Origin of the sequence: Rathayibacter sp. PhB152, assembly GCF_003751395.1 — a bacterium.
GTDB classification, from domain to species: Bacteria; Actinomycetota; Actinomycetes; order Actinomycetales; family Microbacteriaceae; genus Rathayibacter; species Rathayibacter festucae.
Map to the genome: position 1 here is coordinate 1 of NZ_RJUT01000007.1, position 56283 is coordinate 56283.

A 56283-nucleotide genomic window follows, 5' to 3' on the forward strand; every position below is an offset into this window, starting at 1 on the left:
AAGGCCCTCAACCAGCTGAAATCCCTCGGCTACGACGTCCAACTCACACCACGAGCCGCGGCCTGAGGTCACCATGTTTTCCTAGGAGACCCACCTGAATCAGAAGGACGGGTCTGCAGCCCCGCCGTGCTGATGGCGTCGGGTCTCGATACGCCCCTGCGGGGCTGCTCGACCAGCATGGAGAGGGGAGCCGCCGCTTCGGCGGTGCTCGACCCGCACGACGTCGGCCAGGGAATGATCCGAGGGTCCTCCCACCCTCGTTGGCTAGGCTTCACCGGTCCGCCGCCGCCGAGCGGATCCGCCCCGAACGAGGAACGCATGACGCAGAGCGCCCCGCCGCAGAGCACGGTCTGGCAGGTCGCCCGGCGACCGCGCTGGCTCGCGGCCCTGGCCCTGGCCCTCGTCATCGCGGGGCTCTTCGCGGCCCTCGGCCAGTGGCAGGTGGGACGCGCGGTCGAGGCCGCCGCGCCCGACTCCGGCGTCTCCGAGACGGTGCTGCCGCTCGACGAGGTGGCCGCCCCGTCGCGCCCGATCACCGCGACCGCCGACGGCCAGCGCGTGGAGGGCAGCTCCGAGTTCGTCCCGGGTGGCGCCGAGATCCTCGGCGGGCGTCTGAACGGCGAGCAGCCGGGCTGGTGGGTCATCGCGCGCACCCGCACCGCTGACGCCGACCTCGTCGTCGCCTACGGCTGGACCGCGGACGAGGGGCAGGCGCTGAGCGTCGCCGAGCAACTGAACGACGGCGCGGAGGCCGCTCCGACCGGCTTCACCGGCCGCCTGGTCGCGAACGAGGCCGCCGAGGTGCCCGCCGAGGGCACCGATCCGATGACCCTCACCGCGCTGTCGATCCCCGCGCTGATCAACCGCTGGCCGGACCCGCCGCTGGACGTCTACCAGGGCTACGTCGTCGTCGACCAGCCGGTGGCCGGCCTCGAGGCGATCGACTCGCCCGCCCGGGTCACCGACGTCTCGCTGAACTGGCTCAACGTCTTCTACGCGATCGAGTGGGTCGTCTTCGCCGGCTTCGCGCTCTACCTGTGGTTCCGCCTGGTCCGCGACGCGTGGGAGCGCGAGACCGAGGAGGCCCTCGAGGCCGCAGAGCTCGCGCAGAGCCCGGTCACCGCCTCCGCCCCGTAAACTGGACCCCATGCCCCTCGAGCCCAAGCCCGCGCAGTTCCCTGCGATCCGGAGCGCGCTGCGCTTCTACCGGGTGACCTCGATCATCACCGGCGTGATGCTCCTGCTGCTCTGCGCGGAGATGCTGCTGAAGTACGTGTTCCACCTCGAGCTGTTCGTCTTCGGGCAGCAGGGGATCGCGCACTTCGCCCCGATGTACGAGGTGCCGGGCGGCGAGTGGAAGTCGAGCGGGACGGGCGCGAACCTGTCCACCGGCATCCTGATCGCGCACGGCTGGTTCTACGTCGTCTACCTCTTCGCCGACTTCCGCCTCTGGAGCCTGATGCGCTGGCCGTTCTCGCGGTTCGTCCTCATCGCGCTCGGCGGCGTCGTGCCGACCCTGTCCTTCTTCGTCGAGACCCGCATCGCCCGCGAGGTGGAGCAGTACCTCGAGCGGCGCACCGCCGCCCTCGAGCCGACGACCCCGACCGACTCCGTGGAGGCCCCCCATCAGTGAGCAGTCCGGCGCCAGCGCGCCGCAGTCCGCCCCGCAGCCGCACCTCGCCGCCCAGCCCGTGCTCGTCGTCGACTTCGGCGCCCAGTACGCGCAGCTGATCGCGCGGCGCGTCCGCGAGGCGAACGTGTACTCCGAGATCGTCCCGTCCGGCACGACGGCCGCGGAGATCGCCGCCAAGTCGCCGGTCGGGATCATCCTGTCCGGCGGTCCCTCGAGCGTGTACGAGGAGGGGGCGCCGCAGCTGGACCCCGCGATCTTCGACCTCGGCATCCCCGTGCTGGGCATCTGCTACGGCTTCCAGGTGATGGCCAAGACGCTCGGCGGCGAGGTCGCGAACACCGGGCTCCGTGAGTACGGCGCGACCGACGCGTCCGTCACGGCCGACGGCGGTGTGCTCCTCGGCGACCAGCCCGTCGACCAGACGGTCTGGATGAGCCACGGCGACCAGGTCTCGAAGGCGCCCGCCGGCTTCGACGTGCTCGCCTCGACCGGCTCGACCGCCGTCGCCGCGTTCGGCAGCGACGCGCGCCGCCTCTACGGCGTGCAGTGGCACCCCGAGGTCAAGCACTCGGCGCACGGCCAGGCCGTCATCGAGAACTTCCTGTACCGCGCGGCCGGCATCCCCGCCGACTGGAACTCCTCCAACGTCATCGACGATCAGGTCGCGCTGATCCGCGAGCAGGTCGGCACCGGCCGCGTCATCTGCGGTCTGTCCGGTGGCGTCGACTCCGCCGTCGCCGCGGCGATCGTGCACCGCGCGGTCGGCGACCAGCTGGTCTGCGTCTTCGTCGATCACGGCCTGCTGCGCAAGGACGAGCGCCGCCAGGTCGAGGAGGACTACGTCGCCGCCACGGGCGTGCGACTGGTGACCGTCGACGCGCGCGAGCAGTTCCTCGACGCGCTGGCCGGCGTCAGCGACCCCGAGCAGAAGCGCAAGATCATCGGCCGCGAGTTCATCCGCACCTTCGAGGGGGCCGCCGAGGCGCTCGTGCTCGAGGCGCAGGGCGAGGGCACGTCGATCGACTTCCTCGTGCAGGGCACGCTCTACCCGGACGTCGTCGAGTCGGGCGGCGGCACCGGCACCGCGAACATCAAGTCGCACCACAACGTCGGCGGCCTCCCCGAGGACCTCCAGTTCGCGCTCGTCGAGCCGCTGCGCACCCTCTTCAAGGACGAGGTCCGCGCGATCGGCCGCGAGCTCGGGCTGCCCGAGGCGATCGTCGGCCGCCAGCCGTTCCCCGGCCCCGGCCTCGGCATCCGCATCGTCGGCGAGGTCACCCAGGAGCGGCTCGACCTGCTGCAGGAGGCCGACGCGATCGTCCGCGCCGAGCTCACCGCCGCCGGGCTCGACGGCGAGATCTGGCAGTGCCCGGTCGTGCTGCTCGCCGACGTCCGGTCCGTCGGCGTCCAGGGCGACGGCCGCACCTACGGCCACCCGATCGTGCTGCGCCCCGTCTCCTCCGAGGACGCGATGACGGCCGACTGGACGCGACTGCCCTACGACCTGCTCGCCCGCATCTCCAACCGCATCACCAACGAGGTGAGCGGCGTGAACCGCGTCGTCCTCGACGTGACCTCCAAGCCCCCGGGCACCATCGAATGGGAGTAGCCGCGACCGCGGTACGTGAACGGGCCTCCTGCGGGGGCCCGTTCGTCGTCGTGGGCGGGTGGTCCGATGAGCAGGTGATCCCGGCGCGAGAGCGCGCTCGCCCGCGTCGGACGTCGACGGGCGGCCGGATCGCCTGCGAATCGGACGGGGGCAGGAGGGACGAGCGGGTCAGACGGGGGTGTCGAGGACGCCGACGAAGCGGGTGCCGATGCCGTCGTACTCGTCGCGGCGGTGGCCCTCGGGGTGGTGCGGCCACGCGTCGGGGGAGTGGTCCTCGCAGACGAGGAAGCTGAAGTCGGGCCACCACTTCTTCGGGCGGGCGGACTCGGAGCGGCCGCAGATCGCGCAGTCCAGGGTCACCCAGACCGGGCGCTTCCCGGTGCGGTTCTCGCGGGACTGGGCGAGCCAGGCCGGCGGGTCCTGCTCCAGGGCGACGAGCTCCTCCTCGGAGAGGCGGGTGGGCAGCCCGTGCCGCGTCGCCATCTCGACCGGGATGTCGAGGCGCTGAGCGGCTTCGCGTCGCGTGATCATCGGATCACCCTAGCCGAGCGCCGGCCGGGGAGCCCGGGTGCGCGGCCGGAGCGAGGCCCGCGCGACCAGCCACTCCAGCGGCCCCTGGCCGACGAAGCGACGCCAGAGCAGGGCGCCGAACACCGCGACGACGGTGAAGGACGCGAGCAGCGTCCAGCTCTGCCAGGCGGCGAAGTCGAACGGCTCGAACGGGATCAGGTACACCGCCAGCGCGACGAGCTGCACGGAGTAGACCGTGAGCGGCATGGCCCCCACCGCGGCGAGCGGCGCGGTGACCGCACGGACGACGGCGAGGCGCGCGGCGAGCGCGGTGAGCGCTCCGATCGCGACGGCCGCGAGGCCGCCGGCGCCGACGATCTCGGCGGTGGTGCTCGAGTGCGCCTCGACGCTCTCCGGCCCGCCGAGGGCGAGGCCGACGCCGTAGCCGAGGACCGCGGCGATCGCGCCGCCGATCACGAGCCAGCACTGCGTCGTGGCCGAGCGGATGTCGCAGCGCGCGATCAGCAGCCCGAGCATCACGTAGGCGAGCCAGGAGGGCACGGGGTAGTACTGCGTCAGCCAGGTGAGCGGCATCCGCGCGAGCAGGGCGTCCTCGGGGGAGAGCGTCGCGATCCAGTCGTTCCCGGTGGTGACGATCCGGTCGACGAGCAGGGGGCCGCCGGTCGCGAAGACGGCGGCGAGGACGGCGAGCACCGCTCGCGGCAGGAACATCAGCAGCGCCGCGACGACGAACATCAGGCCGTAGTGCGGCAGGATCACCGCGATCGGCGTGCCGAGCAGGTTCAGCCCCACGCCGATCACGAGCAGGTAGAGGCCGCGCAGGAGGATCGACGCGGTGTCCAGGAGCGGACGGGTCGAGCGCGTCGCTCCGCCGGACATCAGGCCGATCGAGACGCCCGCGAGGACGGCGAAGAGGACGGCGCTGCGGCCGTCCCAGATCATCTCGCGCTCGGCGGGTGCGAGGTGCGCCGCGAGCATCCCGAGCACGGCGAGACCGCGGGCCACATCGAGGCCGACGATGCGGGTCGGAGCGGCGGCCATCATTCCTCCATCGTCTCAAAAGCGGCGGGCGGGGCTGCGCGGCCCGGCCGCAGAACGACGGACGGGCGCCCGACCGGTGAGGTCGAGCGCCCGTCGGGCCGGTCCGGATCGCTCCGGAGCGGACGTGACTACTGGCGGAAGATCGAGATCAGTCGCAGCAGCTCGAGGTACATCCAGACGACGGTGACGAGGATGCCGTAGGCGCCCGTCCAGCCGTAGATGCGCGGGGCGCCGTTGCGGACGCCCTGCTGGATGAACTCGAAGTCCATCACGAGGGAGTAGGTGGCGAGCGCGATGGCGATGAGGCCGATCACGATGCCGATGAAGCCGGTGCGGAGACCGAAGCCGCCGCCGACGCCGAACAGGCCGAGGCCGAGGTTGACCAGCGAGAAGACCGCGTAGCTGATCATGCCGATGAAGAAGATCTTGTTCAGCTTCGGCGAGGTGCGGATCTTGCCGTTCATGAACAGCGCCAGGGTGACGCCGATCACGACGACGGTCGCGAGCAGGGCCTGGACGACTGCACCCTCGTAGGCGCTCTCGAAGAAGCGCGAGATCGCGCCGACTCCGATGCCCTGGGTCGCGGCATAGCCGAGGATCAGAGCCGGCGACGGCACCTTCTTGAAGGCGTTGACGATGCCGAGGACCAGCGCGACCAGCACGGCGGGGAGCATCAGCCCGGGAACGAACCAGCCCACCGCGGCACCCGCGAGGAGCACGACGAAGGCGAGTGCCGTCTTCGCGAGGGTGTCCTCGACGGTCATCCGGTTGGTGTCGGCCGAGCCCGCGGCCGGACGGTTGTACATCTGGTCGAGCGTGCCGGGCGACACGTCCGGGACGTCCTGCACGCGGCCGGCGTAGCCCCGGTTGCTGAACTCCGGACGACCGAACGCCGGGTTGTTGCTTGCCATGGTTCCTCTTCTCTCAGGTGCGCTCGACGGTGACGGACGGATCCGTCGGGACTCGCGGAGCTGAGTCGCTGTGACTGCGGGATCCACCGGCCGCCCTCTCGGGCCGCAGGCGGTAGGTCCACAGTATCTGAGAACATCTCTCAGAGTCTGGCTATTCCCTTCGCGGGAGCCCCGGTTCCGCCCGGAGTCGCCTGCCGCCGCCCGTAGGATCGCCGCATGCCGACCCGTCCCGTCCCGCTCGTCATCGGTCACCGCGGGGCCAGCGGCTACCGCCCGGAGCACACCAGATCGGCCTACGAGCTCGCGATCGCGCTCGGTGCCGACGCTGTCGAGCCGGATCTCGTCGCCTCGCGCGACGGGGTGCTGGTGCTCCGGCACGAGAACGAGATCTCCGGCACGACTGACGTGGAACGTCGCCCCGAGTTCGCGCAGCGTCGCACGACGAAGCGCGTCGACGGCAAGGAGATCTCGGGCTGGTTCACCGAGGACTTCACCTGGGCCGAGCTGTCGACGCTCCGCGCGCGGGAGCGGCTGCCGGCCGTCCGCGCCTCGAGCGCCACCTTCGACGGGCAGTTCCCGATCCTGCGCTTCAGCGATCTCCTCGCCCTGCTCGACCGGGCGGGGGAGGAGTCGCCCCCGTCGCCTCCGGGGCTCGTCGCCGAGATCAAGCACGCCACGTACTTCGATGCGCTGGGTCTGCCGCTGGACGTGCTCCTCGAGCAGGAGCTGGCCGCGGCGGGCTGGGCGCGGACCGATCCGCGCCTCACGATTGAGAGCTTCGAGAAGACCGTCCTCGAGCGCCTCGCGGTCCGCGGAGTGGGCACCCGGCGCGTCTACCTGATCGAGTCGCGCGGCACCCCGCCCGATCTCGTCGCCGCCCACGGCTCCCGGGCGACACCCTACGCCGACTTCGTCACTCCCGCGGGCCTGCGCGGTCTCGCCGGGACGGTCGACGGCGTCAGCGTCGACAAGAGCATGCTCTTCGGGCGGGACGGCGCCGGGCGGGCCGTGGGGACGAACTCGCTGGTCGCCGACGCGCACGCGGTCGGGCTGCAGGTGTACACCTGGACGCTGCGCGCCGAGAACCGCTTCCTCGAGAAGGTGCACCGGATCGGCCGCGAGCCGGAGGCGTACGGCGCCTGGCAGGACGAGTTCCGCGCGATCCTGCGCACCGGGATCGACGGGGTGTTCGCGGACCAGCCGGACCTGGCGATCGAGGCGCGCGCTGCCGAGGACGACGCCTGGGCGGGGTCCGCCGGCTGATCCCGATCGCGCGGCCCGGCGAGTGCGCAGGCGACCGGGAGCCTCCGCTGGCATCATCGGGCCGACGACCCCGCCGCCCGGCGTCTCCCGCCGGTGCCGACCGATCCCGCCCCGCACATCCCGAGAGGAGCCCGACCGTGAAGACCCGCGCCCGCATCACCCGCCGCTGGATCGTGTTCGCCGTGCTCGCCGCACTCGGGGTCGCGGTGGTCTACGGACTCGCCGTGCTCACCCCGCAGGGGCAGGCGGCCGAGAACTCCGGGCTGCGCGGCGCCGATCTGGTCTTCGGCCGGGCCACCGGCACCGCCGCGGGCGCGCTCGCCGACGTCACCCCGGTGTCGATGATCGGCGGTGCGCTGCTGGTCGCGGCGATCGCGCTGATCCGCCGGCGTCCGGCGCTGGCGCTCGCCTCCGTCGGCTCGATCGTGGTCACGGCCGGGCTGACGCAGCTGCTGAAGAACGTGGTGCTCGAGCGGCCGCTGCTCGTCGAGACCGACTCCTGGTACACCGGCGGCAGCTTCCCGAGCGGTCACACCGCGGCGGCGGTGTCGGTGGTCTTCGCGCTGGCGATGGTCGTTCCGGGACGCGGGCGCACGGTCGTGCTGGCGATCGGAGGCGCCGTGGTGGTGCTGGTCGGGAATCTGACGATGGCCGCCTCCTGGCACCGCGCGAGCGATGTGCTGGGCGCCGATCTGGTCGGCCTCGCCTCCGCCTCCCTCGCCTGCGCCTGGCTGTCGACGCGGGCGCAGGTGGGGCGGGCGCCGCGGAAGCCGCCGCGCCGGACGGTGCTGCGCGTGCTGCTGATCTGCTCGGTCGTGCTCGTGCTGACGCTCGGGGCGCTCGCCGTGCAGGGCATCCAGTACTACCCGGACGACACCAAGGACCTCACAGCGTTCGTGCTGCTGCAGGTGCTCGCGGTGGCGACCTCCACGGTCGCGGTGGTCGGCTTCGCGCTGGCCTGGCGCGGGCTCGACATCGGCGGGCCGCTCTCCGCGCCCGTGCGGCGGCCGCGCGCCGCCTGAGCCCGGCGGGGCCCGACCGGGTGGCGTCCCGCGGCGGGGTGTCGGAGGCGCGATCTACACTCGGAGGGACATGAGCCTCCTCTTCGATCCGAGCGATTCCCGCGCCACCCCGGTCATCGTCGGCGCGCCCGGCGGGCCCTCCGGCGACTCCGCGCGCACCGACCCCGAGCACGAGCGCCTCGTGGCGGGTCTCAACCCGCAGCAGCGCGAGGCGGTCGAGTACCGCGGCGACGCGCTGCTCATCGTCGCGGGCGCCGGCTCGGGCAAGACCAGCGTGCTGACGCGGCGCATCGCGAGCCTGCTCGGCAGCGGCGAGGCCTGGCCCAGCCAGATCCTCGCGATCACCTTCACCAACAAGGCGGCCGCCGAGATGCGCGAGCGCGTCGAGAAGATCGTCGGCCAGGCCGCCGAGGGCATGTGGATCTCGACGTTCCACTCCGCCTGCGTGCGGATCCTGCGGCGCGAGGCCGAGAACTTCGGGATGACCTCGTCGTTCACGATCTACGACTCGGGCGACCAGCGGGCGCTGCTGAAGCGGATCGTGAAGGACCTCGAGGCGGACTCGCTCGGCATCACGGTCGCGAGCGCCTCGTCGAAGATCTCGAAGCTCAAGAACGAGCTCGCCGACGTCGACTCCTACGCGCGGACCGCGAACATGAGCGACCCGAACGAGGAGATGTTCCTCCAGGTCTTCCGCGCCTACTCGCGCGCGCTCGAGAACGCGAACGCCTTCGACTTCGACGACCTGATCGCGCAGACGGTCTACCTCTTCCGCGCCTTCCCGCACGTCGCGGCGAAGTACCAGCGCCGCTTCCGGCACGTGATGGTCGACGAGTACCAGGACACGAACCATGCGCAGTACTCGCTCATCCACGAGCTGACCCGGGCCGTCCCGCCGGCGACGATCGCGGCGGCCGCCTTCGACCGGCCGTACCGCGGCCCGGTGACGGCCGACGGCTCGATCCCCGGCGCCTCGCTCACGGTCGTGGGCGACTCGGACCAGTCGATCTACGCGTTCCGCGGGGCGGACATCCGCAACATCGTCGAGTTCGAGCGCGACTTCCCCGGCTGCCGGGTGATCCTGCTCGAGCAGAACTACCGCTCCACCCAGAACATCCTCTCGGCCGCGAACGCCGTCATCTCGAACAACTTCGACCGCCGCGCGAAGAACCTCTGGTCGGCCAGCGGCGAGGGCGAGAAGATCATCGGCTACACCGGGTACTCCGGCCACGACGAGGCGCAGTTCGTCGTCGACGAGATCGCCCGGATCCACGCGGCCGGCACCGGCTACGACGAGATCGCGGTGTTCTACCGCACCAACGCGCAGACCCGCGCGCTGGAGGAGATCTTCATCCGCTCGGCGCTGCCCTACCGGATCCTCGGCGGCACCAAGTTCTACGAGCGCGCCGAGATCAAGGACGCGCTCGCCTACCTGATCACCGTCGCGAACCCGGCCGACGTGCTGGCACTGCGACGGATCATGAACACGCCCAAGCGCGGCATCGGCCCGGCGACCGAGGCGCAGCTGCAGTCCTTCGCGGACACCAACGCGGTGACGCTGCGCGAGGCGATGCGGAACGCCGGGTCGCTCGGCATGGGCCCGAAGGTGACGAAGGCGATCGTCGACCTCGCGACGCTCCTCGACGAGTGCGCCCTGATGCTCGACCCGGGGCGGCCCGAGGGCGAGGCGAAGGTGCACGAGGTGCTGTCGGCGCTGCTCTCCCGCAGCGGGTACATCGACATGCTCCGCGCCAGCCGCGACCCGCAGGACGAGGCGCGCGCCGAGAACGTCGACGAGCTGATCGCCGTGACGAAGGAGTTCGCGCGCAACAACCCCGACGGCGGTCTGGTCGACTTCCTCACCGAGGTGTCGCTCGTCGCCGCGGCGGACGACCTCGACGACGACTCCGGGACCGTGTCGCTGATGACCCTGCACACCGCGAAGGGGCTCGAGTACGACGCGGTGTTCCTCACCGGCATCGAGGAGGACCTGCTCCCGCACCGCATCTCGGCGAACGAGCCGGGCGGCCCGGCGGAGGAGCGGCGGCTGTTCTACGTGGGCATCACCCGCGCGCGCAAGCGGCTCTACCTCTCGCTCGCGATGACCCGGGCGCAGTACGGCGAGACGTCGGTCGCGATGCCGAGCCGGTTCCTCCAGGAGATCCCAGCCGAGCTGATCGAGTGGCGCCAGTCGCCGGGGGCGGCGACCTCGCGCGGCGGCACGCAGCCGCGGGCGCTCAACGCGCAGCGGCCCGGCTTCGGCCGCTCGAAGTCGAACACCGAGTTCCGCCAGGCGCTCGCCGCGGCGCCGAAGGCGAAGGGCGAGTTCCCCAATCGGATCACCGGGATGGTGCGCGACAACGGCGACCTCGAGCTGATCGCGGGCGACCGCATCCGGCACACCGACTTCGGTGAGGGCCGCGTGAACGCGGTCACCGGCGAGGGCAGCAAGCGGGTCGCGCACGTGCTCTTCGACCAGGTCGGCGCCAAGAAGCTGCTGATCAAGGTCGCGCCCATCGAGAAGATCTGAGCCGGTCGGAATGCCCCGTGCCGGTCGACGAGTCGTGAGCCGCTTCGGGGGCCCTGCGGCCGACACCGCGACGAGCGGAGGCGGGCCGCTCGCGGCGCGGGTGGCGACGGAGGCGTTCGCGCCGCCGGTGCTGGCGATGGTCGTCCCGCTGATCGTGGGTGCGCGGGTCGCGGACCCGCCGCTGCTCGGGGTGGCCTGGGGAGCGCTCGCCGCGCTCTTCGTCGGCGTGCTGCCGTACCTCGTCGTGCGGCTGCTGATGCACGCGGGGCGGATCCGCGGCGATCACCACGTGCCGGACCGCCGTGAGCGGGCCCTGCCGATCGGGCTCGCGCTGGTCTCGATCGTGGTCGGGCTCGTGCTGCTCGCCGTGCTCGGCGCGCCGGCCGCGGTGACGACGTTCGGCGTGGTGACGGTGGCGGTGCTCACGGTGATCGGGATCGTCAACCTCGGCTGGAAGCTGTCGGGGCACGCCGCGGTCGTCGCGACCTGCGCGGTGGTGGTGCTGATCGCCTACGGCCCGTGGTCGCTGCTGATCACCGTGCCGATCGCGCTCTGGACCGGCTGGTCGCGCGTGCGCCTCGGCGCCCACACGCCGGCGCAGGTGATCGCGGGCGCCGTGGTCGGCGCCGCGCTCGCCTCACTCGTCTGGGCCTTCCTGAGCTGACCCCCTCCGCGAGATGCCACTTGTGCACGCTCGACACGGCGTGTCGCGTGCACAAGTGGCATCTCGCGGAGGGGGAGGGGGCTACTTGTCGCAGGCGATGCCGTCGCCGTCGTTGTCGAGGCGGTAGCTGTCGGGGCCGACGACCGTGACCGGGCCCTGGATGTAGACGGGGCCGTCGCCCGTTCCGGAGGCGCAGTCGCCGTCGGAGGCGATCGGGACGCACTCGCCGGCGTAGCTGGAGTGGCAGCCGGCGTCGGCTGCCGCGGCGACCGGGGCTGGGGCGGGGGCCGGGACCAGCGTGCCGACGCGGGTGACGTCGTCGACCGCGGGTGTGGTGACCGCCTCCGACAGCTGCGCGCGGGAGACCTCGACGCCGTCGTGCTTGACGACCTCGAAGGTGCGGGTGAGCACGCCGTCGACGCCCGCGACGACGGTGCTCGTGCCCTGCGCGGCGCTCGGGTCGTCCTCGGTGCGCGAGGACCGGGCGATCGGGGCGGTCTCGGTGACCTGCTCGGTCGTGATCACGACGGTCGGGGTCGGGGTCGGGGTCGGCGTCGGCGTGCGGGTGGGCGCCGGCGTGGTCGTGCGGGTCGGAGCGGCGGCGAACGACGCCGGGCTCTCGGTCCCGGACGCCACGGCCTGCTCGTCGGCCGGTGCCGGCGCGGACGTGGCTCCGAACGCCGACGTGCTCAGCACCAGCACGAGCATCGCGGCGGCCCCCGTCATCGCCGACGCCCGGCGGCGGCGCGGCAGTCCGAGCCAGGTCGGCCGGCGCAGGAGCACGCCGTAGGCGGCCGTGATCAGCACGACGAGAGCGACCATGATCAGCGCCGACCAGGGCCCGCCTGTCAGCCAGGCGACGAGGGCGAGGAAGGCGGTGACGCCGCCGACGACCCACTGCAGCGGCGTGAGGCGGAGGCGGGTGAGCCGCAGTGATCCCGCCCGGAGCGGCCGGCGTCCGGACGGGCTGCGGTCCGTGGAGGCAAGGCCGGCGGGAACGCTGTCCTGCGGTCGGCCCCCGGACCGGAGGAGGGCGGGCAGGGCGGCCGCCCGCCGGCGGACGGCGGAACGCGGATCGGCGGAGCGGGCGTTCCGGCGGGCGCGACCCGGCAGATCGGGCGGGAGGTGCGGGTGGCGGGGGCTCATGGCGGTTCTTCCTGATGGCGCGGCGGGACGCCTCAGCATGCCCCACGCGCGCCCCTCCCCGTGTCCCCCTTACAGGGCAGACTCTGCACAGCGCTTCCGAGCCCTCCTCTTCGCGAGATGCCACTTATGAGCGCGACACGCCGGGAAAGGCGTGCACAAGTGGCATCTCGCGGGGAGGGGCGGACCCGGGCCGGGGTCAGGAGTACTGGGCGACGAGCTCGCGCTTGAGGATCTTGCCGCTGGGGCCCAGGGGGAGAGCGTCGACGAGCTCGATGCGGCGGGGGAACTTGAAGGCGGCGAGGTGCTCGTTGGCGTAGGCGATCAGCTCCTCCGCGGTCGCCGTCGCCGAGGGCAGCAGCACGACGGCGGCCATGATCTCCTGGCCGTGCTTCTCGTCGGGGACGCCGAAGACGGCGGCATTGGCCACGGCGGAGTGCCCGATCAGGACCTCCTCGACCTCGCGCGGGTACACGTTGTAGCCGTTGCGGATGATCATGTCCTTGGTCCGGTCGAGGATGCGGATGTAGTCCTCGTCGTCCTTGGTGCCGAGGTCGCCGGTGCGGAACCAGCCGTCGACGACCGCGGCGGCCGACGCCTCCGGGTTGCCGAGATAGCCCTTCATCAGGTTGTGGCCGCGGACCACGATCTCGCCCAGCTCGCCGCGGGGGAGCAGCTCGATCCGGTCGACGACCTCGGCGCGGGCGACCTCGACGTCCACGCCCCAGATCGGCGTGCCGACGGTGCCGGCCCGCGGCGGGACGCCGACGTGGTTGAAGGTGGCGACAGGGGAGGTCTCGGTCAGGCCGTAGCCCTCGTAGATCTCGACGCCGAACACCTCGCGGAAGCGCTCGATCACGGCGACGGGCAGGGCCGCGCCGCCGGAGACCGCGTAGCGCAGCGGCGGACGGTCCTCGCGCCGGCTCGCGGCGTCGAGCAGTGCGACGTACATCGTCGGCACGCCCTCGAACACGGTGCAGCCGTGCGCGATCATCGCCTCGAGCGCGGCGTCGCCGTCGAACTTGGGCACGAGCACCACGGTCGCGGCTGTGCGGAACGCGGTGTTCATCGCGCAGACCTGGCCGAAGGTGTGGAAGAGCGGCAGCGCGCCGAGCACCACGTCGCCCTGGTGCAGATCGAAGGTGTTCATCAGCAGCACGTCGGACTGCGAGACGATCGCGAAGTGCGTGCCCTCGGCGCCCTTGGGCCGGCCGGTGGTGCCGCTGGTGTAGAGGATCGTCGCGGTGTCGAACGGCGAGCGCGGCACGTAGGTGTCGATCGGCGTCGCGTCGGCGGCGAGGTCCTCGAGGCGGGGGAAGGGGCTCTCGGTGCCGTCGGGCACCAGCACGCTCAGCACGGGGACGTCGGCCAGGGCCGCTCCGGCGGCGCCCTCGGCCAGCAGCGGCGCGGCGCAGATCAGCGCGGTCGCTCCGGAGTCGCGCAGCACGTAGGCGATCTCGTCGTGCTTGAGCAGCGCGTGCACCGGCACCACGACGGCGCCCAGGGCGAGGACGGCGAAGTAGCCGCGCGGGAAGTCGGGGACGTTGGGGATCAGCAGGGCGACCCGGTCGCCGGGGCCGATGCCCTGAGCGCGGAGAGCTCCGGCGTAGGCGCGGGTCTGCTCCCAGAGGGTGCCGTAGTCGATCGCCTGCGGGCCGACCCGGACCGCGATCGTTGTCGGCGTGCGGCGGGCCGCCTCCGCCAGGATCGCCGCGACCGAGACGCTGCCGAAGCCGGCCGTCGGCGGGGGTGCGGCGGGTGCCTCGGTGGTGCGCGGTTCGGTGATGCTCATCGGGGCTCCAGTCGTCGTTGACCGCCACGGCGCGTTCGCCGGGTGCTTCACGGTAGATCCGCCGGGGGCGCCGTTCAAGCGCTGCGCATCGGATGCTCAGCGTGCCCTCCCTCTGCGGCAGCGCGGCGGCAGGCGGATGGTGGTCGTCGGCGAGGGAGCGGATCCCGCCGGAGACAAGGGCCTGCACCCGAGCACGGCCGCCCGTACAGTCGAGGCGACGACGGAGGAGGCGCTCATGCGCGGCGAGGCGACGCTCTACACCGAGACGATCGCGACGGCGCCGTTCGCGCTGGCCGTCATCGCGGAGGCGACCGGCTCGCGGGTGGTCGGCGCGCGCACCGCGGATGCGCACGTCCCGCTCTACAGCGGACCGACCAGCGCGCGGGTGTCGGTCGCGGGCTTCGGCGACAGCGTGCCGATCAGCGTCGACGTCCGGGACGAGCGCGGGCAGGACGAGGCGCGCGCCGCCGCGCAGGCGCTCGGGCTGGAGCTCGCCGCCTACGCGGGCTGGACGATCACGCCCGGCTTCTGACGCGAGCGGCATCGCGGCCGGCCTCGGCGCGCACCCGGGCCAGGAAGAACCGGCTCGGTGCCGTGCGGACCACCGAGGGCAGAGCGCGATAGACGGCGAAGGTGCGGGCGAGCGCCCGGTCGAACCGCCTCTGCTGCCGTGCGCTCCAGCGGAAGCCGAACGGCGCGCGGAGCTCCGGTGGCAGGAGGCCCGCCGTCATCAGCCGCAGGTAGGGGCCGACCGGGCGCAGCCACCAGGCGGCGATCCCGCCGTCGAGCAGGTCGTGGGCGACCCGTCGCGCGGCGGGCGTGACCTCGAGCCGGGCGAGCTCCCGCTCCCAGTAGGCGTCGAACGACGCGCGGGAGTCGGGCCACAGCTCCTCGGGCATCTGCAGCGCGGTGCCGACGACGCGGGAGCGGTGCACGATCTCGTCCGCCTCCTCGCGGCGGAGCGGGCCGAAGGCGCCCTCGTGGAGCTGGAGCATCGACTGCGTGATGGTGGCGGCGACCCAGCGCTGCAGCTCCGGATCGAACGCGGTGTAGCCCGGGCCGCGGACCGGTGCGTGCGCGCGGTTCACCCGGCGCTGGACCGAGCGGACGTCCTCCTCGCTGCCGAACTGGAGCGCGTAGAGGTACGAGAGGGTGCCGAACAGCCGGCCGAGCGCGCGGTGGACGAAGTCGGAGTGCTCGGCGACGCCGGCGCCGACCGCGGGGTGCGCGATCTGCAGGAGGATGGCGCGCGCGCCCGCGACGAGGAAGACGCCCTCGCGGAAGACGTCGCGGTGGACGGGTGCGCGCAGGGGCATTCCTCCACGGTACGCGGGGCAGGTCCCTCCACACGCGGAACTCCGCTGGTCTCTCCACAGTCCGCGGCTGCGCGCCCCTCGGCGCAGGAAGCGCCCGCGGGGTCCGGAGTAGAGTTGGCGCGGCCCAGGAAGAGTGCCGACACAGAACCGTGCCGAGACTCCGGACAGCGCAGCGGACCACCAGCGCGGATCCGGACAGCACGGACCGCCGGCGCCGTGGGCCGACCTCGGACTCGGAACGCAAGCGCGCTCGGCGCGGAATGGGAATGCAGCGTGGATCTCTTCGAATACCAGGCCCGTGATCTGTTCGAGAAGTACGGCGTGCCCGTGCTCCCCGGCATCATCGCCGACACGCCGGAGGAGGTGCGCGCCGCAGCGGAGAAGCTGGGCGGCGTCACCGTCGTCAAGGCGCAGGTGAAGATCGGCGGCCGCGGCAAGGCGGGCGGCGTGAAGGTCGCGAAGACCGCGGACGACGCGTTCGAGGCGGCGAAGTCGATCCTCGGCCTGGACATCAAGGGCCACGTCGTCAAGCGCGTCATGGTCGCCGGTGGCGCCCGCATCGACCGCGAGTTCTACTTCTCGGTCCTGCTCGACCGGGCGAACCGCTCCTACCTCTCGCTCACCTCCTACGAGGGCGGCATGGAGATCGAGCAGCTCGCCGTCGAGCGCCCCGAGGCGCTCGCGCGCGTCGAGGTCGTCCCCGGCCAGGGCATCGACCAGGCCAAGGCCGAGGAGATCGCCCGCGCGGCGAAGTTCCCGGAGGAGCTGATCGCCAAGGTCGCCCCCGTGCTCGTCAAGCTCTACGACGTCTACACCGGCGAGGACGCGACGCTCGTCGAGGTCAACCCGCTCGTGCTCACCGAGGAGGGCGACATCGTCGCGCTCGACGGCAAGGTCTCGATCGACGAGAACGCCGGCTTCCGCCACCCCGAGCACGCCGCGCTCGAGGACAAGGACGCGGCCGACCCGCTCGAGGCCAAGGCGAAGGAGAACGACCTCAACTACGTGAAGCTCGACGGCGAGGTCGGCATCATCGGCAACGGCGCGGGCCTGGTCATGTCCACGCTCGACGTCGTCGCGTACGCCGGCGAGAAGCACAAGGGCGTGAAGCCCGCCAACTTCCTCGACATCGGCGGCGGAGCCTCCGCCCAGGTGATGGCGAACGGCCTCGACGTGATCCTCGGCGACGAGCAGGTCAAGAGCGTCTTCGTCAACGTCTTCGGCGGCATCACCGCCTGCGACGCGGTCGCCAACGGCATCCTGCAGGCCCTCGAGATCCTCGGCGACTCGGCGACCAAGCCGCTCGTCGTGCGCCTCGACGGCAACAAGGTGGAGGAGGGCCGCGCGATCCTCGAGGCCGCCGCCAACCCGCTCATCACCCTGGCCGCGACGATGGACGAGGGCGCCGACAAGGCCGCCGCACTCGCCGCCGCGTAACGACCCCCTCGACTCAAGGAATCAGAGAACAAGCATGTCGATCTTCCTCAACAAGGACTCCAAGGTCATCGTCCAGGGCATCACCGGCGGCGAGGGCACCAAGCACACCGCGCTGATGCTCAAGGCCGGCACGAACGTCGTCGGCGGCGTCAACGCCCGCAAGGCCGGCACGACCGTCACCCACGGCGACGTCGAGCTGCCCGTCTTCGGCACCGTCAAGGAGGCCATCGAGGCCACCGGCGCCGACGTGTCGATCGCGTTCGTCCCGCCCGCCTTCTCGAAGGACGCCGTCATCGAGGCGATCGACGCCGAGATCGGCCTCCTCGTCGTCATCACCGAGGGCATCCCGGTGCAGGACTCGGCCGAGTTCTGGGCCTACGCGCAGGAGAAGGGCAACAAGACCCGGATCATCGGCCCGAACTGCCCCGGCATCATCACGCCGGGCGAGTCGCTCGTGGGCATCACCCCCGCGACGATCACCGGCAAGGGCCCGATCGGCCTCGTCTCGAAGTCGGGCACGCTGACCTACCAGATGATGTACGAGCTGCGCGATCTGGGCTTCTCGACCGCCATCGGCATCGGCGGCGACCCGATCATCGGCACCACGCACATCGACGCCCTCGCGGCGTTCGAGGCGGACCCCGAGACCAAGGCGATCGTCATGATCGGCGAGATCGGCGGCGACGCCGAGGAGCGTGCGGCCGACTTCATCAAGGCGAACGTCACCAAGCCGGTCGTCGGCTACGTCGCGGGCTTCACCGCTCCCGAGGGCAAGACCATGGGCCACGCCGGCGCCATCGTCTCCGGCTCCGCGGGCACCGCGCAGGCGAAGAAGGAGGCCCTCGAGGCCGCCGGCGTCCGCGTGGGCAAGACGCCCTCCGAGACGGCCGACCTGCTCCGCGAGGTGTACGCGGCGCTGTAGCGCCCCCACGTCCCGCGCGCGCCGCGGGACACGATCGGACGGGATCCTCTGCCTCGGCAGGGGGTCCCGTCGGTCGTCGCGGGCCCCGGCGGCGGTAGCGTGCAGGGGTGACCCGCCGCCTCGGACTCGACTTCCTGACCTTCGTGCCCTACCCGGAGGGCCCCGAGCAGCCGGGTGACGCGGCGCGCAGCCTCGAGGACGGCCTCGCGCTCTTCGAGCTCGCGGAGGAGCTCGGCTACGACACCGGCTGGGTGCGGGTGCGGCACTTCGAGCGCTTCCTCGCCTCGCCGATGACCTTCTTCGCCGCCGCCTCGCAGCGGACCCGACAGCTGCGCCTGGGCACCGCGGTGATCGGCGCGCGCTACGAGTCGCCCGTCCGCCTCGCCGAGGACGCGGCCACTGTGGACCTGCTCTCCGGTGGCCGGCTCGACCTCGGCGTGAGCAGCGGCTTCGCGCACCTCGCCTCGGTCTTCGACGGCGTCTTCGGGCAGGCCGAGCGGGAGTTCCGCGCCGAGGCGCAGGAGCGGATCGAGCGCCTGCGCGACGCGCTCTCGGGCTCGGTGCTCGGCATCGCGGAGTCCGCGCTGATGTCGGTGCCGGTCGGCGATCCGCTCGTGCAGCAGCCGCACGCGCCCGGTCTGGCCGACCGGCTCTGGTACGGCGCCGGCACCACCGCCTCCGCGGTCCGCGCCGGCGAGCAGGGCATGCACCTCCAGGTCTCCACGCTGAACACGGAGGAGACCGGGCTGTCGTTCGCGGAGCAGCAGGCCGCGCAGATCCGCGCCTACCGCGAGGCCTTCGCCGCCGCGCACCCCGGGCGCACCTCGCGGGTCACGGCGGGGCGCATCGTGCTGCCGCTGACCGGCCCCGCCGACGAGGAGGCGCACCGCCCCTTCATCGAGGGCTACCTCGCGCGGATGGACGACGACGGCCGGCCGCGCACCGCCGACCGCTCGATCATCGCGGCGCCGATGCGCTTCAGCCCGCTGCACCTCGGCACGGCCGACGAGATCGTCGCCTCGCTCGCGGCCGACCCCGCGCTGGCGGAGGCGGACTCGCTCACGATCACGCTGCCCGCGGTCGGCGGGGTCGAGTCGCACCGGCGGATCCTGCGGACGATCGCCGCGGAGATCGCGCCGCGGCTGGGCTGGACGCCGGCCGCCTAGACGCGGCGCAGCAGGAGCAGCGAGAGCGGGCGCTGGGCGATCAGCAGCAGCAGCCACCAGAGCCCGACGGAGGGCACGAGCATCGCGAGCGCGAGGGCGAGCACGAGGAGCGCGAACGGGACGACGGCGGGAGCGAGCCGGACCGGCCCGGCGCCCTCCCGCAGCAGGTGCGGCCGGCGCCGCAGCCGCAGCTCGATCAGCAGCAGTGCGCCGCTCACCACGACCATCGTGCCGATGTAGAGGCCGATCGTCGCGCGCGAGTCGGGCAGCAGGGCGATGGCGCTGGTCGAGAACGGGAAGAACGCGATCGCGACCAGCCAGAGCAGATCGAGCCAGACCAGCCCCGCGTCGTAGTCGCCGGCCAGCTCGAAGACCCGGTGGTGCGGCATCCAGAACACCGCGATCAGCGTGAAGGAGAGCGCGAAGGCGAGCACCGAGTCGAGGTGCTGGCCGAGGACCTCGCCCACGCCGCCGCCGTCGCTGCCGATCTCGGGGGCGAGCTCGACCAGCGGGAGCACCAGGATCGTGATCGCGATGGCCACGGTCGCGTCGGAGAAGTTGACCAGGCGATCCAGGCCCCGCTCGGTGCGTGCCGGGCGGTGCCGCTCGGGCGCGTGCCCGCGGTGCACCAGGCGCTCGATCGGGCCGGAGAGCAGCAGGAGCAGGAGCGCGAACATGTTGACGCTCGGGAGGGTGACGGCGAGCACGAGTGCGACGGCCAGCAGCGCGATCACGATCAGCGAGCGCGAGAGCGAGCGGAGCGGGTCCGTGCCGGGCACGAGGAGGGCGGGGTCCCGGCGCAGGATCAGCTGCATCGCCAGGGTCGCGGTGCTCGCGACGATCATGGTGCCGATGTAGAGCGCGAACACGCTCGGGTCGGTGGCGAAGACGTTCGACAGCAGATTCGCCGCGAAGGGCAGCAGCACGATCGCCGCGAGCCAGACGAAGTTCACCGCGACCAGAGCGGGGGAGTAGCGGGCCACGCCCTCGAAGACCGCGTGGTGCACCAGCCACAGCCGCCCGATCACGGCGAAGGTGATGAAGAACGCCGAGAGGGTGCCGTAGTGGCCGGCCAGCAGCGCGCCGAGGTCGGTCGCACTGCCCTCCTCGACGACGTCGACGAGGGGGAGCACGAGGAACGTGATCGCGATGGCGACCGTCGCGTCGGTGAAGTTCACCAGGCGGTCGAGTCCGCGCTCGCTGCGGGAGGCGCTGGTCGTCACGGCTCGACCCTAGGGGACGGCTGCTCTGGTGACGCAGGTGGATCTCGATGCACCCGCTCCGCGGGCTACTCGATCAGCATGGCGCGGCGGTGCATGCTGGTCGAGGTGCCTCCGACGCTGGTCGGTCGCCGCTCGTCCGGGGCGTCGCTGAGCGGTAGCGGGCGGGGCCGCCGATAGGCTCGACAGGCTCATGAACCGGATCACCGTCGCACTCCTCGCCGCCTTCGACGCCGCGCTCTCGGCGCTGATCGGGCTCGCGATCCCGCTCGTGCCGCTGACGATCCTCTGGGCCGTCCAGTACGACACGGCGGTCGACTGGAGCGTCTTCTGGCGCGTCGCCGCGGACGCCTGGCTGCTCGGCCACGGCGCGGATCTGCAGGCCGCCTTCGCCCCCGACTCCCCGCTGGCGCTCGGACTCCCGGACGGCGGGCAGCCCTTCGCGATCACGATCGCGCCGCTCGCCTTCGCGCTCCTCGCGATCCTGCTCGGCGCCCGCACGGGCCGTCGCGCGCAGGAGTCGCCCTACCGCCTGCTCGGCATCGGCTCCGCGATCGCCACCTACCTCCTCGTCGCGCTGCTGGTGACCCTCGGCGCGACCACCGACGTCGCCCGGGTCGACGTCCTGCAGGGCACGCTGCTCCCGCCGCTCGTCTTCGGCCTCGGCGTGGTGATCGGAGCCGCGACCCACTCGGCCAGGAGCGGCGAGCGCGACCCGATCGGCGACTTCGCCGACCGGACGCTGCACCGCCTCCCCGAGCCGGCCGCGCCGCTCGTCCTCGCCTCACTGCGGGGCGGGACGCTCGCGGCGGCCGGCGTGATCGGGGTCGCCGGCGTGCTCGTCGCGGTGCTGCTGGTCGCCGACTACGCCGCCGTCGTCGCGCTCTACGAGGGTCTCGGCGGTGAGGCCCTCGGCGGCCTGGCGCTGACGCTCGGGCAGCTGGCGATCCTCCCGAACCTGGTGATCTGGGCGGCGAGCTGGCTGATCGGACCGGGCTTCGCCCTCGGCGCCGGCTCGTCGGTCGCTCCGGCCGGGACGCTGCTCGGCCCGATCCCCTCGATCCCCGTGCTCGCGGCGCTGCCGCAGGGCGAGCTCGCCTTCGCCTTCCTCGGTCTGCTGGTGCCGCTCCTGGCGGGCTTCCTCGCCGGCTGGCGGATGCGCGCGGAGGTCGTCGAGGGGCTCGACGGCCGGTCGCTGCTGCGCTGGGGTGCGGCCGCGGCGGGCGGCATCGGCGTGATCGGCGGGGTGCTGCTCGGCCTGCTCGCCTGGTTCTCGGCCGGAGCCGCCGGGCCGGGACGCCTCGTGCAGGTCGGTCCGGACCCGCTGCTCGTCGGCGCGTTCGCGGCGCTCGAGCTGGCGCTCGCCGCGGGTCTCGGACTGGCCGCCGGCCGCATCCGCCGCGGCTGAGCGCCGGGCCTGACCGCCGGGCCCGACCGCCGGTGGTCGCCGCGGAGGCGTCCCCCCTAGACTTGCGCAGTGCTGAAGTTGGTCGTCCTCATCTCCGGCGGTGGCTCCAATCTCCGCGCGCTGCTCGAGGCGACGCGCGACGACCGCTTCCCCGCCCGCGTCGTGGCGGTCGGCAGCGACACCGACGCCGACGGCCTGCGCCACGCCGAGGCGCACGACGTCCCCTCCTTCACCGTGACGCCCGGCGCCTTCGCCTCCCGCAACGCCTGGGGCGCGGAGCTGCTCGAGCAGATCCAGGGCTGGCAGCCCGACCTCGTCGTCTGCGCCGGCTTCATGCGGATCCTCCCGCCCGTCGTCGTCGACGCCCTCAGCCCGCGGATGATCAACACGCACCCCGCCCTGCTGCCGCTCTTCCCCGGTGCGCACGCCGTGCGCGACGCCCTGGCCGCCGGCGCCACCGAGACCGGAGTGACGGTGCACGTCATCGACACCGGCGTCGACACCGGCCCGGTCATCGCCCAGGAGAGCCTCGCCGTGCTCCCCGGCGAGAGCGAGCACGCGCTGCACGAGCGCATCAAGACCATCGAGCGTCGCCTGCTGGTGCAGACGGTGCTCGACATCGCCCACGGAACCGTCGACCTCGAGGAGCTCGCCCGCGCATGAGCATCACCGCACACGACCCCAGCAGCTACGACGACCGCGACGTCGTCCCCGTCCGCCGGGCGCTGATCTCGGTCAGCGACAAGACCGGACTGCTCGAGCTCGCCTCGGCTCTGGCCGGCGCCGGTGTCGAGCTGGTCTCCACCGGCTCGACCGCCGCGACCATCCGCGACGCGGGCCACTCGGTCACCGACGTCTCCGCCGTGACCGGCTTCCCGGAGTCGCTCGACGGCCGGGTGAAGACCCTGCACCCCGGCGTGCACGCGGGCATCCTCGCCGACGTCCGCCTCGCCTCGCACCGGGAGCAGCTCGAGCAGCTCGAGATCGCGCCGTTCGAGCTCGTCGTGGTGAACCTGTACCCGTTCCGCGAGACCGTCGCCGGCGGCGCCGACGCGCCGACCGTGGTCGAGAACATCGACATCGGCGGCCCTGCGCTCGTCCGCGCCTCGGCGAAGAACCACGCGAACGTGGCGATCGTCGTCGATCCGGCCGACTACGCCGGCGTCGTCGCCGCGCTCGGCAGCGGCGGCACGACCCTCGCCGCCCGGCGCACGCTCGCCGCGCGCGCCTTCGCACACACCGCCTCCTACGACTCCGCCGTCGCCGCCTGGTTCGCCGGGCAGGAGGCGGGCGGCGAGTCGGAGTTCCCCGGCTCGGTCGAGATCCGCGGCACTCGGCAGCAGGTGCTCCGCTACGGCGAGAACTCCCACCAGAAGGCGGCGCTCTACGTCTCGCCCGACGGCACCGGCATCGCCCAGGCGCGCCAGCTGCACGGCAAGGAGATGTCGTACAACAACTTCGTCGACGCCGACGCGGCCGTCCGCGCGGCCTACGACTTCGTCCTCCCCGCCGTCGCGATCATCAAGCACGCCAACCCGTGCGGCATCGCGATCGCCGGCGCGAAGGCCATCGACCCCATCGCGTCCGCGCACCGCCGCGCCCACGAGTGCGACCCCGTGTCGGCCTTCGGCGGCGTCATCGCGGCGAACCGGACCGTCACCCTCGCCATGGCCGAGACGGTGAAGGAGATCTTCACCGAGGTCCTCGTCGCCCCCGGCTTCGAGCCCGAGGCCCTCGAGGTGCTGAAGACCAAGAAGAACCTGCGCCTGCTGCAGCTCCCCGACTTCTACGCCCCCGTCGAGACCGAGTTCAAGCAGATCTCCGGCGGCATCCTGCTGCAGGAGCCCGACCGCTTCGTCGGCGGCCCCGGCGAGGTCAGCTCCGGCTGGGAGCTCGTCGCCGGCGAGCCCGCCGACGCGGACACGATGCTCGACCTCGAGTTCGCCTGGAAGGCTTGCCGCGCCGTCAAGTCCAACGCGATCCTGCTCGCCAAGGGCGGCGCCTCCGTCGGCGTCGGCATGGGCCAGGTCAACCGCGTCGACTCCTGCCACCTCGCCGTCTCCCGCGCCGGCGACCGCGCCCCCGGCTCCGTCGCCGCCTCCGACGCGTTCTTCCCCTTCGCCGACGGCCTCGAGGTCCTCCTCGCCGCCGGCGTGAAGGCCGTCGTCCAGCCCGGCGGCTCCGTCCGCGACCCCGAGGTCATCGAGGCCGCGAAGCGCGCCGGCGTCACCATGTACACGACGGGGGAGCGGCACTTCTTCCACTGAGCGCCGCAGGCGCTCAGTGGGCGCTGTCTTCCACGCCGCTCCTCGCGCGGCGTGGCGCGGTCGGCCTCCTGGGGTGGTGCGTTCCGCAGAGCGGGTCGCGTCGGCCGCCGCGGGAATCGCTTGGCACGCGATCCCCGCACGCGGCCTCTCCCTTCGGGACTCGGGGTCTGCCCGCTCCACTCTTCAGCAGTTGCGGTAGCGGGGCGCGACTACCGCGACTTCTGCGGAGTCGGCGGCTTCCGAGCGTGGAGCAGCCGCTCCGCTCTCCAGGAGTTGTCGTAGTCGGGCGTCGAGTGCGACAACTTCTGCGTCTTCGGGGGAGCGGACCCGGTGCGTGCCGCCACTCTCCGAAAGTTGCGGTAGCGGCGCCCGACTACCGCAACTTCTGCGGAGTCGGCGGCTCCTGGGTGCGGAGTCGGCCGCTCCGGTCTTCAGGAGTTGTCGTAGTGGGGCGTCGGGTACGACGACTTCTGCGTACTGGCGGCGCGAGGCGGGCGGGCGGCTTCACTCCGCGGACGTTGCGGTAGTGGGGCGCGAGTACCGCACCTTTCGCGGAGTCGGTGTCCGGCGAGTGCGGGCCGGGTGCTCCACTCGCGAGAAGTTGCGGTAGCGGGATGCGACTACCGCAACTTGTGCTGAGTGGGTGGGCTCCGGGCGCGGGCCGGCGTCTCCGCTCGCCAGGAGTTGTCGTAGTGGGCGGGCGAGTACGACAACTTCTGCGCATTCGGGGGAGGGGGCGCGGCGCGGCGCGGCGCCCGGCTCTCAGACGGCTGAGAGGGTCCGGCCAGGAGCGGCAGGGGTGCGGGCGCGTAGGGTCTCCGGGTGCCCTCCGACTCGACGCTGAACGCGCCCACCGCCCCGACCGCCACCACCGCCCCGACCGTGGGGCGGCGCCTGCTGACGGCGCTCGCCGCCGCGGCGGCCACGGCGGTCGCGGCCCACCTCGCCAACCTGCTCGCCTTCTTCATCGGCAACCAGCTGGCGCCGACCTCGATCCCGCAGGTCAACGCCTACTTCCTGCTCTCGAGCGTGCTCGCCTTCGTGGTGGTGCTCGTGCTCGCGGCGGCCGGGCTGCTCGCCCGCGCCTGGACGGCGGCGATCGCCGGACTCGTCGCGGGGCTCGTCGGCGCCGTCTTCGGCACGCTCGTGCAGGCGAGCGCGAGCGGTACCCCGATCACCGGGGAGGTCTGGGGATCGATCGTCGCGACCTTCGGCGGGCTCAACCTCGTCTTCCTGCTCGCCTTCGTGATCGCCGCCGCGACCCTCGGCCACCGCATCGCCGTCGCATCGACACCTGCCCGCGCCGGGAAGTCCTCGGCCGCCACCGCTCGTCCGGAGCGCCGCATCGCCCTCATCCGCCAGCCCGCGGACGACCTCGACGCCGGTGAGCTCACCCACCTCGAGCGCGTCCCCGTCGACCGGGTGAAGGCCCTGCAGCAGTGGGAGGAGTACGTCGACGCGCTCGAGGAGGCCGGCTGGGAGACCGTCCAGGTCGCCACGGCGCCCGAGCTGCCCGACTCCGTCTTCGTCGAGGACGCGCTGCTCGTCGTCGACGGGCATGCGGTCCTCACCCGCCCGGGCGCCGAGTCGCGCCGCGGCGAGGTCGACGGTGCGGAGGAGGCGGCCCGCGCCCTCGACCTGATCGTGCACCGGATCGAGGCGCCCGGCACCCTGGAGGGCGGCGACGTCCTCCGCGTCGGCTCGACCGTCTACGTCGGCCGCGGCGGCCGCACCAACGCCGAGGGCGTCGCGCAGCTGCGCGCGCTGCTCCGTCCGCTCGGCCTGAGCGTCGTCGCGGTCCCGCTCACCCGCGCCCTGCACCTCAAGAGCGCCGTCACCGCGCTGCCGGACGGCACGGTGATCGGCTGGGAGTCCGTCGTCGACGAGCCGCGGCTCTTCCCCTCCTTCCTGCCGATGCCGGAGGAGGGCGGCGCGCACGTGGTCGTGCTCGGCCCGGACACGCTGCTGATGGCGGCGTCCGCGCCGCGGAGCGCGGAGCTGCTCCGCGAGCTCGGCTACCGCGTCGTGACGGTCGACATCTCGGAGTTCGAGAAGCTCGAGGGCTGCGTCACCTGCCTGTCGGTGCGGGTGCGCTGAGCCGCGCCGGGGCCGCTCGCCCGCGGTCCTGCACACAGGTCCCCGCGGAGAACGGGCCGATCCCGACGATCCGCGACCGCGGGCTCCGAGCGGTGGACGGCGTCGCCTGACCGGGTATAGCCTTCAAGGCTGCCCAGAAGCCCGCAACGGGCCGGCGGCATCCCCGCCCTCGCGACGCCACGGTGCCGCAGGGCTCCGTCCTCCGTCGCGAAAGCCCAGCACCGTGCTCGCACAGTCCTCACCGCCCGCCGCTCCGAAGCGCCCGAACACCCTCCGCACTCTGCTGCGCCTGGTCCCGTTCGTCGGCGACGCGCTGCCCCGCCTGGTCGGCGGCATCGCGATCGCCCTCGTGGCCAGCCTCGTCTCGCTCGCGATCCCGATCGTCCTCCAGCAGCTGGTCGACGGACCGCTCGGCGACGGCGCGACCGCCGCCGGCTCCGGCGACCTCGGCCCGCTGATCGGCCCGGTCGTCGTCGTGCTCCTGCTCGGCGTGCTCGAGGCCGCCGCCATCGCGCTGCGCCGCCGGATGGTGCTCACCCCGAGCACGCGGGTCGAGGCGCGGATGCGCATCGCGCTCTACCGCCAGCTCCAGGACCTGCCCGTCTCGTTCCACGACCGCTGGCAGAGCGGGCAGCTGCTCTCTCGCGCGATGAGCGACCTCAGCCTCATCCGGCGCTGGATCGCCTTCGGCTTCGTGCTGCTGGTGGTCAACGCGCTGACGATCGTCGTCGGCTTCGGCGTGCTCGTCTACTGGAACCCGATCCTCGGCGCGCTGTTCGTGGCCTGCTCGATCCCGGTCTGGATCTACGGCTTCGCCTTCGAGAAGCGCTACTCGAGCATCGCGCGCCGCAGCCAGGACCAGGCGGGCGACCTCGCCACGACGGTCGAGCAGTCGGTGCACGGCATCCGCGTGATCAAGGCGTTCGGCCGCCACCAGCACGCGCTCGCCGGCTTCGCCGACCAGGCGGAGAAGCTGCGCGGCACCGAGGTGGAGAAGGCGAAGGCCATCGCGGGCATCTGGGTGGTCCTGCTGCTCATCCCCGACATCGCCTTCGCGCTCTGCCTCCTCGCCGGAGTCTGGCTGGCCGCCGACGGACAGCTCAGCGTCGGCGAGCTCTTCGCCTTCTTCGCCACCGCGACCGTGCTGCGCTGGCCGGTGGAGTCGATCGGCTTCCTGCTCTCGATGACGTTCGACGCGCGCACCGCCGTCGACCGCTACTTCGAGGTGATGGACAGCCGGAACACGATCACCGATCCGGAGGCGCCCGCCACGATCGCCCGGCCGCTCGGCCGGGTGCGCTTCCGCGACGTGCACTTCCGCTACCAGGACGCGCCGGAGCGCTTCGCCGACCTGCTGGACGGCGTCGACCTCGAGGTCGAGCCCGGCGAGACGATGGCGCTCGTCGGCCTCACCGGCTCGGGCAAGACGACGCTCACCGCGCTGCTGCCGCGCCTCTACGACGTGACCGGCGGAGCGATCGAGATCGACGGCGTCGACGTGCGGCACCTCCGGCGCGACGAGCTGCGCTCCCACGTCGGCATGGCCTTCGAGGACGCGACACTCTTCTCCACCTCGGTGCGCGAGAACGTGCTTCTCGGCCGCCCGGACGCCTCGGAGGCGGAGCTGCTCGAGGCGCTCGAGATCGCCCAGGCGGACTTCGTGCACTCCCTGCCGAACGGGCTGGACACCACCGTGGGCGAGGAGGGGATGAGCCTCTCCGGCGGCCAGCGCCAGCGGCTCGCCCTCGCGCGCGCCATCGCCGCGCGGCCGGCCGTCCTCGTCCTGGACGATCCGCTGTCGGCCCTCGACGTCGACACCGAGGCGCGGGTGGAGAAGGGCCTGCGCCGCGTGCTCGGCGACACCACCGCGCTGATCGTCGCGCACCGCCCGTCGACGGTCGCCCTCGCCGACCGCGTCGCCCTCCTCGAGGAGGGCCGCGTCACGGCGGTCGGCACCCACACCGAGCTGCTCGCGAGCAGCCCGCACTACCGCTTCGTCATCTCGAGCCTCGAGGAGGACGAGCTCGCCCGTCCCCGAGGCACCGAGCGCGTCGGCTCGCGCCCGCGCGCCGAGGCCGAGCTGACGGACCTGACCGACCTCACGGAGCTGGAGACCCGATCATGAGCACTCTCGGATCCACCGAGGAGCGCGACGACCTCACCCGCGCGGAGTCCGCGGCCCTGCGCCGGCGCTCGCTCGCGCTGCTCGGATCGCTGCTCCGCCCGCTGCGGATGCGGCTGGTGCTGACGGCCGTCGTCGTGGTGATCTCGACCGCCGCGCAGGTCGCCGGACCGGCGCTGATCGCACTGGGCATCGACAACGGGCTGCCGGCGATCCTCGACGGTGACGCGACCCCGCTGGTCCTCACCGTGATCGCCTACGTCCTGACCGGCGTCATCGGCGCCGTCCTCGTCGCCTGGTACACCGTGCTGTCGGCCCGGGTGAGCCAGGCGATCCTGATCGACCTGCGCAAGCGCGTCTTCCTGCACACCCAGAAGCTGAGCCTGGAGTTCCACGAGAACTACACCTCCGGCCGGATCATCTCCCGGCAGACCAGCGACCTGGACTCCATCCGCGAGCTGCTCGACTCCGGCATCAACCAGCTGGTGCAGGGCGCCCTCTACATGGGCTTCGTCGCGATCGCACTCGTCTCGCTCGACGGCGTGAGCGGTCTCGTGCTCGCCTGCGCGCTGGTGCCGCTCGCGATCCTGACCCGCTGGTTCCAGAAGCGCTCGCAGTCGCTCTTCCGCGGCACCCGCGTCGCGTCGTCCCGCCTGATCGTGCAGTTCGTCGAGACGATGACGGGCATCCGCGCCGTGCAGACCTTCCGCACCCAGGAGCGCAACGAGTCGGCCTTCGGCGTCGTCGTCGAGCGCTACCGGGTCGCCTACAAGAAGGTCTTCGGCGTCTTCGGCACCTTCGACCCCGGTCTCGTGCTGATCGGCAACGTCACCATGGCGGCCGTGCTGTTCTTCGGCGGGATGCGCGTGCTCGACGGCGGTCTCGAGATCGGCGCCCTGCTCGGCGTCCTGCTCTACACGCGGCGGTTCTTCGCGCCGGTGCAGGAGATGGCGATGTTCTACAACTCCTACCAGTCCGCGGCGGCCGCGCTCGAGAAGATCTCGGGCGTCCTCGCGGAGGAGCAGAGCGTGCCCGACCCGGCGCACCCCGTCGACCTGCGCGAGGCGCGCGGCGCCCTCGGCTTCGAGGGCGTCCGATTCGCCTACACGACCGACCGCGAGGTCCTGCCACGCTTCGATCTGCGGATCCCCGCGGGTCAGACGATCGCGCTGGTCGGCTCGACCGGTGCCGGCAAGTCGACCCTCGCGAAGCTCGTTTCGCGCTTCTACGACCCGACCGACGGAGTGGTGACCCTCGACGGCGTCGACCTCCGGCAGCTGCATCCGAAGGACCTGCGCCGCGCGATCGTGATGGTGACCCAGGAGGCCTACCTCTTCTCCGGCTCCGTCGCGGACAACATCGCGATCGGCCGGCCCTCGGCCTCCTACGACGAGATCGTCGACGCGGCGAAGGCGGTCGGCGCGCACGCGTTCATCCAGGCGCTGCCGGACGGCTACGACACCGACGTGAACAAGCGCGGCGGGCGGGTCTCGGCCGGTCAGCGCCAGCTGATCTCGTTCGCGCGGGCGTTCCTGGCGGACCCGGCGGTGCTGATCCTGGACGAGGCGACCTCCTCGCTCGACATCCCGAGCGAGCGGCTGGTGCAGCTCGGCCTGCAGACGCTGCTCGCGGACCGGACCGCGGTGATCATCGCGCACCGGCTGTCGACGGTCGCGATCGCCGACCGGGTGCTGGTGATGGAGCACGGCCGCATCGTCGAGGACGGGACGCCGGAGGCGCTGATCGCGGGCGACGGCCGCTTCGCCACCCTGCACGCGGCCTGGCGGGACTCCCTGGTCTGACCCGGAGGGCCCGCCGCCGCGTCAGGGCGTCCAGCGCGCGGCGCGGACGTCCACCCGGTAGCCGCTCGGGGTCGTGACGAGCGGCGTGCCCTCGCGCTCGTAGTGCTCGCGGGCTCGCTCCTCGTGCCCGATCGCGGGGGCGCCGCCGGAGCGGACCACCCGCCACCAGGCGACGTCGGAGCCGTAGCGGGCGAGCACCGTGCCGACGGCGCGGGCGGCGCGGGTGCCGAGCACCGCGGCGATCTCTCCGTAGGCCATCACACGGCCGGGCGGGATCGCGTCGACGACGGCGAGGACCGCCGAGACGAAGTCGGCGGGTTCCGGGTCGGCGGGGGTGGACGCCGGAGTGCCGGTCAGAGCTTCAGCGCTCCGATGTTCTCGCCGTACGGGGTCTCGCCGATGACCTCGAAGCCGATCCAGCGGAAGAACTGCTCGGGGCCGTCCGCGCCGGACTCCCAGATCACGGTGAGGGTGTCGAAGCCGCGGGCGCGCGCCTCGTCGGCGGCGGCGCGGACGGCGAAGGTCCCGACACCGCGGCCCTGCTTGGCCGCGTCGATGTTGATCCGCCAGATGCAGCTGCGGAACTCCTCCGGCGCCTGCGGGTCGAAGTGCGCGTGGATGAAGCCGACGAGCTCGTCGCCGTCGAGGATCGCCCGCTGCCAGGCGGCGCCCGGGTCGATCACGGCGGCGGCCGCGGAGTACGACTCCGGTGCGACGAACTGCTCCTGACCCGGTTTGAGGCTCAGTCCGTTCACGGCGGAGATGTTCGCGGCCGACAGCTCTTCCAGGCGGAGGTCACTCATGCCGCCCAATCTAGCGGCCCGGCTCGGCGGCGGTCATCCTCCTCGCGGACGAGCGTCGCGGCGCGCACGGTCCGGGACCGGGCCACCTTCAGAACTGTCTCGACGTCGAGACAGTTCCGGCCTCGGGTAGGCTGGTCGAGGCCGTCTGGAGCGGCCGCGGAGCCACCCGTCCCTCGCAGCAGCGGGGCGGTGCAACGAGACCCTGGGAGTGCAATGTCGAAGATCAAGGTTGAAGGAACCGTCGTCGAGCTCGACGGCGACGAGATGACGCGGATCATCTGGCAGAAGATCAAGGACACCCTGATCCACCCGTACCTCGACGTGAACCTCGAGTACTACGACCTCGGCATGGAGTACCGCGACCAGACCGACGACCAGGTCACGATCGACGCCGCCCACGCCATCCAGAAGCACGGTGTCGGCGTCAAGTGCGCGACCATCACGCCCGACGAGGCGCGCGTCGAGGAGTTCGGCCTGAAGAAGATGTGGAAGTCGCCCAACGGCACGATCCGCAACATCCTCGGCGGCGTCATCTTCCGCGAGCCGATCATCATCTCGAACATCCCGCGCCTGGTGCCCGGCTGGAACAAGCCGATCATCATCGGCCGCCACGCCTTCGGCGACCAGTACCGCGCCACCGACTTCGTCTTCAAGGGCAAGGGCACGCTCACCGTCGAGTTCACCCCCGAGGACGGCTCCGAGCCGATGAAGTTCGAGGTCTACAAGGCCCCCGACGACGGCATCGCGCAGGTCCAGTACAACCAGGACTCGTCGATCCGCGACTTCGCCCGCTCCTCGCTCAACTACGGCCTGACCCGCAACTACCCGGTCTACCTCTCCACGAAGAACACGATCCTCAAGGCCTACGACGGCCGGTTCAAGGACATCTTCGAGGAGATCTTCGAGACCGAGTTCAAGGAGCGCTTCGAGGCCGCCGGTCTCACCTACGAGCACCGCCTCATCGACGACATGGTCGCCTCGGCCATGAAGTGGGAGGGCGGCTACGTCTGGGCCTGCAAGAACTACGACGGCGACGTCCAGTCCGACACCGTCGCGCAGGGCTTCGGCTCGCTCGGCCTGATGACCTCGGTCCTCTCCACCCCCGACGGCAGCGTCGTCGAGGCGGAGGCGGCGCACGGCACCGTCACGCGCCACTACCGCCAGCACCAGGCCGGCAAGCCCACCTCGACGAACCCGATCGCCTCGATCTACGCCTGGACGCGCGGCCTCGCGCACCGCGGCAAGCTCGACGGCAACCAGGAGCTCATCGACTTCTCGCTGACCCTCGAGGACGTCGTCATCAAGACGGTCGAGTCCGGCAGCATGACGAAGGACCTCGCGCTCCTCGTCGGCCCGGACCAGGCCTGGCAGACGACCGAGGAGTTCCTCGCCACGCTCGACGAGAACCTCAAGGCGCGCATGGCGAGCTGATCTCCGGCTCGCACGAACGGCTCCGGCCCGCGGGAATCCTCGGATTCCCCGGGCCGGAGCCGTTTCCGCGTGCCGGGCGCTGGAGGGGAGGTGGCCGCCGTCAGAGCACGCGCGCCAGCTGCTCCATCGCCGCGCGCGGGTCGTCGCCGACCGGCATGAGCACCGTGCTGGCCGCTCCGGCCGCGTGCAGCTCGTCGATCCGCGCGCGGGCCGTCTCCGGAGTCCCGACGACGGCGAGCCGGTCGACCCACTCGTCCGGCAGATCGCGGACGAAGGCGGCGCGGTCGGCGCTCCGGGCGCGCAGCTGCGCGAACTCCTCGGCGAAGGGCAGCGGCTCGATGTGCGGTGCCCAGTCCGGCTCGCCGACCCACTCCAGTCCCGGGCGCACGGCGGCGCGGGCCTCTCCGGCGTCGTCCGAGACGGCGGCCACGTTGTAGGCGACGACGCGGCCCGGCGTGCCCATCTGCTCCCGGGCCCGGGCGAGGTACTCCGGAGCGACCGGCTCGGCGAGGATCGCCCCGTCGGCGATGCGCCCGGCCAGCTCGAGCGAGCGCGGACCGCGGACCCCGGCCAGCAGCGGTGGCACGACCTGCGGCGGCGACTCGAGCCGCAGCCCGTCGACGTGGACGTAGCGACCGTCGCGGGTCACCTCCTCGCCGGCGAGCAGCGCGCGGATCGCGTCGAACTGCTCCGCGAGCAGGGTCAGCGGGCTCTTCGGCCAGACGCCGAGTCCGCGCATCCAGCCCGGCATGCCGTGGCCGATGCCCGCGTGGACGCGGCCGGGGAAGAGCTCGGCGAGGGTGCCGAGCTCCATCGCGGTGAAGGCGGCGGTGCGCACCGCGGCGGGCAGGATGCCGATGCCGACGACGATCCGCTCGGTCACGGCGAGGACGGCCGCGGCCTGGGCGATGCCGCCGCGGAAGGCGAGGTCCTCGACGACCCAGAGCTCGTCGAAGCCGAGCTCCTCGGCCCGGCGGGCGTAGGGCAGGACCTCGGCGGCGGGGAGATCGCGGGGGAGCAGGACGCCGACGGCGGCGTCGGGATTCGGGGTGCGCATCCCGCCAGCGTAGGACCGGCGGGGTGGAGTCCCCGAAATGGGGGCACCGGGATCCCCGGAGATCGGACGCCGTTGTCCCCCGAACAAGGACTTCGTTACCTGTTCGTAACAGAGCCGGGCGATCCAGTTCGTAGGGTCGACTCTGTGCGAGAACCGATCCGGTTCTCAGCAACTGTGAGTAAAGGACATCGATTGCCGCTTCACTTGTCCCACCGTCCACCCGTTCGCCGCGCTGAGAAGCGCATCCTCGCCGGCCTCGCCGCCCTCGGCATCGCCGCCTCCGGCGCCTTCGCCGTCTCGGCCGCCTCGGCCGCCCCGCTCGTCGGCGGGGCCGCTCTCGTCGGCGGACTCTCCACCCTCCAGACCTTCGACGACGGCGACTACGTCGTCACGCTCGTCGAGCCGTCCGCGGCGACCTACGAGGGCACCGACGCCCGCTTCGCCCGCACTGCTCCGGATGCCGGCGCGCAGCTGCAGGCCCGCTCGGCTCCGGTCGAGGACTACTCCGCTCACCTCGAGCAGCGGCAGGACGACGTCGCCGCCGCCGTCGACGCCGCGATCGGCTACCACTACACGGTCGCCCTCAACGGCTTCTCCGCCTCGCTCACCGCCGAGCAGGCGAGCGAGCTCGCCGGCCGCAAGGACGTCGCGCAGGTGCGGGAGCTCGAGGACCTGAAGCTCGACCGTGCCGCGGCCTCGACCGCGTCGGCTCCGACCGCCGCCGCCGACGCAGGCATCCCCGTCCCCGACACCGGTCAGGAGTCCTCCACGAGCTTCCTCGGCCTCGAGGGCGACGGCGGAGTCTGGGACACCGTCGGCGGTGTCGAGAAGGCCGGCGAGGGCATCGTCGTCGGTGTCATCGACTCCGGCATCGCACCCGAGAACCCGTCCTTCGCGGGCGCTCCGCTCGCGACGTCGCCGGGCGCCGCTCCGTACACGGACGGCACGACCGTCCGCTACGCCAAGTCGGACGGCACCACCTTCGCCGGCTCCTGCTCGCCCGGCCTCGCCGGATCCGAGCAGTGGGACGGCGGCGAGTGCAACCAGAAGCTGATCGGCGCCCGCTGGTTCCTCGGCCAGAACGAGAAGGCCGGCTCGACCGACAACCCGGAGTACCGCTCGCCGCGCGACGCGGACGGCCACGGCTCGCACACCGCGAGCACGGCGGCCGGCAACGCCGACGTCGAGGCCTCGGTCGACGGCTACGACTACGGCACCATCTCCGGTGTCGCACCCGCCGCGAAGGTCGCCGCCTACAAGGTCTGCTGGAACGGCGCCGTGAACGGCACCGACGACGACGACTACTGCTCCGGCGAGGGCATCCTGGCCGCGATCAACGCGGCCGTCGCGGACGGCGTCGACGTCATCAACTTCTCGATCGGCGGCGGTTCCGCCGTCTCGACGCTGACCCCCTACGACGAGGCGTTCCTGAACGCCGCGGCCGCGGGTGTCTTCGTGGCCGCCTCGGCCGGCAACTCCGGCCCGGGCGTCTCGACCCTCGACCACGCCTCGCCCTGGTACACCACGGTCGCCGCGTCCTCGATCCCGACCTACACGGCCACCGCCACCCTCGGTGACGGCCAGGCCTTCGTCGGCGGATCGATCAGCGTGCACGACGACGTCACCGGCCCCCTCGTGAACAGCGCCGACGTCGTCGTCGCCGGGACCGAGAACGCCGACATCTGCGCGCCGGGCTCGCTCGACGCCGCGAAGGTCGCCGGGAAGATCGTCGCCTGCACCGCCGGCGTCACCGCGCGCGTCTCCAAGTCGGCCGAGGTCGACCGGGCCGGGGGCATCGGCATGCTGCTGCTGAACCCGTTCCCGAACGCCCTGCACGTCGACGACCACTCGGTCCCGAGCATCCAGATCGACTCGCAGGCCTACGACGCGATCACCGCGTACGCCGGCACCGCGGGCGCGACGGCGACGCTGACCGAGGGCAACGCGACCGGCACCGAGATCCCGGTGCCGCAGGTCGCGGGCTTCTCCTCGCGCGGACCGGCCGAGGCGGACGGCACGGACGTGCTCAAGCCCGACCTCACGGCGCCCGGCGTCGCGATCCTCGCCGACAGCTTCAACGCCGAGGGCGACGACCCCGCCTTCGCGTTCGAGTCCGGCACCTCGATGTCCTCCCCGCACATCGCGGGCCTCGCCGCCCTCATCCTGGGCGTGAGCCCGAACGCGTCGCCGTCGGCGGTCAAGTCGGCCATGATGACGACCTCGTACGACAGCGTCGACCAGTCGGGCGCCGCGTCCGACGACGTCTTCGCGCAGGGCGCCGGACACGTCGACCCGACCGCGTTCCTCGACCCCGGACTGCTCTACGAGAGCGGTACGAGCGACTGGATCGCGTTCCTCAAGGGAGCCGGCTACGTCTTCGCCGACCCCGAACTCGACGCGGTCGAGGCGATCGACCCGTCCGACCTGAACCAGGCCTCGATCGCGATCGGCGCCCTGGCCGGGACCCAGACGGTCACCCGCACGGTCACCTCGACCGAGGCCGGCAGCTACACCGCCAGCCTCGACATCCCCGGCATCGACGCCGTCGTCTCGCCGTCCACCCTCTCCTTCACCGGAGCGGGCCAGACCGCCGAGTACACGGTGACCTTCACGAGGACCGACGCCGAGCTCACCGAGTTCGCGAGCGGCTACCTCACCTGGTCGAGCGCCGAGCACGAGGTGCGCAGCCCCGTGGCCGTGCGTCCCGTGCTGCTCGACGCGCCGTACGAGGTGTCGGGCTCCGGCTCGACCGGCTCGACGAGCGTCGAGATCATCCCCGGCATCGACGGCCCCCTGCCGTTGGTCCCGAGCGGCCTCGCGGTGGGAGTCCTCGCCGAGGACGCGACCGCGGCGGACGGCCACACCGGCACGCTGCCGCAGGGCGAGACCTTCGAGACGACCGTCGAGGTGCCCGAGGGCACCGAGTTCGCCCGGTTCGACCTCGACTCGCTCGACGACACCGCCGACCTCGACCTGACGGTCGCGCAGATCGTCGACGGCGAGCCGGTGCCCACGGCGACCAGCGCGACCGGCTCGGCCGACGAGCGGGTGGACCTCTACGCCCCCGAGGCCGGCAGCTACCTGGTCTCCGCGGACATCTACGCGGTGGGCGCGGAGCCGGAGGCGACCTTCGACCTCCGGAGCTTCCTCATCGCGGCGGACGGCGGCGAGGGCTCGCTGAGCACCGCGCCCGAGACCGTCGACGCGGTCCTGGGGGAGCCGACGAACTACTCCGTGTCCTGGACCGGTCTCGCCGGCCCGGCTCAGTACCTCGGCAGCGTCGACTACGCGGACTCGGGTCTCCGGACCCTCGTCAGCGTCGACGTGACGGAGGCGGCGACGCCGGCTCCGACCGGGACGCCGACGGCCGGACCCACGGCCGAGCCGACCGCGACGCCGACCGCCGGACCGACGGCGACGCCGGCTCCGACCGGGACGCCGACCGCCGGACCGACCGCGCCTCCCGCGCCGACCTCCACGCCCACCGCTGGACCGGGCGCGCCCGGCCACGGCGCGGGTGGGCTGCCCTCCACCGGCTTCGGCGGCGGACTGCTCGGAGCGGGCGCCCTGGCGCTGATCGGCGCCGGAGCGGTGCTGACGGGACTGCGTCGCCGCGCACTCGCGCAGCGTGAGGCGGGCGCCGCGGAGTAGCCTCCGCAGCCCGTCGCGACGGCCGCCCCGCACGCCCCTCCGGGGGCGGCGGGGCGGCCGTCGCTCGTTGCGCGCGGGATCTCGATACGCCCGCTGCGCGGGCTACTCGATCAGCATGGTGCGCCCGCTCTGCGGGCTGCTCGATCAGCATGGGTCGGAAGCCCTGGAGCTACTCATGCTGGTCGAGTAGCCCCGGAGGGGCGTATCGAGACCCGCCGTCGCCTGCAGGGTGGTCTGCAGGCTCCGGTTCAGGCCCGCTGCGCGGGCTACTCGATCGGCAAAGGTGCATTCGCCCCGCGCCGTCAGCTCAGCGTGCGGCGCCCCGAGATCACGCCGGACACCACGGCGACCACGCCGAAGACGATCGCGACGACCGGCTGGCCGAGGTCGAGCCAGGCGAGGGCGGCGGCGCCCATGATCAGCAGCTCGATCAGCGAGCGGCCGTAGAGGTCGATCGCGAGGACGGCGCGCGGCGACAGGAAGAGCGCCCAGAGCAGGATCGCCAGCACCGGTGCGCCCACGCCGAAGACGATGCTCCACGGCAGATCCCAGGACAGGAAGCCCCACAGCCCGAGGCTGACGAACGCGAACAGCTCGAGCACGAGGCGGAGGACGTCGTTCGGCCCGACCCTCGGATCGGTCCGTGCAGTGCCCGCTGTCGCTCGATTCACGCGGACCATCGTATCCGCCCGCGGTGAGTCGCCCGAGAGGGCTCGTCTCCCGCCCTGCGGGCAGCCGTTCCGGGCGACTCGACGCCGCGCGCCGGAGCAGCGCCGGGGTCAGTGGAAGATGATCGTGCGGGCGCCGTCGAGCAGCACGCGGTCCTCCGCGAACCACTTCACGGCCTGGGTGAGCGTGCGGCTCTCCTCGTCCTGCCCGATCGCGACCAGCTGCGCGGGGGAGTGCGAGTGGTCGACCCGCACCACGTTCTGCTCGATGATCGGGCCCTCGTCGAGGTCGCTCGTCACGAAGTGCGCGGTCGCGCCGATCAGCTTCACCCCGCGGGCGTGCGCCTGCTTGTAGGGGTTCGCGCCCTTGAAACCGGGCAGGAAGGAGTGGTGGATGTTGATCGCCCGGCCGGCCAGGCGCGCGCAGAGCTCGGGGGAGAGGATCTGCATGTACCGGGCGAGGACGACCAGCTCGATGTCGTGCTCCTCGACGACCTCGACGACGCGGTCCTCGAAGGCGCGCTTGGTCTCGGGCGACGTCACCGCCCGCGACTCGAACGGCACTCCGTAGAAGCCGGCCAGGTCCTGCAGCGTGGCGTGGTTCGAGAGGATTAGCGGGACGTCGATGGCGAGCTGCCCCGCACGCTGGCGGAACAGCAGGTCGTTCACGCAGTGCCCCGCGGTCGAGGCGAGCAGCAGCGTGCGCAGCGGGCGGCCGACGACGTCGAGCCGCCAGGTCATGCCGTAGTGCTCGGTGACGGGGAGCAGCGCGGCCTCGAACTCGTCGCGGGTGACGGGCGACTGCACCTGCAGGCGCATGAAGAAGCGGCCGGTGTCGGCGCTGGAGAACTGCTGGCTCTCGGTGATGTTGCCGCGGGCCTGGACCACGGCTCCCGAGACCGCGTGCACGATGCCGGGCAGGTCGGGGCAGGCGAAGGTGAGCGTCCAGTGGTTGCCGGGACCGTCGTCGGAGCCGCCGATCGCCGCGTCGGCGGGCGTTCGGGCGGGAGCGGGCGCGGCGGAGTCGGTCTGCATCCGCTCAGGATATCGGCCGCCCGTTGCTACACTGGCCGCGTCGCGACTGGCGTTCGGATGGGTGACCATCAGGGAGCGGCACCCTCTCCGGAGACCTCTTCCGGACACTTTTCCTGCCGCTCGCCTGGGCCGGAACGGATACCGTTGTCCTGCGTGCCCGAGCGTGCCTCGTCGCCTCGCGGACGCCATCCGTTTCGCAGCCAAGGAGCGCACGTGTCCTCTTCTCCCGCCTCGAGCACCGCCAGCACCGGTGTCTCGGCCTCGTTCAACGAGCCCGTCTCCGTCGTCGATCCCGAGATCGCCGCCGTCCTGCAGCAGGAGCTCGACCGCCAGCGCGGCTACCTCGAGATGATCGCCAGCGAGAACTTCGTGCCGCGCGCGATCCTCGAGTCGCAGGGCTCGGTCCTCACCAACAAGTACGCCGAGGGCTACCCCGGCCGCCGCTACTACGGCGGCTGCGAGTACGTCGACGTCGCCGAGCAGCTCGCGATCGACCGCGCGAAGGCGCTCTTCGGCGCCGAGTTCGCGAACGTCCAGCCGCACTCCGGCGCGACGGCCAACGCGGCGGCGCTCGCCGCCCTCGTCCAGCCGGGCGACACCATCCTCGGCCTCGAGCTGGCGCACGGCGGCCACCTCACCCACGGGATGAAGCTCAACTTCTCGGGCAAGCTCTACAACGCCACGGCGTACGGAGTCGACCCGCAGACCTTCCGCATCGACATGGACGCGGTCCGGGAGAAGGCGCTCGAGGTCCGCCCGCAGGTCCTCATCGCCGGCTGGTCGGCCTACCCGCGCCACCTCGACTTCGAGGCGTTCCGCGCGATCGCCGACGAGGTCGGCGCCAAGCTCTGGGTCGACATGGCCCACTTCGCCGGACTCGTCGCCGCGGGCCTGCACCCCTCGCCCGTGCCGCACGCCGACGTGGTGACCACCACGGTGCACAAGACGCTCGCCGGCCCCCGCTCCGGCCTCATCCTGGCCAAGCAGGAGTACGCCAAGAAGCTCAACTCCGCCGTCTTCCCGGGCCAGCAGGGCGGGCCGCTCATGCACGTCATCGCCGCGAAGGCCACCGCGTTCAAGCTCGCGGGCGAGCAGGAGTTCGCCGACCGCCAGGCGCGCACCATCCGCGGCGCGCAGATCCTCGCGGAGCGCCTGACGGCCGCGGACTCGAAGGCCGAGGGCATCGACGTGCTCACGGGCGGCACCGACGTGCACCTCGTGCTCGCCGACCTCCGCGACTCGCCGCTCGACGGCAAGCAGGCCGAGGACCGCCTGCACGAGGTCGGCATCACGGTCAACCGCAACGCCGTGCCGTTCGACCCGCGCCCGCCGATGGTCACCTCGGGCCTGCGGATCGGCACGCCCGCGCTCGCGACCCGCGGCTTCGGCGACGCCGAGTTCACCGTCGTGGCCGACGTCATCGCCGAGGCGCTCAAGCCCTCGGCCGACCTCGAGGCGCTGCGCGCCCGGGTCAAGGGGCTCACGGACGACTTCCCGCTGTACCCGGGGCTGTAGGCCGCACCGCTTCCCCGTGCTCGGCGGGGTCCGGAGCGCCGAGTGCGCCTCCGGACCCCGCCGAGCACTACTGCACGACAGGCGCGGGAGCGCCGACGAACGAGGAGTTGCACGATGACGGCACAGGTACTCGACGGCGTCGCGACCGCCGCGACGGTCAAGGCGGAGATCGCCGAGCGCGTGGCGGTGCTGCGCGAGAAGGGCGTCGTGCCCGGTCTCGGCACGCTGCTGGTCGGCGACGACCCGGCCTCGCGCTCCTACGTCGCGGGCAAGCACCGGGACTGCGCGGAGGTCGGGATCGAGTCGATCCGCGTCGACCTGCCCGCCACGGCCTCCGCGGAGGACATCCGCGCGGCCATCCGGCAGCTCAACGAGTCGGACTCGGTGACCGGCTACATCATCCAGCTGCCGCTGCCGAAGGGCATCGACGAGAACGCGATGCTCGAGCTGATGGACCCGGAGAAGGACGCCGACGGGCTGCACCCGACCAACCTCGGCCGGCTGGTGCTGGGCGTCGAGGGCGAGCTCGACAGCCCGCTGCCCTGCACGCCGAACGGCATCGTCGAGATGCTGAAGCGCCACGAGATCCCGATCTCGGGGAAGCACGTCGTCGTCGTCGGGCGCGGGCTCACGGTCGGCCGCCCGCTCGGGCTGCTGCTGACCCGCAAGGGGCTCGATGCGACGGTGACGCTGACGCACTCGCGGACGACGGATCTCGCGGCGGAGGTGCGGCGGGCGGACATCGTGGTCGCCGCCGTGGGCGTTCCGGGACTGATCGCGGCGGACTGGGTGAAGCCGGGGGCGGCGGTGCTCGACGTCGGGATCACCCGGGTCGAGAATCCGGAGACGGGGAAAGCGAAGCTGACCGGCGACGTCGCTCCCGGGGTGGCCGAGGTCGCGGGGTGGCTGTCGCCGGTGCCGGGCGGGGTCGGGCCGATGACGCGGGCGATGCTGATCCACAACGTGGTGGGGGCGGCGGAGCGGGCTCTTCGCTAGCTGGACGTCTGGTTGCTTGCTGCTGCCGTTCTGACGGGGGGAGGGGCGCGGGGGGGGGGGGGCGGGGGGGGGGGGGGGGCGCGGGGGGGGGGGGGGCGGGGCGCCGGGGGGGGGGGGGGGCGGGGGCCCCCGCCCCCGCCCCCCGCCGCCCCCCCCCCCCCCCCCCCCCCCCCCCCCCCCCCCCCCCCCCCCCCCCCCCCCCCTCCGGGGCCGGCAGCGGGGGACGGGCGCGCCCTTCGGGCGGCGCGGTGTGGAGTCCGGGTTGAAGGGACCAGAGGTGTGGGCGGACCTCGGTGGTCAGGAGTGCAAGCGGACCTCGTCGCCGGGGGTCAGGTGGGCCAGGGTGTCGAGGGAGGACGCGGCGATGACGGCGAGGACGGGGTAGCCGCCCGTTGTCGGGTGGTCGGGGCCGAAGAGGACGGGGAGGCCTGAGGGCGGGAGTTGGATCGCGCCGGGGACGAGGGCCTCGCTGGGGAGTTCGGGGGCGTCGCCTGTGGGGAGGGGGGTGCCGGCGAGGCGGAGGCCGATGCGGTCGGCGGAGGGGCTGAGGTGCCAGGGGCCGGCGAGGAGGCGCTGCCACGTGCCGGGGGGCAGGAGGTCGAGGCGGGGGCCTGGGAGGACGCGCAGGACGGGGTTCCGAGGCGCGTCGAAAGGCCACCAGTCGGGGAGGAGGACCTCGCCGGCGGGGGTGCCGAACGCGAGCAGGTCGCCGGGGCGGAGAGGGGTCGGGCCGAGGGCGGAGAGGGTGTCGCGGGAGCGGGAGCCGAGGACGGGCGGCGCGGCGATGCCGCCGCGGACGCCGAGGGTGCGGCGCAGGCCCGCCGTCAGGGGGCCGAGCCTCAGGACCGAGCCGGCGGGAGCGAGCGTCGGCAGGACGCGGGCGAGGGCTGCGCCGTCGAGGGTCGCGGCTCCGGCGGCGCCGGTGAGGCTGATCCAGGTGGGGGTCTCGAAGCGGGCGGTGAAGCCGGCGCCGAGCAGCTCGAGGGCGGCTGCGTCTCGGGCGTTGCCGAGGAGGCGGTTCGCGAGGCGGAGGGCGCCGCGGTCCATCGCGCCGGAGCGTCCGACCCCGACGGCGGCGTGGCCGGGGCGGCCGTGGTCCTCGACGAGGGCGAGGGGGCCGGGGTCGAGGACGCGCAGGCTCACGGCAGCGCCCGGAAGCGGACCTCGTCGCCGGGGGCGAGCAGGGCGGGCGGCAGGCGCTCGATGTCCCAGAGCTCCGCGTCGGTCGAGCCGATCAGCTGCCAGCCGCCGGGGGAGGAGCGCGGGTAGACGCCGGAGTAGCCGGCTGCGAGGGCGACCGCGCCGGCGGGGACGCGGGTGCGCGGCTCGGCGCGGCGGGCGACCTCCGGCCAGGGGGCGAGCGCGACGAGGTAGGCGAAGCCGGGGGCGAAGCCGCCGAAGGCCGCGCGCCACGGGGTCGCCGTGTGGCGGCGGATCAGTTCGGCGGGCGTCCAGCCGAGGGCGTCCGCCGCCTCGGCGAGGTCGACGCCGTCGTATCGGACGGCGATCTCGTGCCGGCGGCCGATGGTGCCGGGCCCCGTCGGCTCCGTCGTCTCCGCTGTCCGCAGGATCCACGGGGACGCCGTCGTGACCGGCAGTGACTCGTCCAGCACGACGAGGACCGTCCGGGCGGCGGGGACCAGGTCGAGGACGCCTGCGGGACGGGAGCGGTCGAGCGCCGCCGCGAGGGCGAGCGCCTCGTCGAGGCCGTCGACCTCGGCCAGCACGGCGCGATCGCCGGAGGGCAGCAGCCGCACCGGGATCACGGCGCAGCGCTCACCAGGGTGACGCCCGCCTCGGAGAGGGCCGCGCGCACCGCCTCCGCCATCGCGACGGCGCCGGGGGTGTCGCCGTGGACGCAGAGGGAGTCGACGTCGAGGGCGAGCTCCTCGCCCGAGGCGGCCGTCACCGTGCCCTCCAGGACCATCCGGACGGCCCGGGCGGCGACGGCCGCCGGGTCGGTCAGCAGGTCGCCGGGCTCGCCGCGGGGCACCAGCGTGCCGTCGGCGCGGTAGCCGCGGTCGACGAACGCCTCGCGGAGGAACGGCAGGCCGGCGCCCGCCGCCGCCCGCTCGACGGCGGAGGACCCGAGGCCGAGCAGGGGCAGTGCGGGAGCGGTGTCCCGGACGGCGGCGACCACGGCCTCCGCCTGCCGCTCGTCGTGCACGATGCGGTTGTAGAGGGCGCCGTGCGGCTTCACGTAGCGCACCTCCGTGCCCGCGGCCCGCGCGATCGCCTGCAGGGCGCCGAGCTGGTAGACGACGTCGGCGTGCAGCTCGTCGGGGCCGACGGGCAGGTCGCGTCGCCCGAAGCCTGCGAGGTCGCGGTACGCGACGTGGGCGCCGATCGCCACACCGCGCTCGGCGGCGGTGCGGCAGGTGGCGAGCATGATCGAGGGGTCGCCGGCGTGGAAGCCGCAGGCGATGTTCGCGCTCGTGACGAGCCGGAGCATCGCGTCGTCGTCGCCGAGCGACCACACGCCGAAGCCCTCGCCGAGGTCGGCGTTCAGGTCGATCGCACTCCGCATCCTCCGAGCCTACGGGCGGCGTCCAGCCGGGGCTCGCTAGCGTGGGCAGACGCGCTCGCGTTCCCACCCCCTCCGGACCACCGCTCGAGCGCGCCCCCACGAAGGAGAAAACATGCTGACCGTCAACGCCTACGCCGCCCCCTCCGCCACCGAGCCGCTCGTCCCCACCACGATCGAGCGCCGCGACGTCGGAGCGCACGACGTGCTCATCGAGATCGCCTACGCGGGCATCTGCCACTCCGACATCCACACCGTCCGCGGCGAGTGGGGCCCCGTCCAGTACCCGCTCACCGTCGGCCACGAGATCGTCGGAGTCGTCGCCGAGGTCGGCTCCGAGGTGTCCAAGCACAAGGTCGGCGACCGCGTCGGCGTCGGCTGCATGGTCAACTCCTGCCGCGAGTGCGAGAACTGCCTCGCCGGCGAGGAGCAGTACTGCCTGAAGGGCAACACCGGCACCTACGCCTCCGTCGACCGCGACGGCACCGTCACCCAGGGCGGCTACTCCACCCACGTCGTCGTCGTCGAGGACTTCGTGCTCCGCGTCCCGGAGTCGATCCCCTACGAGGCCGCCGCGCCGCTGCTCTGCGCCGGCATCACCACCTACTCGCCGCTCTCGCACTGGGAGGCGGGCCCCGGCAAGCGGGTCGCCGTCGTCGGTCTCGGCGGACTCGGCCACATGGCCGTCAAGTTCGCGCACGCGATGGGCGCCGAGGTCACCGTGCTGTCGCAGACGCTGAGCAAGAAGGAGGACGGCCTCCGTCTGGGCGCCGATCACTACTACGCGACGAAGGACGAGGAGACGTTCTCGACGCTCAAGAACTCCTTCGACATCATCATCAACACGGTCAGCGCGCCGCTCGACCTGGACGCCTACCTCGGCCTCCTGCGCCGCAACGGCACGATGGTCAACGTCGGCGCTCCGGCCGAGGCGCTGCCGCTGCACGTCTTCACCCTGTTCGCCGCGCGCCGCTCCTTCGCGGGCTCCGGCATCGGCGGCATCCGCGAGACCCAGGAGATGCTCGACTTCTGCGCCGAGAAGGGCATCGCGAGCGAGGTCGAGGTCGTCTCGGCGTCGCAGATCAACGAGGCCTACGAGCGCGTGCTCGCCTCGGACGTGCGCTACCGCTTCGTCATCGACATCGCGACGCTCACGAAGTAGCGGTTCCACCGGCCGCGGGGTCGGCTACGGTCGTTCGCATGAGCGAGCGCAGCCACCCCGCGGTCGACCGCGTCCTGGCCGATCTCGAGGTCCACGGGGTGCGGCCGCCGGTCCGCTGGCTCGATGAGGCGGCGTCGACGGCGGCGCTCGCCGCTGCGGCCCTCGGCATCGAGGTCGGCCAGATCGCGAACTCGCTGATCTTCCTCCTCGACGGGACGCCGCTGCTGGTCCTCACCAGCGGTGGGCACCGCGTCGACACCGACTGGCTGGGCGACGAGCTCGGTGGGGAGATCACCCGTGCCTCGGCGTCGGTCGTCAAGGCCGCGACGGGCCAGACCATCGGAGGCGTCGCGCCGGTCGGTCACCCGACCCCGCTGCTCACCGTGGTCGACACCGCCCTGGCCGAGTACGACACCGTCTGGGCGGCCGCCGGCCACGCCCACACCGTCTACCCGACCAGCGCCGCGGAGCTCGTCCGCGTCACCGGAGGCGGCCTTCGCCCGGTCGTCCCGCCGGCGTGACCCGTTCTGCTGCTCGGTCGGCGAAGCCTGCTGATCGAGCAGCCCGCTCCGCGGGCGTATCGGTCGGCGAAGCCGCCTTGCGTCTCGGTGGTGAGGGGAAGGACGCGCCGCGCCCCTTTTCATGCTGGTCGAGTAGCCCCGCAGGGGCGTATCGAGACCCACCGCCCTCGACAGGGCGGGTCTGCAGACTCGCGTTCTGACGGTGGTGGATCACGAGACGCCCACTCCGCGGGCTACTCGATCAGCATGGTCCGCCCATGCCTACCAGGTGATCTTTCTAGGAGGTCCGAGGGTCAGCGGACGCGGCCTGCGCCGTCGGCCGCGGTCACGAGGAACAGCTCGGGGGTGCGGAAGCCCTTGTCGGCGAAGGCGGCGAGGACCGCCGCGCGGACCTCCTCCTCCTTCTCGACGGGGGTGAGTGCGATGGCGGAGCCGCCGAAGCCGCCGCCCGTCATCCGCGCACCGATCGCGCCGGCGCCGCGGGAGGCCTCGACCGCGGTGTCGAGCTCGGGGATCGAGATCTCGAAGTCGTCGCGGAGCGAGACGTGGCCGGCGTCGAGGAGCTCGCCGATCGCGCGCGGTCCCTGCTCGCGGAGGGTGCGGACGGTCGTGAGGACGCGGGCGTCCTCGGTCACCACATGCTTCACGCGGCGGTAGGTCACGTCGTCGAGGAGCTCCTCGGCGCGGGGCAGGTCCTCCACCGACAGCTCGCGCAGCGACTCCACTCCGAGCGTCGACGCCCCGAGCTCGCAGGAGGCGCGGCGCTCGGCGTAGCCGCCGGTGGCGTGCGCGTGCTCGACCCGGGTGTCGATGACGAGAAGCACCAGCCCGGCCTCCTCGAAGCCGAGCGGCACGACCTCGGTGTCCAGGCTCCGGCAGTCGAGGAAGACGGCCGCGTCGCGCTCGCCGAACAGCGAGGCGGACTCGTCCATGATCCCGGTCGGCGCGCCGACGGCGACGTTCTCGGCGCGACGGCCCACGCGGGCGAGCGTCGCGCGGTCGAGCCCGAGCTCCCAGAGCTCGTTCAGCGCCACGGCCATCGCGCACATCAGCGCGGCCGAGCTGGAGAGCCCCGCGCCGACCGGCACGTCGGAGTCGACGAAGGCGTCGAAGCCCGAGCGCGCGCCGAGGTCGACGCCGTACTCGCTGAGCGCCCAGACGACGCCGAGCGGGTAGGCCGACCAGCCGTCGAGCGCGTCCGGCCCGAGGTCGTCCAGCGAGATCTCGACGTGCTCGGGGGAGAAGGCGCTCGAGATCCGGACGACCCGGTCCTCCCTCGGCGCGACGGCCATCGCGGTGGCGCGGTCGATGGCGAACGGGAAGACGAAGCCGTCGTTGTAGTCGGTGTGCTCGCCGATCAGGTTGACGCGGCCGGGTCCGGCCCAGACGCCGACGGCCGGGTGGCCGTAGGCGCGCTCGAAGTCCTGCGCGGCGCGCTCGGCGACGGCGTCGAGGGAGGCGGAGGTGGTCATCGGTTCTCCTCGGGGGTGGTGTCGGCGGCGGGGAGCGACGCGTCGGGGTTCGCGGCCGTCTCGGCGGCCAGGGTGGCGGCGTCGGCGCGCTCGATCGCCTCGCGCAGGGCGGCGGCGCTCGTCTCGGGGGCGATGTCGCCGATCCAGGCGCCCATCGCCGCCTCGCTGCCCGCGAGGTACTTGAGCTTGGTGGCGGCGCGGCGCGGCGACGTGATCTGCAGCATGAGCCGCACCTCGTCGCGCCGCTCGTGCACCGGCGCCTGATGCCAGGCGGAGATGTAGGGGGTGGGCGAGTCGTAGAGCGCATCGATCCCGCGCAGGAGCCGCTGGTAGACCACGGCGAGCTCGTCGCGCTCCTCGGGCGTCGTCTCGCTGATGTCGGCGACGTGGCGGTGCGGCAGCACGTGCACCTCGATGGGCCAGCGCGCGGCGAAGGGCACGAAGGCCGTCCAGTGCTCGCCGCGGACGAGCACGCGCTCGCCGGCCTGCTCGAAGGCGAGGATGTCGGCGAACATCCCGGGACCGTAGGCGTCGAGCGACGCGAGCAGCCGCGTCGTCCGCGGGGTGACGTACGGGTAGGAGTAGATCTGGCCGTGCGGGTGGTGCAGGGTGACGCCGATCGCCTCTCCGCGGTTCTCGAACGGGAAGACCTGCTGCACCCCGGGCAGGGCCGACAGCGCGGCGACGCGGTCGGCCCACGCCTCGACGACGGTGCGGGCCCGCGAGGCGGAGAGCGTCGCGAACGAGCCCTCGTGCTCGGGGCTGAAGCAGACGACCTCGCAGCGGCCGACGCTCGTCAGGGTCCGGCCGAGGCCGAGCGTCCGGAGGTCCTCGAGGGACGCGGGCGCGTCCTCGTCCTCGAGCAGCGGTCCGAAGGACGGCGAGCGGTTCTCGAAGACGGCGACGTCGTACACGCTCGGCACCTCCGACGGGTTCGTCGGCGAGGCGGGGGCGAGCGGGTCGAGCTCGGCCGGCGGCAGGAAGACGCGGTTCTGCCGGGAGGCGGCGATCGACACCCACTCCCCGGTGAGGACGTCCTGGCGCATGCGCGCGGTCGCGGGGCGGGGATCGAGATCGCGGGCATCCGCCGAGCGCTCGGGAGGGAGGGACGTGTCCGCGTCATCGAAGTAGATGAGGTCACGGCCGTCGGCGAGGACGTGCGGGCGCTTGACGACGCCGGCGGAGAGGGGGATCGCTTCGTTCATGGCACCGCCCACGATAGACCGCGACCTTCGGAAAGGAAAGCGTGGTTTCTCTTTGACAAGTCGATGGCGCGAAGGACACGATGGAGCGATGAGGACGGACGGGGAGCAGGAGAGCCGCTCGGCGCTCGAGCGCCGCTTCGAGATGCGGCTGCTCGCCGAGAAGCAGGGCTTCGTCTCCGTCGCGGACCTCTCCGACCGCCTGGGCGTCTCCGTCGTCACCGTCCGCTCCGACCTCGATCGGCTCGCCGGCGAGGGGACCGTCCAGCGCGTCCGCGGGGGAGCCGTGCCGACCGGCGAGCGCTCGGGGGAGCGCTCGTTCGAGGAGGGCCTCGCCTCCGCCTCCGACGAGAAGGCCGCGATCGGCCGCGAGGCCGCCGCCTCGGTCGCCTCCGGCGAGAGCGTGATCCTCGACGTCGGCACCACGACGCTCGCGATCGCCCACGCACTCGTGGCGCGGGACGACCTCCGCGACGTCACCGTCGTCACCAACGGCCTCAGCATCGCCCTCGCGCTCGAGCCCGCCATCCCGCGCTTCACCGTCGTCGTCACCGGCGGCACCCTGCGCCCGCTGCAGCACTCCCTCGTCGAGCCGCTCGCCTCCGAGGTGCTCGAGCGGATCCGCGCCGACGTCGTCTTCGTCGGCTGCACGGGCGTCCATCCCGAGGCGGGTGTGACCAACGTGAACCTGCCCGAGGCCACGCTCAAGCGCCGCATGCTGCACGCGGCCACCCGCCGCGTCGTGGTCGCCGACTCGAGCAAGCTCGGCGTCGTCGACCTCGGCCGGGTCGCCGGCACCGAGGAGTTCGACCGCCTGCTCACCGGTGCGGCCGCGGGCGACGCCGTCATGGGGCGGCTCGAGGCGGCGCGCCTCGCCGTCACCCGCTGCGGCACGCTCCGGCCCGGTCCGCAGGCCGACGGCGGTGCCGGTCCGTAGGATTCAGGGATGGCCGACTTCACTCCCGCCCCCGCAACCGGGCGCCAGTTCGCCCTCGACCTCACCGCCGAGGGACGCACCCTGCACGCCGTCGTCACGGAGGTGGCCGCAGGGCTGCGCCACCTCTCCGTCGACGGCGTCGAGATCACCGCCGGATACCCCGAGACCGTCGTCCCGCCGTTCGGCTCGGGCATCGTCCTGATGCCCTGGCCCAACCGCGTGAAGGACGGCCGCTGGCACCACGCCGGGCGCACCCAGCAGCTCGACATCACCGAGCCCAAGTACCACAACGCGATCCACGGCCTGCTGCGCAGCGCCTCCTACCGCGTCGTCGAGCAGGGCCCGTCGTTCGTCGAGCTCGCCGCGCCCGTCGTCCCGCAGGCGGGCTACCCGTTCCACCTCGAGACCACGGTCCGCTACGAGCTGCAGGCCGACGGCCTGAAGGTCGTGCACCGCGTCGTCAACGTCGGCGCCGATGAGGCGCCGGTCGCGATCGGCACGCACCCGTTCCTCGCGATCGGCGACGTCCCGACCGACGAGCTCGAGATCACGGTCGACGCGGCGGTGCACATCGAGGTCGACGAGCGGCTCAACCCCACGGGTCAGAGCCCGGTCGACGGCACCGAGTGGGACCTCCGCCGCGGACGCCGGATCGGCGAGCTCGAGCTCGACGACGCCTGGGCCGACGTCACGATCGTCGACGGCGAGAGCGTCCACGGCCTCCGCGCCGACGACGGTCGCCGCGTGCTGCTCTGGGCCGACGCCTCGCACAACTTCATCCAGGTCTTCATCACCCGGATCTTCCCCGAAGGCGACGACGTCAAGACCGCCATCGCGGTCGAGCCGATGACCGCGCCCGCCGAGGCGCTCAACTCCGGTCAGGGCCTGCGCTGGCTCGAGCCGGGCGAGGAGTGGAGCGTCGCCTGGGGCATCCGCCACGAGGGCTTCCCCGCCTCGTCATGACGACGAGCAGCACGAGCGCCGTCAGCACCTCCGCCGGCGGCACCTCCGCCGGGCGCGACGACGAGGCCAAGCGCGCCGCCCTCGTCGCGATGAAGCGGCTCGCCACCGGGCTGCTGGTGCTGATGGCGATCGTGTTCGCCGTGTCCTTCGCCCTCCAGGACCGCTACCCCTGGCTCCAGTGGGTGCGCGCGGCGAGCGAGGGCGGCATGGTCGGCGCGCTCGCGGACTGGTTCGCGGTGACGGCGCTCTTCCGGCGGCCGCTCGGGCTGCCGATCCCGCACACGGCGATCATCCCGACCAAGAAGGACGAGATCGGCGCGAGCCTCGCGCAGTTCGTCGAGGAGAACTTCCTCCGCGGCGCGATCGTCCGCGAGAAGCTCGATTCCTTCGGCATCGCCCGCCGTGCCGGGCTCTGGCTCGCCGAGCCCGAGAACGCGCACCGCGTGGGCGGCGAGAGCGCGGCGGCGGTCCGCTCCACGATCGCGCTGCTCGACGACTCCGACGTGCAGCGCGTGATCGAGGCGCTCGCCCGGCGCCACCTGCTCGACCCGCAGTGGGGCCCGCCGCTGGGCTCGCTCGTCGGCAGCGTCGTCGAGGCGGGGCACCACCGCCGACTCGTGGACACGCTGGTCGAGCAGGCCGAGGCCTGGCTGATCGCGAACCCCGAGAGCTTCACGAGGATGGTCAGCGGCCGGCTCCCCAGCTGGCTGCCCTCCGCGGTCAGTCGCGCGGTCGACGAGCGGCTCTACCGCGAGGCGCTCGTCCTCGTCGAGACGATCCGCGACGACCAGGGTCACCCCTTCCGGATCGCGGTGGACGGCTACCTCGCGACGCTCGCGAAGGACCTCGGCAGCGACCCCGACCTGATCATGCGCGTCGAGGAGATCAAGAACCGCGCCTTCGACAGCCCCCGGGTGCGCGAGCTGGCCGGGGACGCCTGGGAGTCGACGAAGTCGTCGCTCCTCGGCGCGATGGACGACCCGGAGAGCCCGCTGCGCGCGAGCATCGAGTCGATCGTCGTCGACCTCGGCCGCCGGCTCTCGACCGATCAGGCGCTCGCCTCGACCGTCGACACCTGGATCGGCACCGTCGCGGCGAACCTCGTCGACCGCTACCGGGGCGACATCGCCAGCATCATCGGCGAGACGATCGGCCGCTGGGACCCGCAGGAGACCTCCGAGAAGCTCGAGCTCCAGGTCGGCAAGGACCTGCAGTTCATCCGGATCAACGGCACCGTCGTCGGCTCGCTGGCCGGCCTGGTGATCTTCACCGTCGCGCACGCGCTGCTCGGCTCCTGACTCGGGACGCCCGCCGCATCCTGTGCGCGATCGGAACGGGTCGCTCCGGCCCGCTCCGCAAGCCCTCGCCGGTGTCGGTGGTCGGGCGTACGGTCGCAGCATGAGCGACGACATCCCCAACACCACCGATCCCGACGTCAAGACCGAGGGCGACGTCCTCGGCGCCCGTGCCGATGACGGCAGCGACACCAGCGCCAGCAAGGACCCGTCCGACTGGGTCACCGGCGACGAGCCGATGACCGGCCCGCAGCGCAGCTACCTCGACACCCTCGCCCGCGAGGCGGGCGAGACCCTCCCCGCCGACATCACGAAGGCGGAGGCGTCCGAGCACATCGATCGCCTGCAGTCCGCGACCGGCCGCGGCGACGGCAGCAAGTAGCCTCCCGCCCCACCCGCACCCGGGCGCACGGCGGCTGAGCATTGCTGCCGTCGTGCGCCCCCGTGTCGGGGCCGTCAGGATGCATCGACCCTCTCTAGGGTCACGGGCATGGCGATGTCCCGGACCACGCAGACGGCTCTCGATCTCATCGACGCGGTACGGATCCCGGAGGGGATCGACCCGCGTCTCGCCCGCCAGGTCTCGCTCTCGCTGAGACTCCTCCTCGAATCCGACAGCTTCGGTCCGAGCGACCGGACGCTGCGCCGCCGCTCCCGCAGGCTGCGCGCCGGTCGCCTGGTCTGACGGCCCTGGCAGGAGTGCCTGCGTGACCTCGCAGGGGGCAGACAGCGCGCGTGCAGCGGTCTAGAGTTCGGGTCATCCGGTCCGCCGGACGCCCGCGGGGCCGAGCACGGGGACGACGTCGTCCCACGAGCCGGGCCCGCCGTCCGCTCGCACGACGAGCGACCGCTCCCTGCCGACGCTCAGCGCCGACGCCGTCTCGATGAGGAGACCGTCATGCCGTCCTTCCGCTCCACCCTGCTCGCCCTCGCCGCCTCCGTCGCCCTCGTGGGCGCCACCGCCACCCCCGCCCTCGCCGATCACAACGCCGGGGCGAACCTCGACGGCTACGCCTCGACCGACATCTCGTCGAACGGCTCCTGCTACTACGGCGCCCTCCTCACGGGCTCGCCCGACATCAGCCTCTCGACGACCAGCTACCGCTTCGTCCGCACCGGCGCCTCGCTGACGCTGGTCTGCTCCTACACGAGGATCCCGTCGTTCATCCCCGGCACCGAGCAGGGCGACGGCGGGGACTGGTACGCCCCGAAGAAGCCGACCCGCTACGTGGCCCAGGACGCCTGTCTGCCGCCGGGCGTCGACTCGGCCGGAGAGGAGTACCTCGACGATCCCGGTCGCGCGGTCGACAAGGTCGACGCGAAGACGCTGTTCTACCGCTCGACCATGACGATGGTCTGCTTCTGGGCCGACGACCCCACGCGCTGACCCGCAGGGGCGGCCGGCGGTGTCCCCTTCCGTCGGTCGCCCCGCCCCCGCGGCCTGAGGAGCCGCCTGCGGCGGCGCCCGACGAGCCGTCGGCCGCCCGGCCCATGCTCCCTGCATGCTGGTCGAGTAGCCGCCTCCGGCGGCGTATCGAGACCCACCCACCGCCCTCCGAGCAGCTGCATCCGCCGCCCTCTGCATGCTGGTCGAGTAGCCGCCCGCGGCGGCGTATCGAGACCCGCCCACCGCCCGAGCAGCACCACCCGACGCACCCACCACCCCGCCCCGACAGGACACCCCCGATGACCCACCGCCTCCAGCCCCACCAGAGCACGACCGTCCGCCTGGTCCGCTGGTTCCGCACCGTGGACGGCTGGCAGTCCGAGATCGTCCGCGGCCGCCTCCTCGAGCACCACGACGGCGTCTGGCGCCTGCTCTCGATCGAGGACGGCGAGGAGCGCGAGTACCCCGACGCCGCCTGGTCCCTCTGCCACGAGTGATCGCGGCCGTCGGCGGGAAGGGCGTCGAGCGCTGCTGCTCCGCCACGTCCACCGACGCACGTTCGCAGCGGTCGTGCTCGGGAGACGGCGGGAGGAGTGGGCCCCGTCGGGCTCGAACCGACGACCCGCGGATTAAAAGTCCGCTGCTCTGCCAACTGAGCTAGAGGCCCGCGGCATCCAGGGTAGCGCCCCCGCGCGCCCGGACCGGTGTCGGGCATACCTGCCCAGGCGCAGGCGTTACCCTCCTCGAACCCCCACGAAGCAGGATGCGTCCGCGCGTCCGCCCGACCGCGGAAGGCGGCCCCATGACAGACGGCTTCCACAAGCCGACCAAGTTCCCCTCCCGCGTCTTCGAGGCGTTCCAGGGCGGGGAGGACCCGGCGCAGATCAGCCGGGTCGCCCACGAGACGGCGATCGCACTGCTCAGCCGGGTGCGCGAGGACCCGGATCCGGTGGTCATCGACCGCCTGGTCGAGTACACCGACCACAACGGCATCGACGCGCTCGCCGAGCTGTGGGCCCGCTCCAGCCCGTCCAGCCTCCCCGGCGCCCTCTGGCGCATCTACCTGCTGCGGCTCGTGATCCGGCAGGACCCGGAGAGCACGAGCTTCCTCTACCAGCGCGGCGTCGAGCTCTCGGCGACCATCGACCCGGTCGTCGCCGGCGCGGTCACGCCGACCGGCCCGGCCGAGATCACCGAGCTGGCCGACCGCATCCTCCGCGGAGTGTTCGACGGCGACTTCGCCGTCGCCCTCGACCGCGCCGCGGCCTTCTGCCGGGTGAGCGCCTCCGGTGCCGCCTCGGTGGCCGACGACGTCGAGCTGATCGACGGACCGCGGGCGAGCCAGCTGACCACCCGCGCCCTCCGCCTCTCGACCACCGCGGCCGAGCTGGTGAGCTGCGCACGCCTCTGGCGCAGCGACTCGCTCGAGTAGGAGCGGACTCCGCTACCCGATCGCGGCGCCCTGTGGCACCCCGCGTTCTCGCTCCGCGAACGCCCCTCGCGGGCCTGCGGGGGACAGCCGGTACACTGGTCGCAGCCGGATCGCAGTAACCCCGGGCTCCACTTATAGCCGCTTCGAGCGGCCTCGCGCCGAGAGGCGTTTCTGCGATCCGGCCCCTTCTCCTCTCGACAGCATCCCCAGCGGATCCCGGCGGCGAGCGAGGGCCCAGTGGCGGGCGGTCCGAGGCGCGAGTCCTCCCCTCCCGGCAGAGTCCCCGACAGACAGGCGACATCCGGAATGAAGAACCGCAGGGCACTCCGGATCGGCGCGCGGTGGTGGGCCGGGATCGCCCTCCTGGTGATCGCCGTCCTCCTCTTCCTCTCCGCCCCCGGCGTCGACGACGAGATCGGCGCCCTCCTCGGCAACGGCGTCGTCTTCTCGCAGGGTGCCCTGATGCGCACGCTCGCCGTGCTCGACACGGCCGCCGCGCTCTGGGTGCTGGTCCGTCCGCGCAGCTCCGCCGGTCTGACCGCGGCCCTCGCGGCCGTGATCGGACTCTGGCTCGCCCCGCGGATGGGCGCCGCGGCGCTGGTCGACCTGGGCGGCTTCGCTCTCGACGTCCGCTTCGTCGTCCTCCCCCTCGAAGTGTCGGTCGTGATCGCGGGACTCGCCGTGACAGCCTTCTGGATGACCCGGAATCTGAAGTCCCGGGCACGAGCAGGGCAGGGCGCATGAGCGACGACACCACCGCCGAGGGCACCGCCCCCGACCTCGGCGCTCTCCTCGAGCGGATCGCCGCGGGGGAGCAGGCCGCGTTCTCGCAGCTCTACGACCTCGTCGCCTCGCGAGTCCTCGGACTGATCACGCGGGTCCTGGTCGACCGCGCCCAGTCGGAGGAGGTGGCCCAGGAGGTCTTCCTCGAGATCTGGCAAACCGCTGGACGCTTCGCTCCGAATAAGGGAAGTGCGACGACCTGGATCCTCACGATGGCACACCGCAGGGCCATCGATCGGGTTCGCGCGGCCCAAGCGGGCCGTGATCGGGACGTCCGCATAGGAATCCGCGACCTCGGTCGCGACTACGACCAGGTCGCCGAGCAGGCGGAGGTGTCCCTCGAGCACGAGAAGGTCACCGCCGCCCTGGAGCGGCTGACCGAGCTCCAGCGGCAAGCGCTGCAGCTCGCGTATTACGGCGGCTACTCGCACAGCGAGATCGCCGGGATCCTGAACTGCCCCGTCGGTACCATAAAAACGCGCCTGCGCGACGGGATGATACGACTGAGAGAAGAGATGGGGGTGGCCCTGTGAACGACGTGCAACTCCCCGAAGATCCGCGCGAACTCGCAGCAGGACACGCACTCGGCATCCTCACCCCGGACGAGACCGCCCGGTACGAGAGATTCCTGGACGAGAATCCGGAGGCGCGCGGCGAGGCCGACGCGTTCTCGACCGTGGCCGACGCGCTCGCCGCCGACGCTCCGGCGGTCGCACCGTCGCCGGCCTTCAAGGCCGATCTGATGGCGCTGATCGCGACCACGCCCCAGCTGCCCCGTGACGACACCGCCGATGCTCCGGCCGAGGACCTCGGCGACCGGCGCGAAGCGGTCCCGACCCTGCACGCCGTCGAGCCTTCCGCAGCCGCCGTGAGCGGGCCGTCGGCCGTTGCGCCGTCCGCGACCTCCGGCCGCCACGGCGCCGAGGCCCGCGCCCGCGGACGCTGGTTCACCCGCCCCGCCGTCTACCTCTCCGCCGCCGCTGCCGCGGCCGTCATCGTGGTCGGGGGAGTGGCGCTCCCGCCGCTGCTCACGCCCGATGCCGGGCAGAGCCAGCAGCTGAGCGCCCTCGAGCAGATCCGCAGCGCCCCCGACGTGCAGGAGACGGCCGGAGCCGTCGCGACCGGCGAGACCGCGACCCTGGTCTGGTCGGCCTCGCTCGGCCGCTCGGCGCTCGTCGTCGACGACCTCGCGCCCCTGCCCGACGACAAGACCTACGAGCTCTGGTACATCGGCTCCTCCGGTCCGGTCTCGGCCGGGACGTTCGACGGGGGCGACGGCCGCACGGTCGCACCGCTCGAGGGCACGCTCGCCGAGGGCGCCGTCGTCGCGGTGACCGTCGAGGACGCGGGCGGCTCCGAGGCGCCGACCACGGACCCGATCCTGGCCATCGCGACCGCCTGACACCGCCACAGCACCCGGTACCGACCACAGCACCCAGTACAGAAGAGCCGCACTCCCCGAGGGGGTGCGGCTCTTCTGCGCTCCCCACCGGGGGCCGCCGGCTGCAGACGGCTCTCACGGGCTCCCGGACAGCAGAAGAGCCGCACCCCCG

General features: G+C 72.8%; 51 protein-coding genes and 1 tRNA gene. 34 read left to right on the forward strand and 18 right to left on the reverse strand.

What is annotated here, in order from left to right:
• Window positions 1–318: 318 nt before the first annotated feature.
• From EDF36_RS15890 to guaA, 3 genes are read left to right on the forward strand one after another with little or no spacing between them, the layout of a single operon-like run.
• Window positions 319–1137, forward strand: coding sequence for an SURF1 family protein (locus tag EDF36_RS15890; RefSeq protein ID WP_185020515.1), 819 nt, complete (start codon window positions 319–321; stop codon window positions 1135–1137).
• 10 nt (window positions 1138–1147) lie between these two features.
• Window positions 1148–1633: a DUF3817 domain-containing protein gene (locus EDF36_RS15895; RefSeq protein ID WP_123445099.1), complete on the forward strand. Its 486-nt coding sequence runs from the start codon at window positions 1148–1150 to the stop codon at window positions 1631–1633.
• A gap of 58 nt (window positions 1634–1691) precedes the next feature.
• The gene (gene guaA / locus EDF36_RS15900) at window positions 1692–3242 is read left to right on the forward strand and encodes a glutamine-hydrolyzing GMP synthase (RefSeq protein ID WP_221181678.1); all 1551 of its coding nucleotides are present in this window, start codon (window positions 1692–1694) and stop codon (window positions 3240–3242) included.
• Window positions 3243–3410: 168 nt separating this feature from the next.
• Here the strand turns inward: guaA and EDF36_RS15905 are convergent, their stop codons facing one another.
• The 3 genes from EDF36_RS15905 to EDF36_RS15915 form a co-directional block, all read right to left on the reverse strand.
• Window positions 3411–3773: a hypothetical protein gene (locus EDF36_RS15905; RefSeq protein WP_123445101.1), complete on the reverse strand. Its 363-nt coding sequence runs from the start codon at window positions 3771–3773 to the stop codon at window positions 3411–3413.
• Between the two features lie 9 nt (window positions 3774–3782).
• Entirely contained in the window at window positions 3783–4814 is a 1032-nt protein-coding gene (locus tag EDF36_RS15910; protein ID WP_185020516.1) for a DUF418 domain-containing protein, read from the reverse strand.
• 128 nt (window positions 4815–4942) lie between these two features.
• Complete coding sequence (locus EDF36_RS15915) at window positions 4943–5725, reverse strand: Bax inhibitor-1/YccA family protein (RefSeq protein ID WP_123702166.1); 783 nt, start codon at window positions 5723–5725, stop codon at window positions 4943–4945.
• Window positions 5726–5941: 216 nt separating this feature from the next.
• On the opposite strand from EDF36_RS15915, the gene EDF36_RS15920 reads away from it, so the two are divergent.
• The 4 genes from EDF36_RS15920 to EDF36_RS15935 all read left to right on the forward strand — a co-directional run bounded on the left by EDF36_RS15920 (window position 5942) and on the right by EDF36_RS15935 (window position 11204).
• Complete coding sequence (locus EDF36_RS15920) at window positions 5942–6988, forward strand: glycerophosphodiester phosphodiesterase family protein (protein WP_123733752.1); 1047 nt, start codon at window positions 5942–5944, stop codon at window positions 6986–6988.
• A gap of 137 nt (window positions 6989–7125) precedes the next feature.
• The gene (locus EDF36_RS15925; RefSeq protein WP_123733753.1) at window positions 7126–8010 is read left to right on the forward strand and encodes a phosphatase PAP2 family protein; all 885 of its coding nucleotides are present in this window, start codon (window positions 7126–7128) and stop codon (window positions 8008–8010) included.
• Window positions 8011–8080: 70 nt separating this feature from the next.
• Window positions 8081–10540: an ATP-dependent helicase gene (locus EDF36_RS15930; RefSeq protein WP_123733754.1), complete on the forward strand. Its 2460-nt coding sequence runs from the start codon at window positions 8081–8083 to the stop codon at window positions 10538–10540.
• Window positions 10541–10574: 34 nt separating this feature from the next.
• Window positions 10575–11204: a phosphatase PAP2 family protein gene (locus EDF36_RS15935; protein ID WP_123733755.1), complete on the forward strand. Its 630-nt coding sequence runs from the start codon at window positions 10575–10577 to the stop codon at window positions 11202–11204.
• An 81-nt stretch (window positions 11205–11285) separates the two neighbouring features.
• Here EDF36_RS15935 and EDF36_RS21870 read toward each other — a convergent pair whose 3' ends face one another.
• Together EDF36_RS21870 and EDF36_RS15945 are read right to left on the reverse strand one after the other, a co-directional pair.
• Window positions 11286–12350 carry a G5 domain-containing protein gene (locus EDF36_RS21870; protein ID WP_260300749.1) on the reverse strand — a complete coding sequence of 355 codons (1065 nt, stop codon included), beginning with the start codon at window positions 12348–12350 and terminating at the stop codon, window positions 11286–11288.
• A gap of 196 nt (window positions 12351–12546) precedes the next feature.
• Window positions 12547–14139: a long-chain fatty acid--CoA ligase gene (locus EDF36_RS15945; protein WP_123702174.1), complete on the reverse strand. Its 1593-nt coding sequence runs from the start codon at window positions 14137–14139 to the stop codon at window positions 12547–12549.
• Window positions 14140–14275: 136 nt separating this feature from the next.
• On the opposite strand from EDF36_RS15945, the gene EDF36_RS15950 reads away from it, so the two are divergent.
• Window positions 14276–14671 carry a hypothetical protein gene (locus EDF36_RS15950; protein ID WP_148060067.1) on the forward strand — a complete coding sequence of 132 codons (396 nt, stop codon included), beginning with the start codon at window positions 14276–14278 and terminating at the stop codon, window positions 14669–14671.
• Here EDF36_RS15950 and EDF36_RS15955 read toward each other — a convergent pair.
• Window positions 14655–15455, reverse strand: a complete 801-nt coding sequence (locus EDF36_RS15955; RefSeq protein ID WP_123733757.1) for an oxygenase MpaB family protein — start codon at window positions 15453–15455, stop codon at window positions 14655–14657. The genes EDF36_RS15950 and EDF36_RS15955 overlap by 17 nt on opposite strands.
• A gap of 273 nt (window positions 15456–15728) precedes the next feature.
• Between EDF36_RS15955 and sucC the strand changes: the two genes are divergently transcribed.
• The 3 genes from sucC to EDF36_RS15970 all read left to right on the forward strand — a co-directional run bounded on the left by sucC (window position 15729) and on the right by EDF36_RS15970 (window position 18980).
• Window positions 15729–16892 (forward strand): ADP-forming succinate--CoA ligase subunit beta, encoded by a 1164-nt coding sequence (gene sucC, locus EDF36_RS15960; protein ID WP_123702180.1) that lies wholly within the window; start codon window positions 15729–15731, stop codon window positions 16890–16892.
• A 34-nt stretch (window positions 16893–16926) separates the two neighbouring features.
• The gene (sucD, locus tag EDF36_RS15965) at window positions 16927–17814 is read left to right on the forward strand and encodes a succinate--CoA ligase subunit alpha (protein ID WP_123445113.1); all 888 of its coding nucleotides are present in this window, start codon (window positions 16927–16929) and stop codon (window positions 17812–17814) included.
• Between the two features lie 107 nt (window positions 17815–17921).
• Window positions 17922–18980, forward strand: a complete 1059-nt coding sequence (locus tag EDF36_RS15970; RefSeq protein ID WP_123733758.1) for an LLM class flavin-dependent oxidoreductase — start codon at window positions 17922–17924, stop codon at window positions 18978–18980.
• On the opposite strand, the gene EDF36_RS15975 is transcribed toward EDF36_RS15970, so the two are convergent.
• On the reverse strand, window positions 18977–20203 hold the full coding sequence (locus tag EDF36_RS15975) for a TMEM175 family protein (RefSeq protein WP_123733759.1): 1227 nt from the start codon (window positions 20201–20203) through the stop codon (window positions 18977–18979). The two genes, EDF36_RS15970 and EDF36_RS15975, sit on opposite strands and share 4 nt — an antisense overlap.
• A gap of 190 nt (window positions 20204–20393) precedes the next feature.
• On the opposite strand from EDF36_RS15975, the gene EDF36_RS15980 reads away from it, so the two are divergent.
• From EDF36_RS15980 to EDF36_RS16005, 6 genes are all read left to right on the forward strand, one after another.
• Window positions 20394–21608 carry a DUF6350 family protein gene (locus tag EDF36_RS15980; protein WP_123733760.1) on the forward strand — a complete coding sequence of 405 codons (1215 nt, stop codon included), beginning with the start codon at window positions 20394–20396 and terminating at the stop codon, window positions 21606–21608.
• 69 nt (window positions 21609–21677) lie between these two features.
• Window positions 21678–22271 carry a phosphoribosylglycinamide formyltransferase gene (purN, locus tag EDF36_RS15985; RefSeq protein WP_123733761.1) on the forward strand — a complete coding sequence of 198 codons (594 nt, stop codon included), beginning with the start codon at window positions 21678–21680 and terminating at the stop codon, window positions 22269–22271.
• The gene (purH, locus tag EDF36_RS15990; RefSeq protein WP_123733762.1) at window positions 22268–23875 is read left to right on the forward strand and encodes a bifunctional phosphoribosylaminoimidazolecarboxamide formyltransferase/IMP cyclohydrolase; all 1608 of its coding nucleotides are present in this window, start codon (window positions 22268–22270) and stop codon (window positions 23873–23875) included. Before purN ends, purH begins: the two co-directional genes overlap by 4 nt.
• An 822-nt stretch (window positions 23876–24697) precedes the next feature.
• Window positions 24698–25972, forward strand: a complete 1275-nt coding sequence (gene ddaH / locus EDF36_RS21975) for a dimethylargininase (protein WP_311316381.1) — start codon at window positions 24698–24700, stop codon at window positions 25970–25972.
• 223 nt (window positions 25973–26195) lie between these two features.
• The gene (locus tag EDF36_RS16000; protein WP_123733763.1) at window positions 26196–28097 is read left to right on the forward strand and encodes an ABC transporter ATP-binding protein; all 1902 of its coding nucleotides are present in this window, start codon (window positions 26196–26198) and stop codon (window positions 28095–28097) included.
• On the forward strand, window positions 28094–29896 hold the full coding sequence (locus EDF36_RS16005; protein ID WP_123733764.1) for an ABC transporter ATP-binding protein: 1803 nt from the start codon (window positions 28094–28096) through the stop codon (window positions 29894–29896). The genes EDF36_RS16000 and EDF36_RS16005 overlap by 4 nt, the downstream gene beginning before the upstream one ends.
• A gap of 21 nt (window positions 29897–29917) precedes the next feature.
• Here the strand turns inward: EDF36_RS16005 and EDF36_RS16010 are convergent, their stop codons facing one another.
• Window positions 29918–30355 (reverse strand): MGMT family protein, encoded by a 438-nt coding sequence (locus tag EDF36_RS16010; RefSeq protein ID WP_311316382.1) that lies wholly within the window; start codon window positions 30353–30355, stop codon window positions 29918–29920.
• The gene (locus tag EDF36_RS16015; RefSeq protein WP_123445122.1) at window positions 30250–30699 is read right to left on the reverse strand and encodes a GNAT family N-acetyltransferase; all 450 of its coding nucleotides are present in this window, start codon (window positions 30697–30699) and stop codon (window positions 30250–30252) included. The genes EDF36_RS16010 and EDF36_RS16015 overlap by 106 nt, the downstream gene beginning before the upstream one ends.
• Before the next feature lie 213 nt (window positions 30700–30912).
• Here EDF36_RS16015 and EDF36_RS16020 point away from each other — a divergent pair, with 213 nt between their 5' ends.
• Window positions 30913–32130: an NADP-dependent isocitrate dehydrogenase gene (locus EDF36_RS16020; protein WP_123445123.1), complete on the forward strand. Its 1218-nt coding sequence runs from the start codon at window positions 30913–30915 to the stop codon at window positions 32128–32130.
• A 100-nt stretch (window positions 32131–32230) separates the two neighbouring features.
• Here the strand turns inward: EDF36_RS16020 and EDF36_RS16025 are convergent, their stop codons facing one another.
• Window positions 32231–33187 carry an LLM class flavin-dependent oxidoreductase gene (locus tag EDF36_RS16025; RefSeq protein ID WP_123733766.1) on the reverse strand — a complete coding sequence of 319 codons (957 nt, stop codon included), beginning with the start codon at window positions 33185–33187 and terminating at the stop codon, window positions 32231–32233.
• A gap of 204 nt (window positions 33188–33391) precedes the next feature.
• Here EDF36_RS16025 and EDF36_RS16030 point away from each other — a divergent pair, with 204 nt between their 5' ends.
• On the forward strand, window positions 33392–36838 hold the full coding sequence (locus EDF36_RS16030; protein ID WP_123733767.1) for a S8 family serine peptidase: 3447 nt from the start codon (window positions 33392–33394) through the stop codon (window positions 36836–36838).
• A 302-nt stretch (window positions 36839–37140) separates the two neighbouring features.
• On the opposite strand, the gene EDF36_RS16035 is transcribed toward EDF36_RS16030, so the two are convergent.
• Window positions 37141–37509: a YrdB family protein gene (locus EDF36_RS16035; protein WP_260300750.1), complete on the reverse strand. Its 369-nt coding sequence runs from the start codon at window positions 37507–37509 to the stop codon at window positions 37141–37143.
• 108 nt (window positions 37510–37617) lie between these two features.
• Window positions 37618–38541: a formyltetrahydrofolate deformylase gene (gene purU, locus EDF36_RS16040; protein ID WP_123733769.1), complete on the reverse strand. Its 924-nt coding sequence runs from the start codon at window positions 38539–38541 to the stop codon at window positions 37618–37620.
• Window positions 38542–38754: 213 nt separating this feature from the next.
• Here purU and glyA point away from each other — a divergent pair, with 213 nt between their 5' ends.
• Together glyA and EDF36_RS16050 are read left to right on the forward strand one after the other, a co-directional pair.
• Entirely contained in the window at window positions 38755–40056 is a 1302-nt protein-coding gene (gene glyA, locus EDF36_RS16045; protein ID WP_185020517.1) for a serine hydroxymethyltransferase, read from the forward strand.
• A 114-nt stretch (window positions 40057–40170) separates the two neighbouring features.
• Window positions 40171–41052 (forward strand): bifunctional methylenetetrahydrofolate dehydrogenase/methenyltetrahydrofolate cyclohydrolase, encoded by an 882-nt coding sequence (locus tag EDF36_RS16050; protein ID WP_123733771.1) that lies wholly within the window; start codon window positions 40171–40173, stop codon window positions 41050–41052.
• Window positions 41053–41349: 297 nt separating this feature from the next.
• On the opposite strand, the gene EDF36_RS16055 is transcribed toward EDF36_RS16050, so the two are convergent.
• The 3 genes from EDF36_RS16055 to EDF36_RS16065 are packed head-to-tail and all read right to left on the reverse strand — an operon-like array spanning window position 41350 to window position 43579.
• Window positions 41350–42195, reverse strand: coding sequence for a biotin-dependent carboxyltransferase family protein (locus EDF36_RS16055; protein WP_221181679.1), 846 nt, complete (start codon window positions 42193–42195; stop codon window positions 41350–41352).
• On the reverse strand, window positions 42192–42818 hold the full coding sequence (locus tag EDF36_RS16060; protein ID WP_260300751.1) for an allophanate hydrolase subunit 1: 627 nt from the start codon (window positions 42816–42818) through the stop codon (window positions 42192–42194). The genes EDF36_RS16055 and EDF36_RS16060 overlap by 4 nt, the downstream gene beginning before the upstream one ends.
• The gene (locus EDF36_RS16065; RefSeq protein WP_123733772.1) at window positions 42815–43579 is read right to left on the reverse strand and encodes a LamB/YcsF family protein; all 765 of its coding nucleotides are present in this window, start codon (window positions 43577–43579) and stop codon (window positions 42815–42817) included. The genes EDF36_RS16060 and EDF36_RS16065 overlap by 4 nt, the downstream gene beginning before the upstream one ends.
• A gap of 112 nt (window positions 43580–43691) precedes the next feature.
• Between EDF36_RS16065 and EDF36_RS16070 the strand changes: the two genes are divergently transcribed.
• Window positions 43692–44738, forward strand: coding sequence for an NAD(P)-dependent alcohol dehydrogenase (locus EDF36_RS16070; RefSeq protein ID WP_123702208.1), 1047 nt, complete (start codon window positions 43692–43694; stop codon window positions 44736–44738).
• 38 nt (window positions 44739–44776) lie between these two features.
• On the forward strand, window positions 44777–45259 hold the full coding sequence (locus EDF36_RS16075) for a YbaK/EbsC family protein (RefSeq protein WP_123702210.1): 483 nt from the start codon (window positions 44777–44779) through the stop codon (window positions 45257–45259).
• 293 nt (window positions 45260–45552) lie between these two features.
• Here EDF36_RS16075 and galK read toward each other — a convergent pair whose 3' ends face one another.
• Window positions 45553–46731 carry a galactokinase gene (gene galK / locus EDF36_RS16080; RefSeq protein ID WP_123702212.1) on the reverse strand — a complete coding sequence of 393 codons (1179 nt, stop codon included), beginning with the start codon at window positions 46729–46731 and terminating at the stop codon, window positions 45553–45555.
• Window positions 46728–47936: a galactose-1-phosphate uridylyltransferase gene (galT, locus tag EDF36_RS16085; RefSeq protein WP_123733773.1), complete on the reverse strand. Its 1209-nt coding sequence runs from the start codon at window positions 47934–47936 to the stop codon at window positions 46728–46730. The genes galK and galT overlap by 4 nt, the downstream gene beginning before the upstream one ends.
• A gap of 88 nt (window positions 47937–48024) precedes the next feature.
• On the opposite strand from galT, the gene EDF36_RS16090 reads away from it, so the two are divergent.
• From EDF36_RS16090 to EDF36_RS16120, 7 genes are all read left to right on the forward strand, one after another.
• The gene (locus tag EDF36_RS16090) at window positions 48025–48870 is read left to right on the forward strand and encodes a DeoR/GlpR family DNA-binding transcription regulator (protein WP_185020518.1); all 846 of its coding nucleotides are present in this window, start codon (window positions 48025–48027) and stop codon (window positions 48868–48870) included.
• A 9-nt stretch (window positions 48871–48879) separates the two neighbouring features.
• On the forward strand, window positions 48880–49833 hold the full coding sequence (locus EDF36_RS16095; protein ID WP_123733774.1) for an aldose 1-epimerase family protein: 954 nt from the start codon (window positions 48880–48882) through the stop codon (window positions 49831–49833).
• The gene (locus tag EDF36_RS16100; RefSeq protein WP_123733775.1) at window positions 49830–51131 is read left to right on the forward strand and encodes a DUF445 domain-containing protein; all 1302 of its coding nucleotides are present in this window, start codon (window positions 49830–49832) and stop codon (window positions 51129–51131) included. The genes EDF36_RS16095 and EDF36_RS16100 overlap by 4 nt, the downstream gene beginning before the upstream one ends.
• Window positions 51132–51231: 100 nt before the next feature.
• The gene (locus EDF36_RS16105) at window positions 51232–51510 is read left to right on the forward strand and encodes a DUF3072 domain-containing protein (RefSeq protein ID WP_123445134.1); all 279 of its coding nucleotides are present in this window, start codon (window positions 51232–51234) and stop codon (window positions 51508–51510) included.
• Window positions 51511–51618: 108 nt separating this feature from the next.
• Complete coding sequence (locus EDF36_RS16110) at window positions 51619–51813, forward strand: hypothetical protein (RefSeq protein ID WP_123445135.1); 195 nt, start codon at window positions 51619–51621, stop codon at window positions 51811–51813.
• A 213-nt stretch (window positions 51814–52026) separates the two neighbouring features.
• Window positions 52027–52515, forward strand: coding sequence for a hypothetical protein (locus EDF36_RS16115; RefSeq protein WP_123733776.1), 489 nt, complete (start codon window positions 52027–52029; stop codon window positions 52513–52515).
• Between the two features lie 299 nt (window positions 52516–52814).
• A complete protein-coding gene (locus tag EDF36_RS16120; protein WP_123733777.1) occupies window positions 52815–53012 on the forward strand; it encodes a hypothetical protein in 198 nt (65 codons plus the stop codon).
• Window positions 53013–53109: 97 nt separating this feature from the next.
• Here the strand turns inward: EDF36_RS16120 and EDF36_RS16125 are convergent.
• Window positions 53110–53182: transfer RNA gene (locus tag EDF36_RS16125), tRNA-Lys, on the reverse strand.
• A gap of 135 nt (window positions 53183–53317) precedes the next feature.
• Here EDF36_RS16125 and EDF36_RS16130 point away from each other — a divergent pair.
• The 4 genes from EDF36_RS16130 (at window position 53318) to EDF36_RS16145 (ending at window position 56132) form a co-directional block, all read left to right on the forward strand.
• Entirely contained in the window at window positions 53318–53947 is a 630-nt protein-coding gene (locus EDF36_RS16130; protein WP_123445137.1) for a DNA-directed RNA polymerase subunit beta, read from the forward strand.
• 306 nt (window positions 53948–54253) lie between these two features.
• Complete coding sequence (locus EDF36_RS16135; RefSeq protein WP_123733778.1) at window positions 54254–54691, forward strand: hypothetical protein; 438 nt, start codon at window positions 54254–54256, stop codon at window positions 54689–54691.
• On the forward strand, window positions 54688–55263 hold the full coding sequence (gene sigK, locus EDF36_RS16140; RefSeq protein WP_123445139.1) for an ECF RNA polymerase sigma factor SigK: 576 nt from the start codon (window positions 54688–54690) through the stop codon (window positions 55261–55263). Before EDF36_RS16135 ends, sigK begins: the two co-directional genes overlap by 4 nt.
• Before the next feature lie 5 nt (window positions 55264–55268).
• On the forward strand, window positions 55269–56132 hold the full coding sequence (locus tag EDF36_RS16145) for an anti-sigma factor (protein WP_148060068.1): 864 nt from the start codon (window positions 55269–55271) through the stop codon (window positions 56130–56132).
• Window positions 56133–56283 lie beyond the last annotated feature (151 nt).

What these genes read in the sequence shown, in the direction of transcription:
- EDF36_RS15890 (WP_185020515.1), top strand. Translation starts at nt 319, where the DNA reads ATGACGCAGAGCGCCCCGCCGCAGAGCACGGTCTGGCAGGTCGCCCGG.
- EDF36_RS15895 (WP_123445099.1), top strand. Translation starts at nt 1,148, where the DNA reads ATGCCCCTCGAGCCCAAGCCCGCGCAGTTCCCTGCGATCCGGAGCGCG.
- EDF36_RS15905 (WP_123445101.1), bottom strand. Translation starts at nt 3,773, where the DNA reads ATGATCACGCGACGCGAAGCCGCTCAGCGCCTCGACATCCCGGTCGAG.
- EDF36_RS15910 (WP_185020516.1), bottom strand. Translation starts at nt 4,814, where the DNA reads ATGGCCGCCGCTCCGACCCGCATCGTCGGCCTCGATGTGGCCCGCGGT.
- EDF36_RS15915 (WP_123702166.1), bottom strand. Translation starts at nt 5,725, where the DNA reads ATGGCAAGCAACAACCCGGCGTTCGGTCGTCCGGAGTTCAGCAACCGG.
- EDF36_RS15920 (WP_123733752.1), top strand. Translation starts at nt 5,942, where the DNA reads ATGCCGACCCGTCCCGTCCCGCTCGTCATCGGTCACCGCGGGGCCAGC.
- EDF36_RS15930 (WP_123733754.1), top strand. Translation starts at nt 8,081, where the DNA reads ATGAGCCTCCTCTTCGATCCGAGCGATTCCCGCGCCACCCCGGTCATC.
- EDF36_RS21870 (WP_260300749.1), bottom strand. Translation starts at nt 12,350, where the DNA reads ATGAGCCCCCGCCACCCGCACCTCCCGCCCGATCTGCCGGGTCGCGCC.
- EDF36_RS15945 (WP_123702174.1), bottom strand. Translation starts at nt 14,139, where the DNA reads ATGAGCATCACCGAACCGCGCACCACCGAGGCACCCGCCGCACCCCCG.
- EDF36_RS15950 (WP_148060067.1), top strand. Translation starts at nt 14,276, where the DNA reads ATGGTGGTCGTCGGCGAGGGAGCGGATCCCGCCGGAGACAAGGGCCTG.
- EDF36_RS15955 (WP_123733757.1), bottom strand. Translation starts at nt 15,455, where the DNA reads ATGCCCCTGCGCGCACCCGTCCACCGCGACGTCTTCCGCGAGGGCGTC.
- sucD (WP_123445113.1), top strand. Translation starts at nt 16,927, where the DNA reads ATGTCGATCTTCCTCAACAAGGACTCCAAGGTCATCGTCCAGGGCATC.
- EDF36_RS15980 (WP_123733760.1), top strand. Translation starts at nt 20,394, where the DNA reads ATGAACCGGATCACCGTCGCACTCCTCGCCGCCTTCGACGCCGCGCTC.
- purH (WP_123733762.1), top strand. Translation starts at nt 22,268, where the DNA reads ATGAGCATCACCGCACACGACCCCAGCAGCTACGACGACCGCGACGTC.
- EDF36_RS16005 (WP_123733764.1), top strand. Translation starts at nt 28,094, where the DNA reads ATGAGCACTCTCGGATCCACCGAGGAGCGCGACGACCTCACCCGCGCG.
- EDF36_RS16015 (WP_123445122.1), bottom strand. Translation starts at nt 30,699, where the DNA reads ATGAGTGACCTCCGCCTGGAAGAGCTGTCGGCCGCGAACATCTCCGCC.
- EDF36_RS16020 (WP_123445123.1), top strand. Translation starts at nt 30,913, where the DNA reads ATGTCGAAGATCAAGGTTGAAGGAACCGTCGTCGAGCTCGACGGCGAC.
- EDF36_RS16025 (WP_123733766.1), bottom strand. Translation starts at nt 33,187, where the DNA reads ATGCGCACCCCGAATCCCGACGCCGCCGTCGGCGTCCTGCTCCCCCGC.
- purU (WP_123733769.1), bottom strand. Translation starts at nt 38,541, where the DNA reads ATGCAGACCGACTCCGCCGCGCCCGCTCCCGCCCGAACGCCCGCCGAC.
- EDF36_RS16050 (WP_123733771.1), top strand. Translation starts at nt 40,171, where the DNA reads ATGACGGCACAGGTACTCGACGGCGTCGCGACCGCCGCGACGGTCAAG.
- EDF36_RS16065 (WP_123733772.1), bottom strand. Translation starts at nt 43,579, where the DNA reads ATGCGGAGTGCGATCGACCTGAACGCCGACCTCGGCGAGGGCTTCGGC.
- EDF36_RS16070 (WP_123702208.1), top strand. Translation starts at nt 43,692, where the DNA reads ATGCTGACCGTCAACGCCTACGCCGCCCCCTCCGCCACCGAGCCGCTC.
- EDF36_RS16075 (WP_123702210.1), top strand. Translation starts at nt 44,777, where the DNA reads ATGAGCGAGCGCAGCCACCCCGCGGTCGACCGCGTCCTGGCCGATCTC.
- galK (WP_123702212.1), bottom strand. Translation starts at nt 46,731, where the DNA reads ATGACCACCTCCGCCTCCCTCGACGCCGTCGCCGAGCGCGCCGCGCAG.
- galT (WP_123733773.1), bottom strand. Translation starts at nt 47,936, where the DNA reads ATGAACGAAGCGATCCCCCTCTCCGCCGGCGTCGTCAAGCGCCCGCAC.
- EDF36_RS16090 (WP_185020518.1), top strand. Translation starts at nt 48,025, where the DNA reads ATGAGGACGGACGGGGAGCAGGAGAGCCGCTCGGCGCTCGAGCGCCGC.
- EDF36_RS16095 (WP_123733774.1), top strand. Translation starts at nt 48,880, where the DNA reads ATGGCCGACTTCACTCCCGCCCCCGCAACCGGGCGCCAGTTCGCCCTC.
- EDF36_RS16100 (WP_123733775.1), top strand. Translation starts at nt 49,830, where the DNA reads ATGACGACGAGCAGCACGAGCGCCGTCAGCACCTCCGCCGGCGGCACC.
- EDF36_RS16105 (WP_123445134.1), top strand. Translation starts at nt 51,232, where the DNA reads ATGAGCGACGACATCCCCAACACCACCGATCCCGACGTCAAGACCGAG.
- EDF36_RS16110 (WP_123445135.1), top strand. Translation starts at nt 51,619, where the DNA reads ATGGCGATGTCCCGGACCACGCAGACGGCTCTCGATCTCATCGACGCG.
- EDF36_RS16115 (WP_123733776.1), top strand. Translation starts at nt 52,027, where the DNA reads ATGCCGTCCTTCCGCTCCACCCTGCTCGCCCTCGCCGCCTCCGTCGCC.
- EDF36_RS16120 (WP_123733777.1), top strand. Translation starts at nt 52,815, where the DNA reads ATGACCCACCGCCTCCAGCCCCACCAGAGCACGACCGTCCGCCTGGTC.
- EDF36_RS16130 (WP_123445137.1), top strand. Translation starts at nt 53,318, where the DNA reads ATGACAGACGGCTTCCACAAGCCGACCAAGTTCCCCTCCCGCGTCTTC.
- EDF36_RS16135 (WP_123733778.1), top strand. Translation starts at nt 54,254, where the DNA reads ATGAAGAACCGCAGGGCACTCCGGATCGGCGCGCGGTGGTGGGCCGGG.
- sigK (WP_123445139.1), top strand. Translation starts at nt 54,688, where the DNA reads ATGAGCGACGACACCACCGCCGAGGGCACCGCCCCCGACCTCGGCGCT.